Raw genomic sequence first — 57,671 nt, forward strand, 5'->3', positions numbered from 1 at the left:
CTCTTCCAAACGGGCCGCTTCCATAACGTCCATCACAATAAAGGGATCAACGTCGCCTCTGCTTGATCTGCGCATGAAAACTCTCCTACAGTGCGGTTTATGCGGGCGTTGTTTCAGCACCGCCCTGCCTCGTCAATAGTCCGAAAGCCACCGAATGCTGCCCCACCTTCTCAGACGTCTTTTTTTGTGTGCTTTGGTCTTTGTTCAGGCACAATGGGCCGTGGCACAGGGGCTGGTTCGGGACGCTGAAATCGAACGAACGTTGAAAATGGTGCTGCAACCTTTGCAAAAATCCGCTGGCATCGGCGGCAGCCGCGTTGACCTCTTCATCGTAAATGACCGCTCCCTCAACGCTTTTGTGGCGGGGGGCAATAACATCTTCCTCAACACGGGTCTTATTCGCCAGATGAAGAATAAAGAGATGTTACAAGCGGTGATGGCGCACGAACTCGCCCACATCACCCAAGGTCATCAGGCCGCACGCGCTGCCAACCTTGCTTCTGCCCGCACCGCTGCGGGCATCGGCTTGGCCGTTGGCGTGGCTGTTGCGGCAGCCTCTAAATCGTCCAAAGCAGGGGTTGGCACAATTGCAGCCCTACAAGAATCCGTGCGCCGATCCGTTTTCGCTCATTCCCGCTCCCAAGAAAGCGCCGCAGATCGCGCCTCCATCCGTTACCTCAAAGGCGCAGGCGTCTCCCCGCAGGCGTCCGTTGACGTTCTGAGCATCTTTAAGGGCCAAGAAGCGCTGACGATCAACCGCCAAGACCCGTATGTTTTGACCCACCCGCTGACCTCAGACCGCATCAACCGCATGAAAGCGGCAGCCAGTACCTATAAACCCGGTCCATCAAAACAGCCTCCCAATATTGATTACTGGTACGCCCGCATGATCGTTAAATTCAACGGCTTCATCGGCAACCCAAGCTATAACCTGCGCCGTATCAAACGGTCTGACAAAGGCGAGCTTGAAACCTTAGCCCGCGCCATTGCCTATCACCGCCAACCCAAACCCGCCAAAGCACGGCGTGAAATTGATCGTCTGATCAAAATGCGGCCCAAAGACCCCTTTTATCACGAACTGCGCGGGCAAATCTTGCTCGAAAGCGGTAACGCCAAAGCGGCCGTCAGCAGTTATCGTCGCGCCGCCAACCTCGCTCCGAAAGAATCCCTTATTCTTGGGGGATTAGGCCACGCCATGCTCGCCAAAAACTCTGGCGCGTCCGTCAAAGAAGCTCTCAAAGTCTTACGCACCGCCTATGCCCGTGATCCACGCGACAGTTTGGTTTTGCGCAATCTTGCGCTCGCTCACGCCCGATCTGGTCAACCAGGCCAAGCATCGGTTGTGACCGCTGAAAGATACGCGCTACAGTCCAACTTCAGACAAGCAGCGATTCACGCCAAACGCGCCCAAGGCCTTTTGCCTCGCGGCTCTGTTGGCTGGCTCAAAGCGGAAGATATCATCGCCATCGCGCGCAAAGTGACACCAAAAAAGAAAAGATGATTGGAAGACAATGAACCTTTTAAAAACCACCGCTTTACTGGCTGCACTGGCGCTTCCCGCTTCTGCGGCTGACCTTGAAAACATGACAGACGCGGAACGGGCCGCCTTTCGCGCCGAAGTGCGCGCCTATCTGCTTGAAAACCCCGAAGTGATCCTAGAAGCCGTGCAAAACATGCGCGAACGCGATGCACAAGAAGCTGAAAAACAAGATCAGGTCTTGCTGTCTCAACTGTCAAAAGAGATTTTCGAAGACGGCGTGTCCTTTGTTGGTGGCAACCCAGACGGGGACATTACCATCGTTGAATTCTTGGATTACCGCTGCGGTTATTGCAAACGCGCCCACACCGAAGTGGCGCAATTGCTCAAAGATGACGGCAACATTCGCTGGGTCGTAAAAGAATTCCCAATTCTCGGCCCAGACAGCGACTTCGCGTCTAAAGTGGCCATCGCAACACTCAATCACTACGGCGACGATGCGTATTACCGTTTGCACAATGCGCTGATGGAATTCAAAGGCCCCGTAAACGACAAAACCATCGAACGCATCGCCAAAGATGCCGACGTCGATTTGGACCCGATCCGCGAATTGATCAACAGCGCCGCCGTGTCCGAACACATCACCCGCATGCACACGCTTGGCCAACAGCTTAACGTCACGGGCACGCCAGCATTTGTGATCGAAAACACCATTTTGCGCGGCTATCTTCCCCTTGCAGACATGAAAGACATCGTCGCCGAGGTTCGCGCTAACGCTGGGTAACAGGCCCTGATGAAAATGGTGCGCTATTTGCTTTCCCAGCGCACCAAAACATCCTATAACACCGCTCAGGTCTGCATCAGAGACAGACACGAAACAGGTTAAGGACCCCTTGATGTCAAAAAAACACCAAGACGCCGATGTCTCCTTTATTGAGGCACTCTCCGAACTCGTAAAAGCAAATGACTTGGCCGAAATCCAAGTGAAACGCGATTACGACGATAATTCATCGTTGAACGTGCGCGTGACCCGCTATGCGGCCACAACCGCCGCCGTTGCAGCGCCTGTGCAAATGGCCGCCGCGCCTGCACCTGCCGCAGCTCCCGTAGCCGCACCCGCCGCTGCTGAGGCCGCGCCAGCTGCCCCTTCAGGGGACCCAGCAAACGATCCAAACGCGGTTACATCTCCAATGGTTGGCACAGTCTATCTGCAACCAGAACCGGGTGCGGACAGCTTTATTTCCGTGGGTGCATCCGTGAAAGAAGGCCAAACCCTTCTGATCGTTGAAGCCATGAAAACGATGAACCAAATCCCAGCGCCGCGTTCAGGCACAGTCAAACGCATCCTTGTCGATGACGGCAGCGCAGTCGAATTCGGCTCTCCGCTTGTAATCCTCGAATAACCAAAGGCCGCACAGATGTTTTCCAAAGTCCTCATTGCAAACCGAGGCGAGATTGCGCTGCGCGTGATCCGTGCCTGTAATGAACTCGGCATTCAAACCGTTGCGGTGCATTCCACCGCTGACAGCGATGCAATGCACGTGCGCATGGCGGATGAAAGCATCTGCATCGGCCCCCCTGCAGGTGCGCAATCCTACCTGAATATTCCAGCCATCATTTCCGCCTGTGAAATCACAGGGGCGGAAGCGGTGCATCCTGGCTACGGCTTTTTGTCGGAAAATGCTCAATTTGTGCAGGTTCTCGAAGACCACGACATCAAATTTATCGGCCCAACAGCGGAACACATCCGCATTATGGGCGATAAAATCACCGCCAAAGAAACCATGCGCAAACTCGGCGTGCCCTGTGTGCCGGGATCCGATGGTGGCGTGCCAACCCTCGAAGAGGCTTATAAAATTTCAGACGACATGGGCTTCCCTGTGATTGTCAAAGCCACCGCAGGGGGCGGCGGGCGCGGCATGAAACTGGCCGAAACCCGTGAAGACCTCGAAGACGCGTTCTTTGGCGCGCGCTCTGAAGCCAAAGCTGCCTTTGGCAACGACGAAGTTTACATTGAAAAATACCTCACCCTGCCGCGCCACATCGAAGTCCAAGTTTTTGGCGACGGTCGCGGCAAAGCGGTGCATTTGGGCGAGCGGGATTGTTCCTTGCAACGTCGCCACCAAAAAGTGTTTGAAGAGGCCCCGGGCCCCTGCATCACAGATGAAATGCGCGCGCGCATCGGCAAAACCTGTGCGGATGCTGTGGCAGACATCAACTATGCGGGTGCTGGCACAATCGAATTCCTCTATGAAAACGACGAATTCTATTTCATCGAAATGAACACCCGTTTGCAGGTGGAACACCCCGTAACCGAAGCCATCTTTGGCGTGGACCTCGTGAAACAGCAAATCCGCGTGGCAGCAGGCGAAGAGATGTGGTTCAAACAGGAAAACCTGTCGATCAAAGGCCACGCAATCGAAGTACGGATCAACGCCGAAAAACTGCCAAACTTCACACCCTGCCCTGGCACGATCACGCAATACCATGCGCCTGGCGGCCTTGGGGTGCGTATGGACAGCGCCCTTTACGCGGGCTATTCGATTCCCCCCTATTACGACAGCCTCATCGGCAAATTGATCGTCACAGGCACCAACCGCGATGCGGCCCTTGCTCGCCTGAAACGCGCTCTTGGGGAATTGGTCATCGAAGGCGTGGATACAACAATTCCACTGTTCCACGCATTGCTCGAAGAAAAAGCCGTTCAAACAGGGGATTACGATATCCACTGGCTTGAAAAATGGCTCGACGCACAGGGTGCCGCTTAACCCTTGAGCGACATCACCCCAGAACTGCTGTTGCAAGCCTATGCCAATGGGGTGTTTCCCATGGCCGACAGTGCTGACAGCGATGAAATCTATTGGGTTGATCCCACGGACCGTGGGATCTTCCCGATCAATGGGTTCCACATATCCCGATCTTTGCGCCGTGCCCTTCGGCGCGATGACTACAGCATTCATGTTGATGCAAATTTTGGCCAAACAGTCATGAATTGCGCCAAACGCGATGAAACATGGATCAACGCAGAAATCTTCGCCCTCTACAATCAGCTCCACGGCCTTGGCTTTGCCCATTCGGTTGAGGTTTGGCGTGCAGATCAAATGATTGGCGGTGTTTACGGTGTGGCTCTTGGCTCTGCGTTCTTTGGCGAAAGCATGTTTTCAGCCGCCACCAACGGCTCTAAAATCGCCTTGGCCTACCTCACCCATCGCCTCGCCGCGGGTGGGTTCCAACTGTTTGATACACAATTTATAACCCCGCATCTGGCTTCCCTTGGCGCCATTGAAATCCCCCGCGCCGCCTACCACGATATGCTGTTTCCCGCTGTCACCGCAGAGGCAAATTTCACCGATCCAATAACACCAAGCCCCGCGATCCTGATCGCCCAAACCTAGCTTTTTGTTTTGAAAAAATTCTCGGGTGAAGGGCCAAAGGCCAGAAGGGCAAAGCCCCTAACACTGTGCGACCTATTCGTTCACCATGCAGCGCAGCACCCACACATCATACCGCGGGTGTTCCAACGCAGATAACGCAGGGGATGACGCAATCATCCACCCCTCAAACGCGGGCAGCGTTTCGCGCACATCACGGATCACCAAATACGCAAAAGCATCCGCCGAAATATTGCCTGCGGGATAACGACATTCTTTGACCGACACCATTAAGCGTTCGTAAACCGTCGTGTCCCCTACGGGCAGATCAATGTCTTCTACCAAACCTGTGATGGTATCGAGCGCACGCAACTGCACCACATCCCCTTGTTTGGTTTTCACATTGCTCTGCGCCATCGCCACAGCGGGCAGAACCAGCGCAAAACATACCAGAACAAAACGGATCATTCGGACGTGCCGCTCACAAATTTCAGCAGCAGCGAAATCAAACTCACCGCCCCTTGCGTATCGAGCAATTCGCCCCCGTCTTCCAATTCAAAATCAGAGCCACCTGGCACAATTTCCACAAAATTCCCGCCAAGCAATCCCTCTGATGCAATCACAACCGAACTGTCATCGGGCAATTTGATGTTCTTGTTCACGGACAAATCGGTTTCTGCGCGAAACGTAGTCGGGTTCAACTCCAACCCCGTCACGGACCCGATTTTGACCCCAGCCAAACGCACATCTGTGCCAAGCGATACACCTTCAACGGATCGAAACGATGCTTTAACGATATAGCTGTCCGTCGGGCCAGAAACCCCTGCGGTGCTGCCCGCATAAATCAGGAACCCCGCCGCAGCCGCCAATACGACCGCACCAATTGTTGTCTCTGCTGCACTGTTTGCCATGTGATGGCCCCCTTGCGTTCAGATGTGGCGGCCTATTCGGGCGACCACGCCTCATAATCGCTCCGCGCCACAGGCTTTTCCACCCGCAAACTGCCGGCAGGGGCATAGGCCATCGCCGTCCCAGTCAGGTTTTCTTGGTGATCTTTTTCCCATGCCTTGCGCGGCAGTGGCGCTTCGGTTGGCGGGTCTTGATAGGTTTGATGCAACCAGCCGTGCCATTCAGGGGACACGCGGCTCGCTTCGGCTTCGCCGTTGTAAATCACCCAGCGGCGCGATCCATCGCGGTTTTGAAAGAATCGGTTCCCATCTCCATCTTCGCCGACCTTCACACCGTTGCGCCATGACCAGAACTGTGTGTTCAACGTCTGCCCGTCCCACCAGGTAAATATCCGCAAAATCGCTTTCAGCATGGCATCACTCTCTCGTTTACGCCTGTATTTCCAAATGTTTGGGCGGTTTGTCGCCAATTCAAACACTCTTGCGTTTCTGTGGTCAAACCGCGCCCAAACGCGCCTTGTCTGACTTCGCCTTATATGGCCTATTCCGCGCACGGGGTCCAGCCTTGGCACTGGATTTCAAGCCAACCGAGGGGTCCTGATGCCGCTTTTTCGAGTCTTGCGTACATTCCTGTCTTGGATGGTGATGATTTATCTTGTCACTGTGATGGGCGTTGCGGGCTATGCCACGCTGCAACCCTTCTGGGAACCCACTGATATCAAAGCAGATTTGATCGTTGTGCTGGGCGGCGGCATGTCCCCGCGCGGATCACTGCACACCTCTTCCACGGTGCGGGTGGACAAAGGCACCGCCCTGTTCAAAGCAGGCGTTGCCCCGCGCATTCACTTCACAGGGGGGCTTGCCTCTCCCAATGCCCCGTCTGCGGGGCAGGTTATGGCAGAACGCGCCATCAAACGCGGCGTGCCCCAATCCGCCACCAGCTTTGAAGGCAAATCCTACTCCACCTTACAAAACGCTTTGTTTTCCAAACCTGATTGGCAAGACGCAGATCACATTGTCCTCGTCACCGAAGGCTTTCACCTACCCCGCAGCTGGGCCACATTCAAAGCCTTTGGCGGCAAAGACATCACCCTTGTCCATGCCCGCCGCTTTCGCGGGAATCGCGTTATGGCAGGCGTGAAAATGACCCTACGCGAAGCCCTGGCCGTTTGGTTTAACGCGGGTCGGTTTCTGGTTTGGAAGGCGGCCGCCTATACCGATATGCCCCAAGACGACCGTGATGCCCTGTTGTACTGATCTTCACAGTTAAAGCGTTTTGCGAAAAACCTGAGACATCAGCCTTGCGCGAAAGGCGTTCCATTGCAGTTACGTGCAGGTCTTTCAACGACCACCAAGTGAGTCAGGTTAAACGCGAAACGCTCTCAAACAAAAAGACACCGTCACCTAGAAGCTTCATAAATGACGCTTTTTTAGACGCGTCATATATGACGCTTCTGATATGACGCTTCATAAATGCAGGGTCTAAATTAACCCCGCATTAACCATGCTCATTGATTTCAAACAGAAAAACCTGCGATCAGCCCAGCGATCCATCGGTGAATTGCAATTTTGCCAGCCGCGCATAAAGCCCGCCTTCAGCCACCAGCGCATCATGCGTGCCCTGTGCCACGATGGCCCCGCCATCCAGTACCACAATCCGATCCGCCTGTTTCACCGTCGCCAATCGGTGCGCCACAACCAATGTTGTTCGATCCTGCGACAACTGATCAAACGCCGCCTGCACCAATCGTTCGCTTTCTGCATCCAATGCTGATGTTGCCTCATCCAGCAACAAAACAGCGGCATCGCGTAAAATGGCCCGCGCAATAGCAATCCGCTGTTTCTGGCCCCCAGATAACATTACACCACGTTCCCCAACGAAACTGTCATACCCATCTGGCAGCGCCGATAAAAACTCATCCGCTGCCGCCGCTTTGGCTGCGGTAATCACCTCCGCATCCGTGGCATCAGGGCGTCCAAACCGAATGTTTTCCATTGCAGATGTGGCAAAGATAACAGGGTCTTGCGGCACATAGGCGATGTGTTTTCGAAACGCTTCGCGCCGCACCTGCGCAATATCCATCCCATCAATGGTCACACGCCCCGTGCTGGGATCAAAGAACCGCAACAACAACTGGAACACCGTGGATTTCCCGGCCCCAGACGGCCCCACCAACGCCACGGTTTCTCCTGCCTTGATATCAAGGGTAAAACGCTCTAACGCGGCCGCATTCGGGCGCGATGGGTATTGAAACGTCACGCCATCAAAACTCACATCCCCGCGCACAGGTTCGGCTAAATCACGGGCCGTCTCTGCATCAACCACCGGATCTTTGGCCGACAGCAATTCCACCAACCGTTCCGTTGCCCCAGCGGCCCGTTGCAATTCCGACCAAATTTCCGATAGCGCGGCCACCGATCCTGCCACCAGAATCGCATAAATCAAAAACTGCACCAAAGCGCCGGGTGAAATCACTTCATTGCGCACATCCCGCGCACCCAGCCACAAAACCCCCACAATCCCTGTAAAGATCAGGAAAATCACAATCACAGTCATCCAGGCCCGTGCGCCAATCCTTTGACGTGCCGCGTCAAACGCTTGTTCTGTCAACGTTCCAAACCGCGCGCGGCTGATGGCCTCATGGGTAAACGCTTGCACGGTCTGGCTCGCCAAAAGGGTCTCACTCGCATTACCAGAACTTTCGGCGATTTTATCCTGATTTTCACGGCTCAGGGTGCGAACCCGCCGCCCCAACACCAGAATCGGCACCAGAACCAGCGGCACAATCAACAAAACCGCCCCCGTCAGCTTGGCCGATGTGAACAACATCAACACCAACCCACCAAAGAATATCAGCACATTACGCAGGGCCACCGATACTGACGACCCGATCACAGACAGGATCAACGTTGTATCCGTTGTAATGCGGCTCAACACTTCGCCCGTCATCACACGATCAAAAAACGCGGGGCTCATGCCGATCATTTTGTTGTAAACCGCCATGCGAATATCGGCCACAACCCGTTCGCCCAACCGCGTTACAAAATAATATCGGAACCCCGTCCCCACGGCCAGCAAGGCCGCAACCCCAATGGCCGCCCCGAAATACTGGTCCATCTGCCCAGTGGTTCCTGCAGAAAACCCATCCACCACGCGGCGCACGGCCAGCGGCAAAATCAACGACAATCCCGCCGTCACCACCAACGCCAGCAGCGCGCACACAATCATTAAAGTGTAGGGTTTCAAATACGGCGCAAGCCCGCGCAACGGTCCAACCGTCTTGGACTTCTCCCGCATCAACGGGTCTGCATCTATGCCTTGATCTTGCGCCATGGTGCCTTTGCCTGTCACAGTTGCAGGCCGAAACCAAACCGATCCGACGGCTGCATGGTCTTTTGGAGCGGGTAGCGGGAATCGAACCCGCACCTTAAGCTTGGAAGGCTCTTATGATACCATTTCACCATACCCGCACCGAAGTTTTTTCGATGTATTTTAATGGGGCGAAATGGTCAAGGCACAGAATACACTCTGTTGCTCTGCTTTTGCACAAAGCCAAAATGATCACTCGCAGATTGGTTTTGCTTTTGCACGAAACAAAAGTTGCTATCCCCAGCAAAATGGGGCCTATTCGGGCAAATAAGAAATGACTTAAGAGGATACCCCATGCGATACTTGGTCGGGGAACATAACGACGCAGCTTCTGTTTTTTTGGTCACTGGCGACACCGCCGTCAATCTGACTGAACTGTCACCCGAAATTGGCACCGATCTGATGGGCCTGATCAACACGCCAGGTGCGCTGGAACCTCTGAAATCTGAAATCGCGAACGCCCCCCAAATCGCCGTATCCGATATCGTGCCCGCCCTTCCTGTGGAACGTCCGGGCAAAACCATTTGTCTGGGGCTGAACTATGTGGATCACGTCAAAGAAGGCGGCTATGAAATCCCCACCTACCCTGCCCTGTTTATGCGCGGTCGTAACTCTCTTATGCCTGCGGGGGCACCCATGGTACGCCCAACCGCATCAGAAAAGCTCGATTACGAAGTGGAACTGATGGTGATTATCGGCATTGGCGGACGTCACATCAAACCTGAAAACGCCTATAACCACGTCTTTGGCTATACCTTGTTCAACGATGGTTCAGTGCGCGATTATCAGCGCAAAACCCACCAATGGACCCCAGGCAAAAACTTTGACAACACCGGCGCAGTTGGCCCCATCGTTGTCACACCAGATGAATTGCCAGACGGCTGCGCTGGCCTCAAAATTCAAAGCCGCATCGGAACCGATGTCATGCAATCTGCCAACACATCCGAAATGATGTGGCCAGTGGATAAAACCATCGCAACAATTTCCGAATTTGCCACGCTTGAACCAGGCGACATGATCGCCATGGGCACTCCACCTGGTGTCGGCCATGCCCGCACACCGCCGCGATTCTTAAAACCCGGTGATGTGATTTCCGTCGAAATCGAAGGCATTGGCGTTTGTTCAAATCCGGTTGTGGACGAAACGCCTTAGGCACAGCACAACTGCTCTGTCACATCTCTTGACCTTCCAGTTACTGGAAGGCCTATGCTTGTCAGAATCGTGCCGCACAACCGCGCACCCAGACTGACAAACCAAAAGATGTGATTCCATGCCCAAAGACGCCGACAACACAGCCATTCTTTATCGCATGGTCATGACAGACCACATGTGCCCCTACGGGCTGAAATCAAAGGACCTGTTGGAACGCCAAGGTTTTACCGTCGAAGACCGCCATCTCACAACACGTGACGCGGTCGACGCCTTCAAGGCGGAACACAACGTCAAAACCACGCCGCAAACCTTTATCGACGGCACGCGCATCGGCGGCTTTGATGACCTCAGCGCCCATTTCGGCAAATCGGTCAAATCCGAATCCACAACCACTTACAAACCCGTCATCGCCCTTTTTTCAGTCGCGGCTCTTCTCGCCATCGCGCTCACATGGGTTGCCCTTGGAACGGCCTTCACAGGGCGCACGATTGAATGGTTCATCGCTATCTCCATGGTTTTGCTCGGTCTACAAAAACTCCAAGACGTGGAAAAATTCGCCACCATGTTCCTAAACTACGACCTTCTGGCGCAACGCTGGGTCCGCTACGGCTATGTCTATCCGTTCGTTGAAACGGGCGCGGGCCTATTGATGGTCGCTGGCGCTTTCACTTGGCTCTCGGCCCCTGCCGCCCTGATCGTCGCCACCATCGGTGCAATCAGCGTGTTCAAAGCGGTCTACATCGACAAACGCGACCTAAAATGCGCCTGTGTCGGCGGTGACAGCAAGGTCCCCCTTGGCTTTGTCTCGCTTACCGAAAACCTGATGATGATCGGCATGGCCCTGTGGATGCTGCTTAAACTGGTCTAAATCCGCGAAGTTATCGCAGGCCCAGCCTTCCCTAAAAAACAAAAAGGATCACAACGATCATGCACCGACCCTCCTTTGCCTTTGGCGCAGTTTTTACCTGCTGTCTGTATGCGACACATGCGCTCGCTGATCATGAGTGGAACAATCGCGATGTGAACGCAGGCCAACAGCTTTATGCAGAAAACTGTGCCTCCTGCCATGGCGTCAACCTCGAAGGGCAGCAAAACTGGCAAACCCCAAACCAAGACGGCGTGCTGCCCGCACCTCCCCATGACCAAAGCGGGCACACGTGGCACCACGACAATAAACTGTTGTTTGATTACACAAAACTCGGCGGCCGCGATGCACTCGCACTGCGTGGGCTTTCCGATTTCAACAGCGGCATGCAAGGGTTCGGGGACACACTGTCAGATGCAGAAATCTGGGACATCCTCGCGTACATCCGATCCACATGGCCGAAACAAATACGCACAATCCAAGACAGCCAAAATCCAGCGCACTAGCCCAAGGTATGCGCTTCGATACTAATCTTATATTGTGAAATTTATGGTGGGCGACCCTGGAATCGAACCAAGCATGAGTCACCTCGGCGGAGTTACAGTCCGCTGCCGCACCTTGCAGCCCGTCGCCCAACATGGTGGCGGAATAGCCGCCTCATTCGCCCCCGTCAACATGAAATTCCACCCCTTTTGAAATCTACGCCCCCTTGCAGCAAGTCCGCGCATCTGCGACACGGGGATTGCGCGATAAAAAGGTCTGTTAAAACGTTTTGCGGTAAACCTGAAACATCAGCCTTTTGCGAAACGCTACACGGATCAGCATGGTACATACCTCACCATCACCACCAAGTGATCGAGGCTCAACGCGAAAGGCTCTATAATGGCGAAAAAGGGCAAAAAACCCACATGGGTTGTTGAAAAAGAACGGGAAAAACGCGGCAGCGAACCGCAAACTGTTTGGCTGTTTGGCCATCATGCCGTGCGCGACGCCCTGCAAAACCCTGCCCGTGAAAAGCTGCGCTTAATCTTAACGCCCAATGCAGCCACGAAACTTGATGACGCGGTCAAAACGTCGGGCATGACACCCGAAATCCAAGATCCGCGCAAATTCAAAGCACCACTGGATCCACAATCCGTTCACCAAGGGGCCGCGCTCGAGGTTGCACCGCTCAATTGGGGCAGCCTGTCCGAACGCTGCGCGCCACGGGGCGAAAATCCTGTGGTTCTGCTGCTTGATCGCGTCACCGACCCCCACAATGTTGGCGCGATTCTGCGCTCTGCCGAAGTATTCGGCGCGCGGGCCGTCATCGCGCCCCACCGTCACTCTGCCCCGGAAACAGGCGCATTGGCCAAAACCGCCTCTGGTGCGCTCGAACGACAGCCCTATTTGCGAATCCAAAATCTCGCCACATCCATGAAGGCGCTCAAGGAAATGGGCTACTTCATTATTGGCCTTGATGGGCTGGGTGAAACAATTCTGGCCGATGAATTGGCAAAATCTGCAACACAACCTGTTGCGCTTGTGATGGGCGCCGAAGGACCGGGCTTACGGCAACTAACCCGCGAAACCTGTGATATCGTTGCGAAAATTCGTTTTGCGGGCGACTTTGGCTCGCTCAATGTGTCCAACGCAGCCGCCGTTGGCCTGTACGAAGCGTCACGACTTCGGTAACCCAATCTCACATCCGCGCGAGCCCCGCTATCGCGCTCGATTGTTCCCTGATACCACTGGTCTCAACACGAAATCAGGAGATTACTCATGAACCTTACACGACGCACTGCACTTCTGGCTGGCGCAGCCGCCCTTATGGTCCCAGCCGTGGCAAACGCCCGCGCGAAACCCGTTTACACCGAAGGCAAAATCGCCATCGACGGTACAGATGCGGTGGCCTACTTCACCGAAAGCAAACCTGTTGCTGGCTCCAAAAGCCACTCTTTGAAATACAAAGGCTCCACTTGGTTGTTCTCAAGCGCTGAAAACAAAGCCAAATTTGAAGCAGACCCAGAAGCCTACGCGCCACAATACGGCGGCTACTGTGCCTACGCGATGGCGCGCGGTGCGGTTGCTCCAACAGTGCCCGAAGCATGGCGCATCGTGGATGGCAAACTTTACCTGAACTTCTCCAAGGCGATTCAGAAAAAGTGGCAGAAAGACATTCCAGGTGAGATCAGCAAAGCTGATGCCAACTGGCCGTATACTTTGGATGATTTTTAATCCATCCACGCCCTGAACAGGCGCAAAGTTAAAGCCACCCTTTCGACAAGCCGCAGCGTTCCCCCGTTTGGCTGAGGTCTCGAAAGGGTGGCTTTTTGCATGTCCGCCTGTTCACAAATATATTACCGCCCCTTAACTTTCGCGTTTTCCCACCTACATGACATTGCAGAGGCAGATCGATTAGGAACGTCCTGCTTCAGACTACTGTCCCTCGTTCCACACCTTGCGCCTGATGCACTCGCCTCAGACGCTTTTTTATGGGCAACACGCCCATTCCTTAAAATTATGGCCCTTGTCCCCACGCCCTGCATGGCTACACTCGCATCTGGAACCTTGGGAGGAAGACCAAAATGAACATGAAACACCTTACAGCAATGGCCGCAACACTGGCGCTTTTTGCTGGCGCAGTGGATGCCAAACCGCTGAAACTGAAACTCGCCAACCCGCAACCAAGCTCTGTGTCAGCCGGCCTCGCCGTCGATTACGCCTACCCCAAAGACGTGAAATCTCTGCGCGACGCTTACGTGGCCCTTGGCGTAAAATCAGAAACAGGCACGCCGCTTGTAGGTCTCGATTACCTCAGCTCGGATGACGAGCCGATGGCCCTGACGTCAAAGAAAGAAACCAAAGTTGCCGCACGGATCAAAGGTTACATTCGCTTTGATGCGCCCGGCACGTACACACTCGAAACCTATTCCAATGACGGTCTGGATTTGTCGATTGGCGGCCAGCAAATCGCCAAAGTGGACGCAAAACGCCCCTGTGACCCCATCGGCGAAGTCGAAGTCAGCATCAAAACCGCAGGCTGGTACGAAGTCGAAGCGCTCTACTGGCAGCGCAAAGGCGGCAGTTGTCTTATCCTTGAATGGTCCCAAAACGGCGCAGAACTCGATGTGGTTCCAACCGAACTGTACGGCCACTAATTCATCACTTTAAAATCTAAAGCGCCCTTCGCACCCTGCGTGGGGCGCTTTTTTGTAGCCTCTAAACCGCCGTGCTCCACACAGGCGCCACATCGAAATCATCACGCCAGACCACATAGGTTAAAACTGGATGCTCATGGCTCGTCAGCGCATGGGGCACGTTTGCGGGATGAAACGATGTGTCCCCCGATGTTAAAACCGCCGCTTCACGCCCTTTCAAATGAAACTCCGCCTGTCCTGCGATCACCATATACAGCTCTTCTGCGGGATGATGGTGCCATGGGTAATGCAAATGCGGCGGGTGATAGACCATAAAGCTGCGCATCTTTTCACTGGCAAATGGCGCGTCCCGCCCAATGATCTCAAAACAGCCGAACCGATCCATGAATTCCGCACCGATATTCGTTTCCTTATAGGTTTCACGCCATTGCATCGCTGGGCTCACCGCCACCAACGCATCACGCAGCGCAGGACAGTTACTGTCGCCAAGCCCCTGTTCTGCAACAAACAAATCCGCAGACGGCACGGTAAACGCAGAAACAGCTTGCGGCCGAACGTCATCAGGAAAGGCACAAAACCCGCCCACTGCCTCATGGGTATTATGCAAGTGTCTCAGCTGTTCAAACAAAACATCTAGCGGCTCTTGGATCATCGCAAACTCCCTTTTTCGCCACTCCAGTCTGTCCCATCCTCTGCCGAAGTCTTGCCTTTTCCCGTCATCAGACCTGTCGCATTTCACCAAAAAACGAAATCGCTATTTCCCAGCCCGCCTGCGCCCCCTATACCCTTGCGTATGACCCAAACAGACGCCGAAATCCGCTCCATCTTACGCGATACCAAAACCATCGCTTGCATTGGCATATCCGCAAATCCCGTGCGCCCCTCCCATTTCGTGGCGCGTTACTTACACAATCGCAATTATCGCGTGATCCCCGTCAATCCGGGTCAGGCAGGCAAAACCCTGTTTGGCGAGGTCGTCCATGCAGACCTTTCCACGCTCAAAGATGCCAAAGTGGACATGATCGACATTTTCCGCCGACCCGAGGCCGTGCCAGAAATTCTCGATCAAGCACTCGAATACCTCATGCCACATCTTAAAACCGTCTGGATGCAAATCGGCGTCGAACACGAAGACGCCGCCGAACGGGCCCGCGCCCACGGCCTCAATGTGATCCAGAACAAATGTCCAAAGATCGAATACCAACGCCTGTTTGGCGAACTGCGCAAAGCAGGCTTTAACACGGGCATTATTTCTTCGCGGTTGTGAACCCTACGACAATCCGCATAAATACAGAAAAACAGAAACCCATCGGAGAGACCCATGACAGATCGTCCATCATACGGCTTTGACACCCTACAAATCCACGCAGGTGCGCGCCCTGATCCCGCAACTGGCGCACGCCAAACCCCGATCCACCAAACAACCGCTTACGTGTTTCGCGACGCGGATCACGCGGCGGCGCTGTTCAACCTCCAAGAAGTGGGATTTATCTATTCCCGCCTGACCAACCCAACCGTCGCCGTGCTACAAGAACGCATTGCAACTCTGGAAGGCGGCGTTGGTGCAGTTTGCTGTTCCTCTGGCCACGCAGCCCAGATAATGGCGCTGTTTCCGTTGATGTCCCCAGGTATGAATGTCGTAGCATCTACAAGGCTTTACGGCGGGACGCTCACCCAATTCTCACAAACAATCAAACGCTTCGGCTGGTCCGCCACATTTGTGGATATGGACGACGAAGACGCCGTCAAAGCCGCGATTGACGAAAACACCCGCGCGATTTTCTGCGAAAGCATCGCCAACCCCGGCGGCTATGTTACCGACATCCCAGCCATGGCAAAAATCGCCGATGCGGCGGGCATCCCCCTGATCGTAGATAACACATCCGCTACACCATACCTCTGTCGCCCAATTGAGATGGGCGCAACTTTGGTGGTGCATTCCACCACCAAATACCTCACAGGCTCAGGCACAGTGACAGGCGGCTGTGTGGTTGATTCAGGCCGATTTGACTGGTCCCAAAACGACAAGTTCCCGTCCTTGTCTGAACCAGAACCCGCCTACCACGGCCTAAAATTCCACGAAACCTTTGGCGAACTGGCCTTTACCTTCCACGGTATCGCCATTGGCTTGCGCGATCTTGGCATGACTATGAACCCGCAAGGGGCGCACTACACGCTTGTGGGCATGGAAACCCTGTCCTTGCGCATGGAACGCCACGTTGAAAACGCACAAAAAGTGGCTGAATGGCTCGAAAATGACCCACGCGTCGATTACGTCACTTATGCTGGCCTGAAATCCTCCCCCTACGCTGACCGTGCGAAAAAACTCTATCCACGGGGCACGGGTGCGCTGTTCACCTTCGCAGTGAAAGGCGGCTATGACGCGTGCATCAAACTGGTGGACAGCTTGGAAATCTTCAGCCACGTCGCCAACCTCGGCGATGCCCGCTCTTTGATCATCCACTCCGCATCCACCACCCACCGCCAATTGAGCGTGGAACAACAAGAAGCCGCAGGCGCAGGCCCCAGCGTCCTCCGCCTCTCCATCGGCATCGAATCCGTCGAAGACATCATCGCCGATCTGGATCAAGCCTTGGCCAAAGCGGCACACTAACCAAATACCAACGAACACGAAAAAGGGGGCCAGAAACGCCCCCTTTTTTATGCCCAAATCAAATTACATTCCCCTTGATCTACCTCAATAAGACCCCACATCTATTGAACCAGCAGACGAATACCAAACAGGCGCGAACCCCAACCACCACCAGAAACCTTCCAAATCTGGCGAAAACCCGCTACAATAGGGGTCTAACCCCTTAATTTCGTGGCAATTGTCAAAGGAATCGTATACCCGCGCAGCATGGGTAAAGAGTACACGTATCATGATCGGTGACAGCAAACCTAATTTTGCGCTCGACTTATCGAACGAAGGCGTCGCAGTTTGGCATCGCAGCAGCGGTGGCGGATGGTCTACGCTTGGCTCCGTTTCCCTCTCAGATGCTGATTTTGCGGATCAATTGGCTGCCCTGCGCGACAGCGTTGCCAAAGGAGCAGGACGCGCGCGCCGCGCCGTCATTCGCATCCCCCGCTCCGAAGTTCTACTCTCTAAGGTCCGCGTTGGCGTTTTCGAAGGCGAAGCCGCTGTCCGCCACGCACAAAAACAAATCGCCGAACTGTCCCCCCTCGACATGGCCGATATTTCCTTCGACTTGGGTGAAAAAGGCGTCAGCAACATGGCCCCTGTGGGCATTGTCGCCCGTCAAACCCTCATCGAAGCAGACGCTTTCGCTCGCTCCAACGGGTTTGAACCGCTCTATTTCACCACGCAATACGCCGAACGCGAATTCAACCGTGAACCCAAATTCGTGCTGGATCAGGCCGCTCCAGCCGCCAAACCTCTTTGGTTTGTGCCTTGGGTGGCCGCCGCCTCTGTGGGTCTGGCCGCTGGTTACTTCGGCTTTGCCTATTTCACTACACCCGACACGGAACTGCCCATCGAATCCGCTGCCGTTGTCGAACAATCCGATGAACCCGTGGCAGAGCCCGTCTCCGTGGCCGAACCTGTTGCAGAACCAATCGAGCAAGAAACACCTCGCGTCGACACAACACAACTCGGTCTGCAAGATGTGGCACCTGCCTTGCCAACCGTTGCCGCCCTTATCGAAGCACCGGCCGTCACCGAATACCCAGAAATGCGGGTCTCCTCGATCAAACTTGGCTCCAACCTCACCACGCCAGAGGTCACGCGCCTGCGCCCTGCCACCGCCGATCAGCCGACCATTTCTGTGTCTTCAAAACAGGTCAAAACCAACGATCTGCAAATCGCCGAAGCCCGCCGCGATCTGCCCAATGTGGCTGTAAACGCAGAAATCGTGACTCTACTTCAGGACGCCATGACAATCGGCCCGATGAACGCACCAGAGCAGGCGGAACCGATCCAACTTGCGTCACTGACCGATCCGTCCGAACGGCTTGATCCGGCCCTGATAAACCAACTGCCACGCGGCATCACGACAGGCACTGGCGTGGACGACGACACAACCAAACCCGCTGCACGTCCTGTGCGCCCGCCGTCCACCATCACGGCAGAACCTGGCACATTGATCCCAACGGTCGAAGGCACTCCAGGCCCTGACTACATCACCATTTTTGCGGGTCGCCCGGCAAATGAACCGCGCAATCGCGTTGACCCTCTGCCGCCTGAACTCGAACTCGCAGGCTTTCGCCCACGGTTGCGCCCGTCTGATCTGAATGTTCCTGCCGAGCTGCTCGCCGCAGCGGTTGAACCCACAGAGGACGCAGACCCAGCAGCAGAGCCAACGATCCTCGATCTGGCTGACCCCGCATTGCGCCCGCTGCGTGCCCGCTTGCGGCCTGACACATTGGTTGTGCCAGAAACAGAAACCGTCATCGCAGCAGATGAAACACCCGAAACCGTTGACGAAACGCCCAGCATTCTGGCTCTCGCTGATCCGGCCTTGCGCCCCTTACGCGCCCGTTTGCGCCCTGCTGCATTGTCAGACCGCGCTGCGGTGGTGGCCGAACAAAACGAACTGGCCGCTCTGGGTGACCCCGCCCTACGCGGCCTGCGCGCACGGATCAGACCCGCTGATCTGAACATCCCCGTCGCCGAAATTACGGCCTCCGTTGAAACCGAAACGAATGACAACGCGGCACAAACAGACAGCACCGAAATTGCCGCTTTGGTTGCATCCGCCATCGAAGAGGCCACACCAGAAACACCTGACACCACGGATGAAATTGCCGCGGCCATCGCCCAAGACACCATCGTTCAAGCGATCCAAGAAGACACCTCTGTTCTCGCGCTGGCCGACCCATCCTTGTCTGGCCTTCGCGCCCGCGTGCGCCCATCAAGCTTGCGCATCATCACCCCCGAAGAACGCACATCCTTGCTCGCTTTGGCTGATCCAACACTGGCAGGCAAACGCACCCGCGCCCGCCCCAGCAACCTGCGCATCTTACAACCGGATCCCGAGCCCGAAGTTGAACAACCCGAAGAAGCCGCCGCAGAAGAAACACCTGTCATTCGGGGCACGAAACAGGCCGTGGCCATCAGCCCAATGCCAAAGGTCCGCCCTGCCCGCCTCGCACGTGTGGTCCAACGCGTCACCCGCGAAGCGCGGCGCACAAATGCAGCCGTTCAAAATGACGGCGGCGCGTCTGGCGTGTCCACATCAGGGGGGGCCACACGGGGCACCGCAAGATTGCCAAAATCCGCTCGTGGCACGGTTAAATCCGCACCGCCAACCAGCGCAACAGTGGCCCGCGCCGCCACTGAAAAATCCCGCTTTAAAAAGTCCCGCATGAGCCTCGTTGGCATCTTTGGAGCGCCCAACAAACGCCGCGCGCTGATCCGCCTGCCTTCTGGCAAGTATGTCAAAGTACAAAACGGTGACAAAGTGGGCGGCTGGAAAGTTTCTGCCATTGGCGAAGGCAGCTTGCGCATCAAAAAAGGCAGCCGCGATCAGGTGTTGCGCATCCCTTAAACGACACGCCCGTTTACAACAGCATCAACGCCGCCAGCCCCAAAAAGGCAAAGAAACCAACCACATCCGTTACGGTGGTCACAAACGCGCCTGATGCCAGTGCGGGATCAATCTTCAGCTTGGTCAGCACAATGGGGATCAAAATCCCCGCCAGCCCAGCCACCAACAAATTCGCAATCATCGCCAGCCCCAAAACAACGCCGAGCATGGGTGACCCAAACCAGATCAACCCGACAACCCCGATGATCACCGCAAAGACCAACCCGTTCAACAGGCCCACAACCACCTCGCGGCGCACAACGCGCAACGCGTTGGCCGATGTCAAATCTTTGGTGGCCAGTGCCCGCACTGCCACTGTCAAGGTCTGCGTACCCGCATTGCCCCCCATGGACGCCACAATCGGCATCAAAACGGCCAATGCAACGATGGCTTCGATCACGCCAGAAAATTGCGCGATCACAACCGAGGCTAGCACTGAAGTTAACAGGTTAACGGCCAGCCAAGGAAACCGCTGTCGCGTGGTGTCCAGCACCGTATCCGTCAGGCTTTCATCACCAACACCCGCCAGCAGTTTCAGGTCTTCTTCCACCTCTTCATCCAGCACATCCATCGCGTCATCAATGGTAATAACGCCCACCAAACGCCCCATGTCATCCACGACGGGGGCGGAAACCATATGATACTGATTAAACGCATAGGCCACGTCTTCTTGGGTTTGCTGTGCAGGAATAATCTGGAAATTCTCATCCATAATATTGGCCAACATCACCTCTCGTGCGTTTGACATCAGCGCAGATAACGCAACCTTCCCAATGGGTTGTAGCTTTGGATCGACAATAACCACGTCATAAAACCGATCGGGCAAATCCGTGGCACTGCGCAAATAATCAATGGCATCCCCTACCGCCCAATGGGCTGGAGCCATCACCAATTCACGCTGCATCAATCGCCCAGCGGTTTCTTCTGGGTATTGCAGCGCCTGTTCAACAACCACCCGCTCTGCATCTTCCAGCGCGTCCAAAACCCGCTCTTGTTCGGGCTCTTCCAAATCCTCGATCAGGTCCACTACGTCATCGGATTCCAAATCCTTCAACGCTTCGGCCATAACCTCAACAGGCAGGTCTTCGATCACATCGACGCGCAGGTTTTCGTCCAGCTCGGACAGCACCTCACCGTCGATCTCTGTGCCCCAGAGCGACAGCAAATCATTGCGCTCAGTGCCCGAAATCTGCTCCAAAACATCGGCAATATCGGCAGAATGGAGCGGCGCGAGCAATGCCTCCAGCGCCAGCTTATCCCCTGTTTCCACCGCCCCAAGGATCGCCTCTATCGCCGCACGATCCAGCGCATAGGCCGCATCTACGCCGTCCAGATCAACAGGTCCAATTTCGGCTGCGTTCTGTTCTTGCATCTGCTGGCCTCCCCTTTGGTGGTTGAGCGGTTTTAGCGTGTCGACCACAATGCAACAACCGCAATTCCTATTGCGCAGAACGGTTTGCGTCACACCCGCTTCCCCGCTAGTGTCGGCAAAAAACCACAGAGCATCCCTTTCATGGCAGACCAATCCCCGCAACAAATGCAGTTCAAAACCCTTGCCGACGTGCGCAGCGCTGCAATTGATCATCACCACAAAAAGGATCTGAAAACCGCACGGGATCTATACCGTGTTTACCTCAGCAAAAAGCCCGATGACCCTGGCATGTGGTCCAATCTTGGCGCGCTGTTTCGTGCGGAAAAAAACTTTGATATGGCGGTCATTTGCCAACGCCGCGCCCTGACGCTTGATCCAAACGCGGCCAGCGTTTTGAACAATGCCGCCAACGCCCATTTTGATGCAGGCGAACCTCATGCCGCGCTCGAACTGCGCCGCAAAGCCATAAAGCTCAATCCTGGGGATGTGGAAAACTGGTCTACGCTTGGCAAATACCTGCGGGCAATCGGCAATTACACCGAGGCCAAAACCGAACTTGAAAAGGCTATCAAAGCCCATCCAACAAACGCGGAACTCCACATCCAATTGTCGTTCGCACTGCTGGCTCTGGGGGATTACCCCAATGGCTTTGCCGAGTTTGAATGGCGCTGGCAAGGGGATGAGATTTCACTGCCCGATTTCCCTATTCCCCAATGGAAAGGCGAAGAAATCAGCGGAAAAACCCTGCTTGTAACCCCAGAACAAGGGTTCGGCGATACCATCCTGATGGCGCGTTTCCTACGCGGCGTCGCCGATATGGGGGCCAAAGTCCGCCTCAGCGTCAAACCTCCTTTGCGCCGCGTGTTTGAAAACCTCGAAGGTGTCGATGCGTTTGCGGCCACAAATGATGATCTTTTGGCCTGTGATTATTGGTCCCCGATGATGGATTTGCCCCGTTACCTCGGCACAACCCTTGGTACGGTTCCCGCTCCAACCAAATTGACCATTCCAGCCGACAGCATCGAACGCGCCAAATCCATCGTCGCGCCCTTTGCCAAGTCCTTCAAAATCGGCGTGCTGTGGTCTGGCTCTGTCACTTACCGCGCCAATCACAAACGCTCGTTCAGTCACCGCCAGTTCCTGCAACTGGCCGATATCCCAAACGTGCAAATGTTCTCGCTCTACAAAGGCCCCCTTACAGACGCCTTTCACGCCGATGGCACCTCCTGCGTGATTGTCGATGCTGCCTCCAACGACCGCGATTTCGCCGACAGCGCCGCACTTATCAACGAACTAGACCTCGTCATCACCATGGACAGCGCCATCGCCCATGTGTCTGGCTCGCTTGACGCAAACGTGTGGAACCTCCTCCATTCCGAAGCATATTGGCTCTATGAACCCTTCCCTGACCACACCCCTTGGTATCCTTCCATGCGACTGGTAAGGCAGGATAAATCTGGCGATTGGGACACCGTGTTCCAAACGCTCCGCTCTGACATCGAACAACTGGTAGATCAAAAACATGCATGAAATCCTCACACCTATTTCCCCGGGCGAATTGCTCGACAAACTGACAATTCTAACGATTAAACTGGAAAACATCACCGACGCCACGAAACGCGCCAACGTGCAGGTGGAGCATAGTTTACTTTCTAAAGTCGCTGACGAAGGCATCCCAAAATCAGACGAAATCTCCGCCCTAAACGCATCCCTTCTGGCTGTGAACAAAGAGCTGTGGGACATCGAAGACGACATCCGCGATTGCGAACGGGCGGGAGATTTTGGCGATGAATTCATCCGCCTAGCCCGCGCCGTATACGTCACAAATGACAAACGCGCGGATTTGAAAAAACAGATCAATCTGGCGCTTGGGTCTGAAATCGTTGAAGAAAAATCCTACGCTGATTACTGATTTTCAAAAAAATCACTAAAACGCTTCAACGTCACTGCTCTATTCGAATGGAATAGGACAGGATACAAAGGGTGTCCAACCCACAAACAGCGGCATATGTCATGACCAAACTGATCCTCGGGCAAACTCTGTCCTTTACTGGCAACCCGTTCACCGACGGCCCTGATGCCGCCCACCACGAACGCCGTGGTGCTGTGGTTATTGACGGCGGCAAAATCACCGCTGTGGGCCCTGCAGATCAGATCAAATCCGCACACCCAAATGCCGAAGTCACCGACATGGACGATCACCTGTTGATGGCAGGTTTCATTGATGCCCACGTGCATTATCCGCAAACCGCCATCATCGCGTCTTGGGGCAAACGGCTGATTGATTGGCTCAACACCTATACCTTCCCCGAAGAACGCCGCTTTGCCGATCCCGAATACGCCGCCAAAATCGCCAACGCATACTGCGATTTTGCGCTATCGAACGGTACAACCACCGCCGCCAGCTTTTGCACCATCCATCCAGAAAGCGTTGATGCCTATTTCCAAGCTGCCGCAGATCGCAACATGCGCATGGTGGGCGGCAAAACCTGCATGAACCGCAACGCCATCGACGGCCTGCACGATACCACGCAATCCGCCTATGATGACAGCAAGGCCCTGATCGACCGCTGGCACGGCACAGGTCGCGCCACGTACGCCATCACGCCGCGCTTCTCCCCCACCTCCACCGATGACCAGCTCGCCGCCCTCGGCGGGCTTTGGTCAGAACGGCCAACGTGCCTGATGCAAACCCACCTGTCCGAACAAACCGAAGAAATCGCATGGGTGCGCGAATTGTTCCCAAACGCCCGTGATTACCTTGACACTTATGAACAACACGGCTTGGTGCGCGAAGGCGCCATCATGGGGCATTCCATCCACCTGACAGACCGCGAAATCGCCACCATGCGCGACCACGGTGTTACCATCGCCCACTGCCCCACCTCCAACACGTTCATCGGCTCTGGTCTGTGTGATGTGACGGGCCTCAATGCCGCTGGCGTAACCACTGGATTGGCCACGGACACGGGCGGCGGATCATCCTTTTCTATGTTGCACACAATGGCTGCCGCCTATGAGGTCGCACAACTGCGCGGTGATGCACTGCACGCCAGCCATTTGCTCTACCTCGCCACCGTCAGCTCCGCCAAAACCCTCGGGCTGTCCGACAAAATCGGTAATTTGGAAGCAGGGAAAGAGGCAGACCTCATCGCGCTTAACCTCGCCTCCACCGCGCCCATCGAACTCAGCAGCGCACGCGCAACAGATATTTGGGAGTCGATCTTCCCCACCATCATGATGGGCGACGACCGCGCCATCAGCGGTGTCTGGATCGCGGGCCAGCGCCAAACATTAACCTAAACCCAACCAATGTTGCGCCAAAGGTTAATGCCGCCCTCACAACAGAGTGTATGGGCAACCTCTGGGCTCTTTCTGGGTGGTTTGCTTTTTTCGAAATCGGGCGAAATCGCTTAAACCTTACCCGACCGCGCTACCCCCCAGCCAGACGCAGCGCCATCTGGTTTTGCCGTGCAATAACGCGGGGCAAATCAATCGTCGTCATTTCACCGCCGCGCACCACCGCACGCCCCTCAACAAACAAATCCCGCACCTGATGCGGTCCCGTCAAAACCAGTGCTGCAACAGGATCCCAATTGCCCGCAGCCGCCAAATTCACCATATCCCAAATGGCGAAATCGGCCCGTTTGCCAACTTCCAGCGACCCCACATCAGACCGCCCCAAAACCTGCGCCCCACCCAATGTGGCAATCTCCAACGCTTCGCGCGCAGACATGGCATCGGCACCGTTTTGCACCCGTTGCAACAACATGGCCTGCCGCGCTTCATCCAACAAATGCCCCGCATCATTGGACGCGGACCCATCCACCCCCAAACCAACACGGACACCCGCATCCCGCAGCGCACGCACGGGCGCAATGCCTGATCCAAGACGACAGTTCGAACAGGGGCAATGGGCAATACCTGTTCCTGTTTGTGCAAATAAATCAATCTCTTGCGCATCTAACTTCACACAATGTGCATGCCACACATCATCCCCCGTCCAGCCCATATCCTCGGCATATTGCCCTGGACGGCAGCCGAATTTATCCAGCGAATAGGCCACATCTTCATCGTTTTCTGCCAAATGCGTATGCAGCATCACACCCTTGTCGCGGGCCAATGCAGCACTGTCTTTCATCAAATCCGTGGACACGGAAAACGGCGAACATGGTGCGACCACAACACGGGTCATGGCCCCGTCACTGGCATCGTGAAACTTGTCGATCACCCGAATGCAATCTTTCAAAATGGCAGGCTCACGTTCCGTCATGTGATCGGGCGGCAATCCCCCATCGCTTTCTCCAATAGACATAGAGCCGCGCGACGCATGAAACCGCAAACCAACCTCGCTAGCCGCCGCGATACTGTCATCGAGCGTGGCACCATTTGGAAAAATATATTGGTGATCCGAACTGGTCGTACAGCCCGACAACGCCAATTCCGCCAACCCCACTTGGGCCGATGTGAAAAACTCTTCAGGCCCCATATTAGACCAAATAGGATAGAGCGTTTGCAACCACCCAAACAACAACGCATCCTGCCCCCCAGGAACAGCACGGGTAAGTGTTTGATATAAATGATGATGTGTGTTCACCAACCCTGGCGTCACAACGCATCCAGCTGCATCAATACTTGGCCCTGACAGATTGTTTCCAATAGCCGTGATCACACCATTTTCCACGGCCATATCAACGCCCGTTAGCTCACGCCGCGTGGCATCCATCGTTACCAAATGGCCGATGTTCTTGATCACAACTTTGGACATTTCGCCCCCTTAACATACGAAAAGCGGCAGTTCAGACCGCCGCTTTCACAAAATATTAGCCGTTTTGCACGACGGTTAGTTCACATAAAACGCATCACCGAACCCTGCACCACGGGCACTGCGCAGCGCAGATTGCAATTGGGAGGCGCTGCCAAACGGGCCAAGCAGGACGATCTGCAAATTACGTCCACCGCGCGAAATGTTCCGCGTGGCCACAGGCACGCCGCCCGCTTGGAAACGCCGCGCTGTCCGTTGCGCGTTCGCTGCATTGCCAAATGTGCCAACCTGCACATAACGCTTACCCGCAGATGCGACAGAACGTTGTTTTACAACAACTTTCTTGGTTGATTGCGTGGTACGCACGCGTGTATTTGACACAACTTTGCGCACACGAACCTTCTTCTGGACCAATTTACGCGGAACCGTATTTGTCCAAACCAACTCCATCTGTGCATCCCCTTCACGGGTTACATCAGACTCAATTGTGGGGCCTGTTGTTGTCAGGCCATGGATGGGATCAAACACTTGATCCGCAGTCACACGCCGCAAAGTCGTACCTGATGTGGTTCGGATCGACGCATTCGCATTGGCCGCCGCTTGCAAGCGGTTCGCCCGCACCAAATCGCCCGGATGAACTGCTTGGGGCTGTCCCGCAACCTGACGACGGGTGACAACCCGCGTTTGGCGCACAGGGGCCACCGTTTGAACCTGCGTGACGGGCTGCACATTCACCACACGCCGAACCACGCGGGTCTGTTGCATTGGCTGCACGTTGACCACACGGCGCACCACACGCGTTTGGGTCTGTGGAACAACAGATGTTGCCACTCGGCGGGGTGTTACCCCAGCGCCTTCAGCCGCATCGCGTGACCCGCGTACCAAATCACCAGGATGCACTCTTTGCGCTCCACGGCGGGTGACAACACGTTGCACAGGGGCCGTTTGTTGAACCGCAACGGGTTTAGGTTTGACCACCGTGCGCTTCACGGTTGGTGTAACAACCTTTGCCACGCGTGTTGGTTTGGCAGTTACACGTTTCACAACTTTCTTTGGTGGCGCTTTAACCGTTTTGCGTTTCGGCGCTGCCACACGTTTTACAGTTGGCCCAGACAAATCCAGAACCGTACCTTCAGACGCCGGTGTCACCGCTTGACGCAATGACGCCAACTGGCTGCCTGACAAGGAAGGCTTGTTGCGTTTGGAACAAAACACTTTGCGCTGGCGGTTCACACGTGGCACCCACGTGACCTTGCCGCCAAACCCCGCACGAATGAACACACAGCCACGGCTGTCCACATATTGCTTTCCCTTGAAGGACGCAGGTGGATTTTCGGCGGGTGTTGTCACCTTACGCAAGGATTGCGCGCTGATAGGCGCCGCAAACGTTGCCGCCACAAGAATGGCAAGCGTAACGCGTGCCGAATGGTTAAGAAAATGTCGCATCAAAGCCCCCTAGGATACGAGAAGAAAACTGCCTTGAAATTGCCACATTGTAAAGGGAAGAACCTGCCGAACCACAACATTTCGTGGTTAATTTGCCAACCACCTCAGAGTTTAGCGATCAAATAACCCTTTGGGTTGTGTAACACAGCCTCTGACCAGCCGCTCACGTCCACTTTTCCAGCTTGCGATACAGTGTGCTCGGCGACACCTGCAATTGTTTGGCCGCCTTGGGAATCGATCCGCCATTTTCGGAAATGGTTGTTTCCACAATCAACCGTTCCAGCCCAGCCAAGCCCCAGCCCTCGCGGATCAATTCGCTAACGGTGCTTGATGCGTTACCTTCCAACCCATCGCTTGTGACAAGCTCACCTTCTGACAGCACATCGTAATATTCATTCAGAATATCTCGCGGCAGCAGATCAGACGTAACTTCAGATGCCGAACAGCTTTCACTAATTTGGCCGACAACCGCGCGCAATTGCGCCAAATTTCCAGGCCATTGCAGCTTTTGTAATACACGCATCGCATCGTCGGACAGGGTTTTGACCCCTCGCCCCTCCTCTTGCGTGGCGGCTTCCAACACGGATTGTGCCAAGGCGGCGATCTCCTCAGACCGCTCTCGCAACGGGAGCAGATGAATGCGCAACGCCTTTAGGCGGTAAAACAAATCTTCGCGAAAGCGCCCGTTGTCCACGGCCTCTTCTGGGGATTGCGCCATACAGCATATCAACCGAATGATTGGACTATCCGTTTTGCCAACGCTGCAGGATTGCACAAACCGCAAAACCTGGGACTGCACATACAAGGACAGTCTTTGGGGATCGTTTAGCACCAACGTACCCCCATGTTCCAACAAATCAGGGGAACACAAATCTTCTATCCCTGCCCCATCAAACATTGCGCAATCCACCGATACAAACGGCAATTGCGCCCGTGCAGATGCCGCATGCAGATAGGCGGCAACTTCGGATTTCCCCGTGCCAACCTCCCCTTCAATCATCAATGGGGCCAACGCATGCAACGCCCGCGTGGTCGCCTCAAGGCTCGGCCCTAAAACCGCTTCAATCGTTTGGGGTATCTCGGTTTTCTGGCGTTGCGTTTCACACTGTGCGGCATTTTCCACAACGGCTATTAGTCGTTTTGGATCAATGGGTTTTACCAAATAATCAAACGCTCCATCCGCAAGGGCCGTGGCCGCTTGGCGCATCGCCCCATTTGCTGTGGCAGCCACAATCCGCGTCTGGGGCAACGCACCGATAATCCCCGCCATCAGCACAAAGGCATCCCCGTCCTTTAACAGCAAATCCAGCACGACAACATCCGCGCCCCGCTTGGCAATGACTTCTGCGGCTTCGGGAACGGAAGTTGCACAATAGGCATCAAACCCCGCATCAGCCAACGCCTGCGTAAACATGGCCGCCTGTGCGCGATCTTGATCAACGACTAATACGCGATGTGACACGGATGCCCCCTACTCACTTTACACTACTCTAACACAACACCCGTAAGGCGAAATTATTTGGCGGGATACCCCATCTTTGCCAATGCTGTCGCGATTTCATCCAAGATAGCGGGGTCATCAATCGTTGCAGGCATCTTAAACTCTTGCCCATCCGCGATTTTAACCATCGTCGCCCGCAAAATCTTACCCGAACGGGTTTTCGGTAGGCGATCCACCACACAGGCAAGTTTGAACGCTGCCACGGGACCGATCTTTTCGCGCATGAGCCTCACACATTCCGCGACGATATCCGCCTCTGTCCGATCCACGCCCGAACTCAAGCACAAGAACCCCATGGGCAACTGGCCTTTCAATTGATCGGAAACACCAATCACTGCGCATTCGGCCACATCTGGATGGCTGGCCAACACTTCTTCCATCGCACCCGTGGACAGGCGATGCCCCGCCACATTGATCACGTCATCCGTGCGCGCCATGATGTACAAATAGCCATCTTCGTCTTTGATCCCCGCATCACCGGTTTCGTAATACCCTTCAAAGGCCGTCAGATAGGACGATTTGAACCGCGCCTCAGCATTCCACAGGGTGGGCAGCGTACCAGGGGGCAGCGGCAGTTTCACCGCAATCGCACCAAGTTCCCCCGCAGGCAATTCTTCACCCTCATCAGACAAAATCCGCACATCAAACCCAGGCATTGGCACCGTGGGAGAGCCGAGTTTTACTGGCATATGTTCAATGCCCATCGGGTTGCCCACCATTGTGTAGCCCGTTTCAGTTTGCCACCAGTGATCAATCACGGGAACATTCAATTGATCCTGCGCCCACTGAATTGTGTCAGGATCAGCTCGTTCACCCGCCAAAAACAGGGTATTTAGGTTCGATAAGTCATACTTTTTAACGAACGCCCCTTCAGGGTCCACACGCTTAATCGCCCGAAATGCCGTTGGCGCGGTGAACAACGCACGCACTTTATGCTCTTCAATCACACGCCAGAACGTGCCCGCATCGGGCGTGCCAACGGGCTTGCCTTCAAACACAATTGTCGTGTTCCCGTGGATCAGCGGTGCATAACAGATATAGGAATGCCCAACGACCCAGCCCACATCAGATGCGGCCCAAAACACATCGCCTGGGTCCATGCCATAAACGTTTTTCATGGTCCAATTCAGCGCCACCAAATGGCCACCCGTGTGGCGCACCACCCCTTTGGGCTGGCCCGTCGTGCCAGAGGTATACAAGATATAAACGGGGTCATTGCCGTTTACATCCACGCATGGAGCTGGCGCGACACCCTCTTGAACCGCATCCCAATCGTGATCGCGGCCTGCAACCATGCTTGCCACCGCTTGCGGGCGTTGAAAAATGATGCAGGTTTCTGGCTTGTGGCGCGACAATTCAATCGCTTCATCCAGCAGCGGTTTATATTCCACCACGCGGCCCGGCTCGATCCCGCAGGAGCTTGCGATAATCGCCTTCGGGGTCGCATCATCAATCCGCGTGGCCAACTCATTGGCCGCAAACCCGCCAAACACCACCGAATGGATCGCCCCAATGCGCGAACAGGCCAACATGGCAATAATCGCTTCAGGCGTCATGGACATATAAATGATCACACGGTCACCCTTGGTAATCCCCTGTGCTTGCAACGCCCCACCCAATTGCGCCACACGATCTTTCAGCTGTGCATAAGTGATGGTTTCTTTGCTGTCCGTGATCGGGCTGTCATAGATAATCGCCGCTTGATCTGCGCGGCCATTTTCAACGTGCCGATCCACCGCGTTATAACAGGTGTTCACCACCCCGTCGGCAAACCATTCATACAAAGGCGCGTTTTCATCATTCAGCGCCTTGCTCGGCGCTTTGACCCAATCAATGGCTTTGGCCGCATCCATCCAAAAAGCCTCAGGATCCGCCAGCCACGCGCTGTAAACCTCTTTATATCCCATGATCGTCCTCTTTTATTCGTAGGAATGCACTGACGTCCCCGCCAATGCCGCAATATTCAACAAGCCACGCGCCGTGATCGACGGCGTGACAATATGGGCTTTGTTGCCCATCCCCATCAGGATTGGCCCCACCTCGAGCCCATCCGCGCGGGTTTTTAACACGTTACGCACCGCACTGGCCGCATCCGTATTGGCAAACACCAATGTGTTCGCCGCCCCCACCAAACGGCTGTCTGGCATAATGCGTTTGCGCACATCAGGATCGAGCGCGCTGTCCGCGTGCATTTCACCCTCATATGCAAAATCGAGGTTGGATGCGTCCATAATTTCAAGCGCTTGGCGCATACGCCGCCCGCTGTCTGTATCCAGATTGCCAAACTGCGAATGGCTCAGCAACGCCACCTGTGGCTCTAGCCCAAAACGGCGCACATGGCGGGCCGCCCCGATGGCGGTTTCCGCAATTTGCTGCGCTGTTGGTTCGGGGTTCACTTGCGTGTCAGCCACAAACAGCGGCCCGTTTTCTTGGATCATCAACGACAACGCCCCAACAGGATGCAGCCCATCACGGCCCAGCACCTCGTTGACGTATTTCAGGTGCCACAAATATTGCCCGAAAGTTCCGCAAATCAAACTGTCTGCTTCACCCCGATTGACCGCCACGGCACCAATCGCAGTGGTGTTGGTGCGCATGATCGCCTTGGCCAGATCAGGGGTCACGCCACGGCGTTTCATAATCTCGTAATAGGTCTGCCAATAATCGCGATATCGCCCATCATTTTGCGGGTTCACCAATTCAAAATCTTTGCCCGCTTCAATACTCAAACCCGCCTTGGCAATTCGTCGTTTCACCACGTCTGGACGGCCAATCAGGATCGGCTTGTCAGTACCTTCTTCCAGCATTGCACTGGCCGCGCGTAACACCCGTTCGCTTTCCCCTTCGGCAAAGATCACTTTGCGCACCGTGTCTTTGGCAGCCTCGAACACAGGGCGCATGATAAAGGCGGATTTGAACACGGAATGATCCAGATCGTCCTTATACGCTTCTATGTCTGCCACGGGGCGCTTGGCCACACCGCTGTCCATCGCCGCTTTGGCAACTGCGCTTGCCACAATCCCCATCAGGCGCGGATCAAACGGTTTGGGGATCAGGTAATCAGGGCCAAAGGTCATTTGCTCCCCGCGATAGGCCGCCGCGGCCTCGGCACTGCTAGTAGCCCGCGCCAATTCTGCAATGCCTTGGACACAGCCAATTTTCATCGCATCATTGATCTCGGTTGCACCGACATCAAGCGCCCCACGAAAGATAAACGGAAAACACAAAACGTTGTTCACTTGGTTCGGATAATCCGACCGTCCAGTGGCAATAATTGCATCAGGGGCCACCTTCTTGGCCTCGTCAGGCATGATTTCTGGCGTCGGATTGGCCAGCGCAAAAATGATCGGCTGCGTGCTCATTTTCGCAACCATCTCAGGCTTCAGAACACCAGGGCCTGACAGCCCAAGGAACATATCCGCGCCACCAATCACATCATCCAGCGTGCGCAGATCGCTGTCCTGCGCATATTCGGATTTCTGCGGGTTCATATCCTCGGTTCGGCCCTTGTACACCAACCCATGAATATCACACAGCCAGACGTTTTCCCGCTTCACGCCCAGTTTCAGCAGCATGTTCAGACAGGCAATCCCTGCGGCCCCGCCGCCCGTGGACACGATTTTAATGTCCTCAAAACGCTTGCCCGCCACTGCCAGCGCATTGGTCGCCGCAGCCCCTACAACAATCGCTGTGCCATGCTGATCATCGTGAAACACAGGGATGTTCATCCGCTCACGACAGATTTTTTCCACGATAAAACAATCAGGTGCCTTGATATCTTCAAGATTGATCGCCCCAAAGGTAGGTTCCAATGCGCAAACAACTTCGGCCAGCTTTTCGGGGTCCGTTTCATCCAGCTCGATATCAAAGCAATCAATGTTGGCAAATTTCTTAAACAGAACCGCCTTGCCTTCCATTACAGGTTTGGACGCCAGCGCCCCGATGTTGCCGAGCCCCAGCACCGCCGAGCCATTGGTGACAACTCCAACCAGATTGCCCCGCGTAGTGTAGCGTTCAGCGGTGGTTGCATCAGACTTAATCTCCAAACACGCCTCGGCCACGCCCGGGCTATAGGCCAGCGACAAGTCCCGCTGGTTGTCCATGGGCTTGGTCGCCCGGATCTCGAGCTTGCCGGGTTTGGGCTGCTCGTGATACCGAAGGGCGCGTTCTTTTGATTTGTCTGGCATCAGGTGTCCTTAGCTGGATTTAATCAGGTCTAGGATGTTTCGCGCCGCAGATGGGATGTTCGTCCCAGGCCCGAAAATCGCTTTAACCCCCGCATTATACAAGAAGTCATAATCCTGTTGTGGAATAACACCACCACAAATCACGATAATGTCCTCGGCGTTCTGATCCTTCAACGCCGCCACCAGTTGTGGCGCGAGCGTTTTGTGACCCGCCGCTTGGCTGGAAATCCCAACCACATGCACATCATTATCAATGGCATCTTGGGCTGCTTCCGCAGGTGTTTGGAACAATGGTCCCACGTCCACGTCAAAGCCGATATCGGCAAAGGCCGTTGCGATCACCTTGGCCCCACGGTCATGCCCGTCCTGGCCCATTTTAACCACCAACATGCGCGGGCGGCGGCCCTCTTCCTGTGCGAATGTTTCCACATCCGCCTGAATTTGTGCAAACCCTTCATCACCTTCATAGGCGGCACCATATACCCCTGCCAACGTCTTTACCTCCGCTCTGTGTCGGCCAAACGCCGCTTCCATTGCATCTGAAATTTCACCCACTGTGGCACGTGCCCGCGCCGCCTCTACGGCCAGCTCCAACAAGTTGCCCTCACCCGTGGATGCACCCTGCTCCAACAGCATCAACGCCTGCGCACAGGCATCTGCATCGCGTGTTTCGCGGATTTGCTTCAACCGCGCCACTTGGCTCTCCCGCACCGCCGAGTTGTCGATATCGCGGATGTTGATCTCTGGCTGTTTGTCGAGTTGGAATTTGTTCACCCCAACCACAACCTCATCACCGCGATCTACCGCCGCCTGACGCCGCGCTGCGGCTTCCTCAATGCGCAACTTCGGCATTCCTGATGCCACCGCCTTGGTCATGCCGCCCATATCATCCACTTCTTTGATGATCTTACGCGCCTCATTGGCCAGTTCATTGGTCAGATTTTCGATGTAATAAGACCCTGCCAGCGGATCGACCACATTTGTCACGCCTGTTTCATTCTGCAAAATCAGCTGCGTGTTCCGTGCCAACCGCGCAGATTCCTCTGTCGGCAGTGCAATCGCTTCGTCAAACGAGTTCGTGTGCAAAGATTGCGTCCCGCCCAGAACCGCAGACATCGCTTCATACGCGGTACGCACAACGTTGTTATACGGATCCTGTTCCTGCAACGACACGCCAGAGGTCTGGCAGTGCGTCCGCAACATGGATGATCCTGGTTTCTTCGGCTCAAACTCCGCCATGATTTCGGCCCACAACAAACGTGCGGCCCGCAGCTTGGCGATTTCCATAAAGAAGTTCATGCCAATAGCGAAGAAAAAGCTCAGACGCCCAGCAAAAGCATCCACATCCATCCCGTTTGCAATGGCCGTTTTCACGTATTCCTTACCGTCCGCCAGCGTAAACGCCAGTTCCTGCACAAGGTTCGCCCCTGCCTCTTGCATGTGATAGCCAGAGATCGAAATAGAGTTAAACTTCGGCATATCGGACGCGGTATAGGCAATAATATCCGCCACAATGCGCATGCTCGGCTCTGGTGGGTAAATATAGGTGTTACGCACCATGAACTCTTTCAGAATGTCGTTCTGAATGGTGCCAGACAGCACGGAACGATCATGCCCCTGCTCTTCCCCCGCCACGATGAAACTCGCTAGCACAGGAATAACCGCGCCGTTCATGGTCATGGACACAGAAATCTTATCCAATGGGATGCCATCGAACAGGATTTTCATATCCTCAACACTGTCAATCGCAACACCCGCCTTGCCAACGTCACCCACAACCCGCTCGTGATCGCTATCATAGCCACGGTGCGTCGCCAGATCAAAGGCCACCGAAACCCCCTGCTGTCCAGCCGCCAAACCCTGACGATAAAACGCATTTGATTCCTCAGCCGTCGAAAACCCCGCATATTGGCGAATGGTCCAAGGCCGCCCTGTGTACATCGTGGCGCGTGGTCCACGCGTGTAAGGGTTGATCCCAGGCATCCCGCCCATGTGATCCAGCCCGTCCAGATCATCGGCCGTATAAACGGGCTTCACCTCGATCCCTTCGGGCGTGTCCCAGTTCAAACTGTCCAGAGGTTTGCCACGCAGCTCTTTTTCAGCCAGCGTTTCCCATGTTTTCTTATCGCTCATCGCAACGGTCCTTCCGTGTCATTCTTCAATCTCTAAAAACGTTAACCCAGCGGAGTCTGGCAGCTTTGGCTCAAACGCGCGAAGGGCATTTTGCAAGGGGTCAACGGCCTCTGGCACCGTGGCATAAATGCTTACCACATCACTGCCCAAAGTGGCCAACGGGATGCGCAGGCGCAGTTGCCCCACTTCTATCCAATTGGCTGGGATGTTCTTTCCTAGCCAACTTTTGTAAATCAGCGCCGCCTTTACATCGTATGTCTGTGCCAGTTTATCTGCCCATATCGGGTCACTGCCCCGCAGACGGGATTCAAGCGCGTCCGCATTGGCCAGCCCCCATAAATCCAACACATAATGCGGATTGCGATAGGCCACATGCCCCAGATCATTCACCGCCACAGGCGCTTTCCAATGATCCTCAACAAAATGGCTCATCTGGCGCTGTTGTGCGTAAATCGCCGCCCCGCCTGACGGGATGTAGTTATAGGCCACAGGCGGGTAATGCGCCCCGCCATACAGCACCGCCAAAACAAACAGCGCGGGCATCATTTTGCCCATTCGCGCATCCGCAAACCGCACCTGTGACAGCAACACAACCCCCGCCCCAACCGCAAAAGTCCAAACATAAACCTCATAGCGATAGAACCAGATCGCCTGCCCCAGAAACGCATGGGCCGCCACAGACAGAACCAGCGCAATCCCGATCAGGCGGTATGTGCCAGTCACATATTTGCGCGCCAGAACCAGCGCAAATAGCGCCACAATCAGTGTTACCAACAACATCCGCCCAGATGGGGAACTCAGCGTGATCAGCAACGCGAACTTTGCTTTGGTCCAGCTGGTCACTTCGGTCAGGCCCTCGCCCCCACCTGCAATCGCCGCCTTGGCGTTCACAGAATTGGGCAACATATCAAGACCAAGTACAGACATAAGCATGAAATGCGCCACCAGCGGCGCAGCGGCAGCAGCCAGCAACGCAAACGCCGCCAAGCGACGCCCGCCAAAGAACACAACAGCACAGGCGCATAAGGCCAACGCCATGCCTTCAAACCGCACCACTGGGTTCAGCACGATCCCAAAGACAAGCAACCAGCCGATCCGCCCATCACGGGCAAAATCCAGCAGTCCAATCAACACCATCAGCGTGAACATGACATGCAGCATATGCTCCATCCCGATTAACGCCATCGCAGGCCAGCCCAAAAATGCTGGCCCCAAAATCGCCAGCGCCAACACGGCCCATTGCATTGCAACGCTTGCGCCCTCTGCCGCGATCTTCAAAACCCGCGCCCACAACACGGCACTACCAACCAACGTCACAAGCCCAATAATCAGCGGCCATGTGGCGTGAAATTCAAACGGTGATAATGGCGCAAGGATATAAGAATACAGAACAGATGACGACGCAGACGCATACTCCCCCGCGTTCACTCCATAACCGCCATTCCACAACTGTTCAGACATGGCTAAATGGATATACACATCATCCAGCGCATATTCCCAAACACCGCCCGTTTTCATCATCGTTAGCGCGATCAACACCAACGTGGGCAGCACCGCCCCTAAAAGGGTCCATTGCGTATACATGTGTCGGTTCATCATGCGCCCACCCAATTGTGTGCGTTTTGCACGAAAACCTGCTCGCAATTTGTGAAAAACCGCTTACATCTGAAAGGAACAGGAGAAGACATGAAATTTTCGATTTTCAGCGCCGCCCTTTTGGCAACCCTTGCAACTGCGCCCCTTGCGGATCCGCTGGAGCCGTATTTGTGGCAAAACCGCCCTATCGTGGTGTTTGCCAACACGCCCGATGATCTGCTGTTCAAACGCCAGATGGAACTGTTGGTGGACGGCGAAGCCGAACTGGAAGAACGCGATGTCGTTGTCATCGTTGATACGGATGCCGATGCCGAAGAAACCACGGAATTGCGCAAAAAACTGCGCCCGCGTGGCTTCCAATTGGTGCTGATTGGCAAAGACGGCCAAGTCAAACTGCGCAAACCCCGCCCATGGACGGTGCGCGAATTATCCCGCGTCATCGACAAAATGCCCATGCGCCAACAAGAGCTGCGCCAACGCTGGGAGCGGTAAGCGTTATTGAATTCTTTGCCTTTCGCGCCTATATATTGGGTAACACGGATATTCCGACACAAAGGAACATGACATGAAAACAGAACGCGAAAAGCCAAAGCCAATTGCTGGTCAATCCGGACCACGCCCAAGCTACTGATTTTATTGAAAACATCTGCGCTCATGATGTTTTTCTCAGCGCAGATGACAACGCATCCATTGCGTCATCTCCCAACTTTAGAGCCTGGATTTTGATGCTGATATAATCCGCATACATGGCTTCTTTACGATCTACTGGCAATTTTTCAAAACCGTCAGAGCGTAAATCTTCAATCATTGCTTCCAGTGCGAACAAATGGCTGTAATAGCGCACGACGGGGCGAATGACCTCTTCGGGCAACACATGAATTTCACTTATAATCGCGCGAAACAACGTGTCATTACGTTCTCTTGGCACCAAAGGCACATAATCGCTGTCTTCGCGCATGCGATCCACAACAGCATCCAAATCCGCCTCCAGATCAAACAACCGCAGCGCATCCACGGTTGTTAAAATCTCGGCGGCAATTGCAGTTTGCACATCCCGTGTGCGCTCCACCCGTCGCCGCCGATCAGCAATCCGACCCCGCCATTCTGATACCGCCCACCCAAGGCCGACAACAGCGGCCCCGAGTAGTGCAGAAATCAAGCGTGGATCGAACCCTTCCATCGCGCCTATTCGAACTCCATGATCACATCATCCACCGCAAGGTTGTCCCCTGCCGCCGCATTGATCTTGGTCACTTTGCCCTTCTTTTCGGCCCGCAGAACGTTTTCCATCTTCATGGCTTCTACGGTACACAATGCTTGACCTTCTTGAACCTCGTCCCCTTCGGCCACATCGACCTTCACGATCAGACCTGGCATTGGGCACAGCAGCATTTTCGATGTATCTGGCGGCAGCTTTTCTGGCATCAACGCGGCCAATTCCGCATTGCGTGGGCTGCGCAAGCGCACCTTTACCTCTGCCCCGCGCGAACGCACGTTATACCCCGCAGAAATCGGTTCCACTTTCAGAACCAGCTTTTCACCGTTCACTTTCAACTTGGCCAGCTTTTGACCAGGCAACCACTTGGATGACACGCGCATCTTTTCACCGTCCTCAAACGTGATGGTGGAGCCTTTGTCATCCGCCTTAATCGTCACCGCATAAGACGCATCTTGCAGGGTTACGACCCAATCTTTGCCCACTTTGCGTTTGTGGTTGTTGATGCGGCCAGACACCCGCGCACGGCGAATTTCAGCCACACGATACATAGCCGCACAGGCCGCAGCGATCTTGCGTTCAGATGAGCTATCCAGCGTAACGCCTTCAAATCCTTCAGGATATTCTTCTTCAATAAAGGCTGTGGTGATGTTGCCAGAAATGAACCGCTCATGATCCATGACGGCGGCAAGGAATGGCAGGTTATGCCCAATACCTTCCAACTCGAAACTATCGAGCGCCACACGCATCCGTTCAATCGCATCTTCGCGTGTCGGGGCCCATGTACACAGTTTGGCGATCATCGGATCGTAGTACATGCTAATTTCGCCACCTTCATAAACGCCCGTATCGTTGCGCACGGCGTAATCTTTCTTCGCTTTTTCCGCAGGGGGGCGATAGCGTGTCAAACGACCAATGGACGGCAAGAAGTTGCGGTATGGATCCTCGGCATACAGACGGTTTTCAATGGCCCAGCCATTGATCCCAACATCAGACTGCTTGATCTTCAGCTTTTCGCCATAGGCCACGCGGATCATCTGCTCGACCAGATCAATACCCGTGATCAGCTCGGTCACTGGGTGTTCCACCTGCAAACGCGTGTTCATTTCAAGGAAATAGAAGTTCTTTTCCCCATCAACGATAAACTCAACCGTCCCCGCAGAACAGTAATCCACAGCCGCCACCAAGGCGCAGGATTGCTCCCCCATTGCCTTACGTGTGGCCTCGTCCAAGAACGGGCTCGGTGCCTCTTCTACAACCTTTTGGTTGCGGCGCTGGATCGAACATTCTCGCTCGTTCAGGTAAATCGTGTTGCCGTGTTTATCGGCCAGCACCTGAATTTCGATGTGACGGGGCTGCGTGACAAACTTTTCGATAAAGATACGGTCATCCCCAAAAGAGCTAGCCGCTTCGTTCTTGGAGGATTGAAACCCTTCACGGGCCTCTTGGTCGTTCCATGCGATCCGCATGCCTTTACCACCACCCCCAGCAGAGGCTTTCAGCATCACGGGATAGCCAACCTCGTTGGAAATCTTCACCGCTTCATCTGCATCCGCAATCAGTCCCATATAGCCTGGAACCGTAGAAACCCCTGCTTCCTGTGCCAGCTTTTTGGACGTGATCTTGTCCCCCATGCTTTCAATCGCACCCGCTGGTGGCCCGATAAAGGCAACGCCTTCTTTTTCCAGCGCTTCGGCAAACAGTTTGTTTTCGGACAAAAATCCATAGCCAGGATGCACAGCTTCCGCCCCTGTTTGGCGAATTGCATCCATCACCTTGTCGATGACGATATAGGACTGGTTGGCAGGTGGGGGGCCGATATGCACCGCTTCATCCGCCATTTTCACATGCAACGCATCCTTATCCGCGTCCGAATAAATCGCAACGGTTTGGATTCCCATCTTTTTGGCCGTTTTGATGACACGACAGGCAATTTCACCACGGTTGGCGATCAGGATTTTCTTAAACATAGGTCTCACCTTTGATAGAGCCGAAATTTGAATTCAGAGCGGGGCATTCGCGACCAAACTTTACGTTCAGACACGAAAAAGACCCCCGTACGCTGACGCGCAGGGGGTTCAGTAGAGGGGAAATGAAAGAGTTAAACGGTTCTAGCTGCGCCCCAAAAGGCGTGGCTAGCGAACGGTTACTCCCAAACGAGTTGGTCTTTGCTGGTAACTGCACCAACAACGCCACCAACAACAGCGCCTTTGATCGGATTGCCGTCCAACAGGAGCGCGCCGACTGCGCCGGCTCCTGCGCCAATGGCTGTGCGGTTAACTGTCCGCTGATCCACTGCCGTTGTGTTGCATGCGGATAATCCGAAAACTGCGACGAGTGCCGCCAAAACCGATGATTTGTGCATTTTATGCCTCTTCTTGATTTAAAGAGGGAACCACTCGATAGGCACCCTGTAGGATGACCGTAACCGCGCAGATTCTGCCTGCATACCCACTTGTTAAACGGGCCCATCAATTCGGCACATTTGCGCCACATCGTTGATTCAATAAGCAAATTCATGCCGATCCCTCGTAATCTTCTTCGAAAACTTCGGGAAAACTGACCATCGCTTTGGCCACGTTGATCTGCAACAACGCCTCATAACTGGTCGGATCAAACGGCTTTTCTGCCGCGATCACTTCACGACCCAACAGCCAATTCAAACGACCAGCATCCAAATTGCCCCGCTCAAACGGTTCTTCGCCAAACTGGGTCCACAACGCCCACATGAAATGCTCATCCGCACGACGGTCCGCAAAACGGCGATCGGCAAAACGTTCACGCGCCTTGAGCGGCGTTGCCCCTTTTTTGTTTGGGCGGCGAATGGTGAATTGAAACTCAGACCCAGGAAGGCGGCTTGGAAATCCGCGATGCTTTTTCATAATGCCCCTCGCTGGTCTGAATGCGAAGGGAATGCACGGGCGGGATCAAAACCCCGCCCGGCTACAGTCTTGGTAGACGTATTAGTACTTGGAGCTTGTTGGCTCTGGCTCAACAGTGAGTACCACTGTTTCTTCTTCTTGTTGTGCACATGCAGCAACTGCAACGGCAACGATAACCAAAGCGATTTTAAGTTTGTTGGACATGATGTCCTCCTGTGACAGTAATAATTCAAACTGAAACGATCACGCAGCGCGACCGCAGTCGCGTGATCACGACTTGACCGAATCGTAGCAAACTTTTGCACGAAGGCATACCTCATATGTGCAATCGGGCGAAAAACCCCCACATTTTGTAATAATTGTGGTGCGAAGGCCTCTATTTCCATGGAAATCCGCGCAATCATTGGTTTTTTTGGGGTCACATCCATACGCAATTTCCCCCGCTGATGTCATAAGCATTCAGGAATTGGGCCGCATCTGGGTCGACTTCGCCGTATGGGATCAACCGTTCCATCAAACGAATAACCACCTCGTCGATGCGCAGTCCCTCCCCGATCAAACGGCCCGCTTCAGGGATTCCCACCGCCTCGCACAGTTGATCCATGTCCTGTGACGCCCGATCAAACGTCACCGCATAATCCCCCCCAATCGAAGGCGCGGTAAAGCCAAGATACAAGATGCGATTGTCAGGCGGCACAACCAGTTGTTCATCCAGTGTAACGATCTGGCCGGACGGGACGGTGAGGTCATAGGCGTGGGCAGGGAGCGCGCTTACCGCGACAGCCACGCTCAACGCAACACCGCGCCAAAGCCAGCCTCCTGCCCCAACCATATGATCCAATACTGCCGTCATGCCAAAACCCTAAAAGCTCGATTACAACGGAATATTATCGTGCTTCTTCCATGGGTTCGCCAGCTTCTTGCCCCGCAGCGATGCGAACGCACGAGCCACCCGTTTGCGGGTGTTGTGCGGCATGATCACCTCGTCGATGAAGCCTTTTTCCGCCGCCACAAACGGGTTTTGGAAGCGATCTTCGTAATCCGCCACACGTTTGGCGACCTTTTCTTCGTCCCCAAGCTCGGAACGATACAAAATTTCCGTCGCCCCTTTGGCGCCCATCACCGCAATCTCGGCTGTTGGCCACGCATAGTTGAAATCGTTGCGCAGGTGTTTTGACGCCATAACAACATAGGCCCCGCCGTACGCCTTGCGTGTAATCACACTCACCTTTGGAACGGTCGCTTCACCATAAGCAAAGAGCAGTTTCGCCCCATGCTTAATCACACCATCATATTCTTGTTTGGTGCCTGGCAAGAAGCCTGGAACGTCAATCAACGTCAGGATCGGAATTTCGAACGCATCACAGAACCGCACAAAGCGCGCGCCCTTACGCGCACTGTCGATATCGAGACACCCTGCCAAAACCATCGGCTGGTTGGCCACAACACCCACTGTCTGCCCTTCCATACGGATGAACCCCGTTAGGATGTTCTTGGCAAACTCTTCCTGAATTTCGTAAAAATCTCCCTCATCCGCGATCTTTTCAATCAGCTCTTTCATATCATAAGGCTTGTTCTGATTGTCTGGGATCAACGTATCAAGGGATTCTTCCGCACGCTCCACATCATCAAAGAACGGACGCACCGGTGGCTTTTCGCGGTTGTTGAGCGGCAAGAAATCAATCAGGCGGCGCACTTCCATCAGCGCTTCCATGTCGTTTTCAAACGCCGCATCCGCCACAGATGATTTCTTGGTGTGGGTGGACGCCCCACCCAACTCTTCCGCCGTGACAACCTCGTTTGTCACCGTTTTCACAACGTCAGGGCCCGTCACAAACATGTAAGAGCTGTCTTTGACCATAAAGATAAAGTCGGTCATCGCAGGGGAATACACCGCACCACCCGCGCATGGCCCCATGATCACGCTGATTTGTGGCACAACGCCAGAGGCCAGAATATTGTTCTGGAACACATCCGCATAGCCTGCGAGCGAGGCAACGCCTTCCTGAATACGCGCCCCACCTGAATCATTGATCCCGATAATCGGCGCACCGTTACGCATGGCCATTTCTTGGATTTTGCAAATCTTCTCAGCGTGCGTTTCAGACAGCGACCCGCCAAACACCGTGAAGTCCTGCGAGAACACATAAACAAGGCGGCCATTGATCGTACCCCACCCTGTGATAACTCCATCCCCAGCGAATTTGGTCTCTTGCATCCCAAATTCGGTACACCGGTGGGATTTGAACATATCAAATTCTTCGAATGATCCCTCATCAAGCAGAACCTCAACTCGTTCGCGGGCGGTCAATTTGCCTTTGGCGTGCTGGCTATCAATGCGCTTCTGACCGCCCCCAAGGCGGGCTTCTGTGCGGCGGTCTTCCAGTTGTTGCAGGATCGTGTTCACGGTAGAGTCTCCCGAAAAGATACAAAGTTCCGCTCAACTTACGCGAAATGCTGCACGTGCGAAAGGATCATCTCGCATATTTGCAAACTCATTTTCTATTCCCACCATCAAATTGCAAACTTGCAAATAAGCACAGCCAAGCCGAGCAGAAACACGTAAACCAGCGCGTTACAGCCCCTTTGCAAAGGGCCATGTAAACACCCTATCGCGACCATTGGTTTGCTGACACGCCGTCCTCCTCAATCAATCAAAGCGAGGACAGAATGCTCACGAAATCACAGATCATCGACGCGATGCAGTTTAACCTTGGGTTCGACAGCACGGGCGGCACAACGGCCAACCCATTTCGCCTCACCTATCAATACGCAAACAGCCAACCGAGCGATCTCAACAGCCAATATTCTGGCTGGGAAGTTTGGTCCACGGCAGAAAAAGCCGCCTACCGCGACGCGCTCGATCACATCGAAACCCTGATCAACGTCGAATTTGTTGAGGTCACAGGCAGCAATGACCCCGACATGAACGTGGGCAAGGTGGACTTCTCTCCTGGGCTCGCAGGGCTCGGCGGGCTCAGCTACTCGACCAGCGGCGGGCAATTGTCACGCATTGATAATTTTACCCTGTTTAACAACGACATAAACATGGCCAATGCCACCAACCTGATCCTGCATGAACTGGGCCACGCCTTGGGGATGAAACACCCGTTTGATGGGGCATCCCAATTGCCCGCAGATCAGGACAACAACAAATACACCGTCATGTCCTATGATCGGAACCCTGAAAACGGCCAAGATAGTGATGCAATGATGCTGTATGACGTGCTGGCGTTGCAGGATTTGTGGGGCGCGAACACATCCACCAGCACAGGCAACACAAAATACACAGGCAGCCGCACCGACAATATGGACACGATTTGGGATGCGGGCGGCACAGATATGCTCAACGCGTCTTCGCGCAGCAATGATGTGCGCCTTGATCTGCGCGAAGGCATGTTTTCGCAGTTCGGAAGCTATGAAGACGTCTCCATCGCCTTTGGCACGGTGATCGAAAACGCACGTGGTGGCTCTGGCAGCGATCTGTTACAAGGCAATGCTGCCAACAACCGTCTGTTTGGCGGCACTGGCAATGATGATTTGAACGGCGGCAATGGGCGCGATTACCTCCGCGGGCATGGCGACAACGACACCTTGAAAGGCGGCGCTGGCAATGATTCCCTGCGCGGCGGCCGTGGCGCTGACACCCTTGATGGGGGCACGGGCAACGACAGGCTAAAAGGCGGATCGGGGCGCGATGATTTCATCTTTCGTGGTAATTCGGGGCAGGACACGATCCGCGATTTCCAAAACAACCGCGATACGCTAATCATTGATGTGGCTGGGTTTGACACCTTTGATGATATCCGCGCAGCCGCCACGTTTGATGGGTCGGACACAATGATCGACCTTGGAAACGGCAACAGCATCACGGTGACCGATACAAATATCGACGCTTTGGCGAATGATATGGAGTTCATTTAATTTACCATCTCGCGGCCCCGCCACACTGGGGCCGCGACGTAAAATCATTTCCCCGTGGACACCCTCCAAAAACAGGCATACCCCAAGGGAATGCAAAGCCTCCCCAGAGCAAGATTTCTCGATCCCTCTACACCCCCAACCATGATTACGTTGGTGATCTTGGCCTCCATGGGGGCGCTGTCGATGAACATTTTCCTGCCCTCCATGCCTGCGATCCAATCCTATTTCGGCGCATCCCCTTCGGCGGTGCAGTTCCTGTTATCGGGCTTTTTGTTCATGAACGGCATCTTGCAGCTCATCATCGGCCCGCTGTCAGACCGATTTGGCCGCCGGCCAGTCGCGCTTTGGGCCTTTGGCATCTTTATCCTCGCCTCCGTTGTCTGTGCCAACGCACCCAACACCGCCACACTCGTGACAGCCCGCACCATCCAAGCGGTCGTTGTCGCCAGCTTCGTTCTGTCTCGCGCGGCGGCCCGTGACATCGCTGGCAGCAAAGACGCGGCCAGCCTCATGGGGTATATCGCCATGGGCATGTCCGTGGCGCCCATGCTCGGCCCCACCATCGGGGGCTTCTTACAAGAAGCCTTTGGCTGGACCGCCCCGTTCTGGACCCTCGCCATCCTGGGGTCTTTTGTGTTGTTCCTGATTGTGCGCGACATGGGGGAAACCAACCTCACCCCATCGTCCAGCATGGCCGAACAGGTGAAACTCTACCCCCAACTGTTCACCTCGCGGCGGTTCTGGGGGTATGCGCTGGCCAATATGTTTGCCTCTGGCGTGTTCTTTTCCTTGCTTGGCGGTGCGCCTTTTGTCGGAACCGAAGTTTACGGCCTTACCCCTTCCACCCTTGGACTATATTTCATCTTTGGCCCCATGGGGTATTTCTGTGGCTCGCTGTTTTCTGGACGCTATGCCGTGCGCATGGGCACCTATCGCATGCTTACCATCGGATCACTTGTCACCATCTTTGGTATGATCCTCGCCCTCGTTCTTGTGCAGATCGGCTTTAATCATCCCATCGCATTCTTCGGCTGCACAGCGTTTATTGGCATCGGTAACGGCATGGTCATCCCTTCCGCCAGCGCGGGCATGATGTCGATCAATCCCAAACTCGCTGGTACTGCCGCTGGCTTGGGCGGTTCCATGATGACTTCAGGCGGGGGTGCCATGTCGGCTCTTGTGGTGATTTTCCTCAGCAAAGAAGCAGGCGCGACCCCACTGATCCTGTTTATGCTGGCCTCTGCCTTGATTGGTTTGCTCGCCGCCATCTACACAATCCGCGTGGAATACCAAATGCGCAAAGATGGCGAACACCCCACGATGTAACGCCGCAGTTTGCATAGTTTGCAAATTGATCTTATGACTTTGGCAAACTCGCAAACAACGGGACCTACCAATGCGTGCGCAAAAACTCTATGCGGGGGTCACGCTCCGCGAAACCCGTCTGAAACATGACCTAACGCAGAAAGAATTTGCGACCAAACTCGGCGTGTCCCTGCCCTATTTGAACCAGATGGAAAACAACCACCGCCCTGTCAGCACAACGGTGGTATTAGCACTCGCGCAAGAATTTGGCTTTGATGTTACGCAACTAAGCGTAGGCGAAGCAGAACGCATCGTCACCGACATGCGCGAAGCGCTCGCCGATCCCGTCTTTGCTGATGCTCAAACGCCAATTGCCGACATGCAACTCACCGCGTCAAACGCCCCTGCATTGGCACGCGCCTTTCTCGAATTGCACCGCGCCTATCGCCAAGGCCAAGAACGGCTCGCCTCGTTGGACGAAGCATTGGGCCGCGAAGACAGCGCAATTTCCCCCTCTCCGTGGGAAGAAGTGCGCGATTTCTTTCACTACTGTGACAACTACATCGACAGCATAGATCGCGTTGCCGAAAGCTATGCAGCTGACGTTGGTATTCTTGGCCCAAACCCGCTGGGCGCGGCCCGTGATTGGCTGTCAAACAAACACAACGTCCATCTAAAAACAGACAGCGCGGGCAGCTTGCGCAAGTACGATCCAGCGAGCCGCACGTTAACCCTATCCGCCCAAGCCACCACCTCCAGTCAGCTGTTCCAAATTGCCCATCAAACCGCACTTTTGGAACAGGATGATCTGCTCGAAGCCACGCTCGACTTCGCCAACTTTCACACGCCCGAAGCCCGCGCCATCTGTAAAATCGGCCTTGCCAATTACTTTGCAGGGGCCGCGACACTGCCGTATGGAAAATTCTTGCAAGCGGCCCAAGAAAACCGCCACGATTTAGAAGTCCTCGCTGCAACCTTCAACGCCAGCATCGAACAAGTGGCCCATCGCCTGTCCACTCTACAACGTCCAGGGCTTAAGGGGATTCCGTTCTTTTTCGTGCGGGTCGATCAGGCAGGTACAATCACCAAACGCCACTCCGCCACGCGCTTGCAATTCGCCCGTTTCGGTGGGGCCTGCCCGCTCTGGAACGTGCATCGTGCCTTTGAAACACCGGGGCAATTCCTGCGCCAATTGGCCGAAACCCCAGACGGGCTGCAATACCTGTGTTTGGCGCGGGATGTGTCCAAACCGGGCGGTGCCTACCGCGCCCCAACACGGCGCTATGCCATTGGATTGGGCTGCGAAATCCGCCACGCGGGGGCGCTTGTCTATGCAGACGACCTTGACATCACCAACCGCCAAGCCTTTGAACCCATTGGCATTTCCTGCCGTATTTGCGAACGCCACAACTGCCACCAACGCTCTGTCCCGCCACTGGAACGTCACTTGCAAGTAGACCCAAACAGCCGTGGCATCCTGCCCTACCGCATCGGTGATTGATGAAACGCATTCTTCTTTTGGGCGTCGCACTTTACATCGCAGCATTCATCGCACTGGTGTTTGGCCAAAACAGCCTGATCTATCCTTTCAACCCCACATTGGAACAACCAGAACGGCGCATCACAGAACATCGCTTGCCCACCGCTGACGGCGAAACCCTGATCGTCTGGGCGGCAAAACCCGCACTAGGCAAGCCAACGATCCTCTATTTTCACGGCAACGCGGGCAATTTGCATAATCGTGCCGCGCGCTTTGATCGGATGCTAGATCGTGGCTACGGGATCGTGGCCATGGCCTATCGCGGATCATCTGGAAGCACGGGCACCCCTTCAGAAACCGCCATCCGTGCCGACAGCCTGCTGGTTCACAGCCAACTAAACACGCTCATAGGAACGCCCCGCAAGCTGGTTTTCTACGGCGAAAGCCTCGGTTCTGCCGTGGCCATTCAACTCGCCGCACTCCATCAACCCGATGGCCTGATCCTAGAGGCACCGTTCACCTCACTCACAACCCGCGCCAGCGAAGCGGTTCCCTATTTCCCTGTAAAATTGGGCCTGCGCGATGATTGGGACAGCTTGGGTCAAATCTCCAACATCACCGCCCCCTTGCTGGTGATGCACGGCACGGCTGACACTGTGGTGCCTTTCACGCACGGCGAAGCCATATTCGCCGCCGCTGCCGCATCAAAAAAAACCTTCCGCCGTGTGGATGGGCTTGGCCACAACGGCCATTGGTCCGTGGCGGGCCAAAAAGTGATCTATCGCTTTATAGACGGGCTTTAACGATCGCCCTCATCACTTGCATCGTCCATATCCATCGCCGCACTGCTGGTGCGCGTGTCCATCTCTATGCCCTGCTCTAACGCGGCAGCATCTGACGGTTTCGCACGCCCCGCCCCCAGCTGTTCCAAGTTTTTGATATACACATCGCGCTGTGCAAACGGGATTTCGATGCCTTCTTTGCGGAACGCCTCGGCAATGGCAAAGTTCATGTCCGATTTCGCCGACAACATCCAATTCACATCCCGCAGGATCGCACGAATTTCAAAATCCATACTGTCTGCACCAAACCCCATGAACATGATCGCAGGCGCAGGATCAAGCAGCACCATCGGATGGGCTTCCGCCACTTCGCGCAGCACCCGTTCCACATGACGCGGATCACTGTCATAGGCCACCCCAACTGGCACCCGCACCCGCCCCGCCATGGACGAATGGGTCCAGTTTGTAACCGCCCCCGCAATCAAATCCGCGTTCGGAATCACTACGGATGCGCGATCAAAGGTTTCAACTTCGGTGGAGCGCACCGAAATTTTGCGCACATAACCCGAATACGCTCCAACCTCGATCCAGTCGCCCGATTTGATGGGCCGTTCGATCAGCAAGATAATCCCAGACACAAAGTTCGACACGATGGTTTGCAAGCCAAAGCCGATCCCTACAGACAATGCACCCGCCACAATCGCCAGATTGCTCAGATCCAATCCTGTTGCAGTAATCGCCGCCAACGCAGCTAAGAAAATGCCGATATATCCTGTGCCCGTGACAATCGCATTTTGCCCGCCCACATCCAACCGCGTGTTGGGCAAAACCGTCGTGCGCAGCGCCGATTGCAGCACCCGCGTGATGGTGTAACCAATGGAAAACACCAGCACGAACGTCAGGAAATCCGTCAACGAAATACGGGTATCGCCAAACGACACCCCATCGCGCAACATCAGCCAAATTTCCTGTATGTCACTATCCCGCGCACCCCAGATCAAGGCCAAAAACGGAACCGCCACACAGATCAGGATAAAGCCAACAGAAATGCGGAACAGCGCCCCATACCGTTGTGTGTCCTCACCCGCACCAGCGGCAACAACCACACCTGACACATTGCCAGACAGGGCCGCGATCAATCGGAATCCGATGTAAAACCCCGTGATCAGCAACAGACTCGCAGCAGAGGAAAACACCAGCATTTCACCGCCAGCCTCATATCCGATCACTGCAAGGATTGGGCCTGCCACACCAGCTAGCACACACAGATTGCCCAAAATGGATGTGATACGGCCCAAAAACGGATTGCCCCCATCCTCAAGCGCGGACGCCCGCGCCGCATGGCCCACCACACGTCCAATGCGGAACAGCGCGATACCACCGATCACAATCAGTGGGAATGTCAGTGTCGGAATGGCCTTCACAATCACAGGGTTCTGCCCTGAACCAACCGCCATTGCGTCCAACATCTCGTTCAGCGCAAACATCAAACCCAACGCAAGGAAGGATCGCCGCATCGAACGCCGTTGATGATCTTCAACCGCGATCAGCGCAGGTCGGTTCGTTTCCGCCACAAACAAAGACCGCGACAGCCAACTGGCAAAATAGATGGAAAACCCCGCGATCCCGATACTGCGCAACATGAAATACCCGCGCAGATCAAACAGATCGAGCATCAACAGTGCCTGCACCAACAATGCCAACCCAATGGCAGGCAAAACCAATTGCGACAAGGAACCGATAAACCCAAACAACGCCACTGTGCGCGTGGACGCACTTTTGCTCAGCTCCGCTTCAACAGTGCGCGACCATCGCCGCGACCGCGCCAACAACAACAGCGCCGCCCCAAGCAACACCGCAACGATCAGAACCTTTTGCAACCGCCCAGCAGATCGCGTTGGGCTGACCCAATTCGATTGAATTTCGTTCCGCAGATTTGTGCCATAAACCCGCAAGGCACCCCATGCTTCGGACAACAAATCGGGGGCCAAAGGGGATCGGGATTGCGCCACCAATTCGGCGGTGTTGCGTTCACGGATCAACTTGTCGATCTGCTTGATCAACCCATCTGCCCGTTGAAACGCCTCTTCGGCTTCGGCCACAGGGCCGCGCACACGTTTCAATTGCGCATTCAATTCCGATCGCAAGTTCGCCACGTCAAAGGCTTCGGTTTCACCCTCTGCTGGCGCAGGGCCAAGTGCTTGGAGCCGTTCAAAAACAGGTGTTACTTTGCTTGCAGCCAAAGATTTCTGGTTTGTCGCTTGGGTGCGAAACTCAACCAATTGTTTGCGCAATTCCTCCAGCGCTTCACTCGAAGCTTCGGCCTTTTCCACTGCCGATTGCGCCCGCTCCGCCGTACTGGAAAAGGCCTCTGCATCAAACAGGTTCGTTGTATCTTGCGCAAACCCTGCCAGTGGCAAGGCCACCAGCAGAATAAGGGCTGCAATAAAGTGTTTCATTACAATCTGTTATTCAAAAACGGTTGGGATATCGGTGCGTTTCTGATCCAACCACTTTGGAAATGGCAGCCCCTTTTCTTTCAGGAATGCAGGGTTGAACAGCTTGCTTTGATACCGTGACCCGTAATCACACAGGATCGTCACAATGGTGTGGCCCGGCCCCATGTCCTTGGCCATACGAATGGCCCCAGCCACGTTGATCCCAGTAGACAGGCCCATGCACAACCCCTCATCCTGCAACAGATCAAACACAATCGGCAGGCCTTCGGCATCTGGAATGTTATAGGCATAATCCACATCCAGCCCCTCAAGGTTCTTGGTGATGCGCACTTGGCCAATGCCTTCGGCAATGGAACCACCTTCGGCTTTCAGCTCTCCATGCGCAAAGTAATGGAACAAGGATGCGCCATCTGGATCAGCAATCCCAATCTTAACGTCTTTGTTCTTGGACCGCAGGCCTTCGGCCATGCCTGTCAACGTCCCACCAGACCCGCAGGCACAGATAAATCCATCAATTTTGCCATCCGTCTGGTCCCAGATTTCAGGCGCTGTTGTGTCGATGTGCGCCTGTTTATTGGCCACGTTGTCAAACTGGTTCGCCCAGATCGCGCCATTCGGTTCTGTCTTGTTCAACTCTACCGCCAAACGTTCGGAATAGCGCACAAAGTTATTCGGATCGCGGTAAGGTTTGGCTGGCACTTGCACCAACTCGGCCCCAGCCAGCATCAACATGTCTTTCTTTTCTTGGCTTTGGGTTTCGGGAATAACAATCACCGTTTTAAACCCCATCGCCGCCCCGACGAGCGCCAGACCAATCCCTGTGTTCCCCGCGGTCCCTTCGACAATCGTGCCCCCGGGTTTCAAGGACCCATCGGCAATAGCATGTTTGATAATGCTCAGCGCCGCGCGGTCTTTGACGGACTGACCTGGGTTCATGAATTCCGCCTTGCCGAGGATTTCACAACCCGTCATGTCAGACGCCTTATTCAGACGGATCAGCGGGGTGTTTCCAACAGCATTTGGCAGGTCTTTATATATGGTCATTCGTTTGGTCCTTAGAACAGAGTTGCCCCTTGATACGCCCCGCACACTGGGGTTTCAAGCGCAGCCTGCCGCCTCACGCAACCGTGCTCGATTTGCCGCCAACCAATACAGCGACAATAACAACGGGCCATTGTCGGCCTCACCACTGCTGATCAATTCCATCGCGTCGTCAAATGACAGGAAATGCGTGCGAATGTCTTCGTTTTCGGTTTCCAAACCGTGAACCCCCGCCTGTTCATCAGACAGATCCACCAGCCCGACAAATGAATACAAGTATTCAGATAAACAACCGGGTGATGGATAATAGCCTCCGATGCGTTCCAGTGACAGCAGGGTTAAGCCTGCTTCTTCCACCATTTCACGCTCGGCCACCTCCTCAACAGGTTCATCCCCATCGCACCGCCCTGCCACTGGTTCCAAAACCCACGGATGCACATCGCCGCGCACATAAGCACCTGGTCGAAATTGTTCCACCAGAACGATTTGATCCAGCACAGGATCATAAGGCAACACTGTCACCGCATCCGCCGCACGCAAAACAGATCGCAGGATCGGCGCTGACACAGTGCCATCAAACCGCGTGTGGCGCAGGGTCACATCTTCCATTTCGAAATACTTTGCATAGGGCAATTGCCGCGTGCTCAGCATCACATCCTCTGCCCCAAACCCTGCACGCACCCCGACAGGTGCGCTGCTGTTTTTCGCCCGAACACGGGAGCGTGCGCTCATCACCAATCCCGCCCGTTGCACTGGCTGATTGGCCCCTGTTGGTGTGGCGCAAATGGCAACAACATCCTGCGCAACCAACCGCTCTACCTGCCGCGCATAATCTGTAAATACCGCCGCATCACGCTCGATAACATAGGCCGAAACCGCACCCTGATCCGAAGAAACCGTTTCCCACGCGCCATCAAACGCCCCGAAATACGCATCCAAAGCCGCCCGATCATCGACCCGTGCACAAAATCCGTGCAGATTGCCCAGCCCCCGCACAACACACCCCGCATTGTCGTGGTCCACACCATTCAACACACAGGCGTTCCAAACAGAATCCCGCGCCAACGTCTGCGCAACGCCCAAATCCGTAACGAAAATATTCATAGTCGCCTTTCGCGAACCGTCAGCTTTCACCGCCAGCGAATGCTCGCTTGATAGGTTGCAACACCCGAAATCAACCCGCCAATCACAATGACAAGCAGGATATCTTGGTTCAGCGACATCACCACATATTCAAATGACTTTTCAATCCACGCCAACGGCATGGACATAATGTCCTTAGATTTAAACTGCTGCAGGTTTTGGGACACAAAATAAAACGCAAACACCATGCCAGAGCCGATCAGCAAAAACACCAGACTGCGCACGCCAGACAAGGCCCCAGAAAAATTGCTGTGCCCTGGGCGTCTGCCTAGAGAATACCAGCCTGCGAAAAAGCCAACGACCATATTGGTTGCGATAAACCGTGCGCCAATCGGAATGTCCGTATTCTGCCCGATAAACACATACGCCCCCGCAGCAGCCGTCAGGGCCAATGCCAAAGCTGCGATCAGTTTTGCTGCTGTTGGCATCGGTCTATCCTTTTTATTTTGGGCGCTGAATTGTCACTTGTGTCACATCCGTAGTGCCATAATGAAAGCCCGACGCACAACTTGTAAGATAAAAATCCCACATATTTTTAAATCGTTGATCAAACGTGGAATTGGTAATTTCAGGCCAAGCCGCGTTAAATGTTTCGTACCAACGGCGCAACGTGATGGAGTAGCTTTCACCAAATTCTACGGATTTCAGATACTTCAAACCCGCCTTATCCACCTGCTCGCGCAGGGCGTTTGGACTCGGCAACATTCCCCCCGGGAACACATGTTTCTGAATGAAATCAACGGTTTTGCGATATTGTGGGAACAGTTCGTTGCTGATCGTGATGATCTGCAAGCTGGCGTTGGCACCGGGTTTCAATCGGTCATGCACGGCCTTGAAATACGTGGGCCAGTATTTTTCGCCCACAGCTTCAAACATTTCAATGCTGGCAATGCCGTCATACGTGCCTGTTTCGTCACGGTAATCGCGCATAACAACGTCTACCTTATTGGCCAAACCTGCCTTAAACATACGCTCTTTGGCAAAATCATGTTGTTCTTGGCTGATGGTCAAACAGGTCATCTTGGCCCCACGCGTGCCCGCCGCATATTCGGCAAACCCGCCCCAGCCACAGCCGATTTCCAGCAAATGATCGCCTTCTTTCATGCCCATTTCATCACACAGCTGTTCGTATTTTTGCAGCTGGGCTTTGGCCATGTCTTCCTGCCCTGTTTTAAACAGCGCCGAAGAATAGGTCATAGTTTCATCAAGCCATTTGCTGTAAAAATCATTGCCCAGATCATAGTGATAGGAAATGTTTTTACGTGCCTGTGCCTTGGAATTACCGCGCAACCAGTGGAAAAACCGCTCGTAATATTGCACCAACTTTCCGCCCGGAAATCCGTGGCCCACTTCTTGGTTATTGGCAAAGACCAAATCCAAAAACGCTTGCAAATCAGGCGAAGTCCACCACCCTTCCAGATACGCATCGGAAAAGCCCATGTCCCCCTCGCGGGCCAAGCGTGAAAACACGTCAGGGTTGATAATGTCCACCCGCGCGTTTGGCCCTGCGTTGGCCGCTTTGATCTGAAACACACGCCCATCTGGCAGCGCGATCTCTAAAGCGCCGTTTCTAATCTTTTTCAATTGGTGGAACGCCACCGCGAAATAGCGCGGCAGGTCTTTTTGTCCCTCAGTGGATGTAAATACAGCCATCCATCTCTCCCTGTTTTCTTCTTTTTGCAAAGACTAATCCAAGGTTTTTGCCCTGCCAAGCCTTTCGTTGCTGCCGATATCAATCTTGCGATTTATACCCTGAATACGCCTCAAGCGCCCGCTCGCGCCCTTCCTTCAGGCCCACAATGCGCTCTGGTCGTGGATCATCCTCGCTCAACCCCCAGCTTTTCGGAATGGCTGCAAAGAAATCCGCCGTGCGTGATTGGCCGTTTTCGTCTTTCCAGCCATGCAAATATACACCGCGATACCGCCCCGCACCATCGAATTTCTCCCCTTGGGTTTCGGGGTTGAACACGCGGAAATACGGGGCTGCATCAGGGCCACATCCCGCAATCCACTGCCAGCCCATCGCGTTGGCGGCAGGGTCCCAATCAATCAAAACCTCTTCAAACCACTTCATCCCGATTTTCCAATCGGTCAGCAGATGCTTTGTCAGATGAGAGCCAGCAATCATACGCAGGCGATTGTGCATCGTGCCCGTCACATAGACTTCGCGCATGGCCGCATCGACCATGGGTTCCCCTGTCAGGCCACGCCGCCACGCCTCTGCATCGTCGCTGTCATCGCGCCAGTTAAAGGCATCCCATTCCTCGCGCCAATTGCGTTCCACAATATGGGGCGTGTGAAAAATAAGGTGATAAGCAAATTCGCGCCATACCAGCTCTTTGCAAAAATGCTCTGCCCCTTTGGCCCCTTCGGCCATGGCCCTTTGCCCAGCATGCCAAATGCGGCGCGGCGCGATTTCGCCATACGTCAGATTTTCAGACAACCGCGATGTGGCCTCGATACTTGGGAAATCCCGCTCTTGCTTATACCGCTCCACGGCGCTGTCGATGAACTCCATCAATCGCGCTTCGGCGGCGGCTTCTCCCACACAAACGTATTTCGCCACCACATCGGCCCCACGGCGCATGGCTGCACCCATTTGCCAATCATCCAGATCATCGCTTTTGGGCCAATCTTTCGGGGCGGCAAGTGTTTCAGGGGCAGCGATACAGGCATCAACATGCGTATCCTTCACCGCACGCCACATGGGCGAATACACCTTAAAGAACCCACCTGCCTTGGTTTCCACCGTCCAAGGTTCAAACATCAAATGGCCCGCAAAACTCTCTGCGGCGACTCCCATGTCCTTCAGCGCCGCTTTCACCCCTTTGTCACGTTCAATCGCATCCGGGTCATAGGCGCGGGACCACACAACCTCGGTTGCGCCTGTTTCCTCTATCAACGCATTTACGACGTCGAGCGCCTTGCCACGCCGCAAGACCAGCTTTGATCCAACCGCACCCAGACTTTCCGCAAATTTCGCAATCCCAAGCCCAAATCGCCACTTGGGCGCAGCGCCCAGGCTTTCAATCAGCTCATCATGAATGAACACAGGGATCACAGGGCGGCCCGTTGCCACCGCATGGGCCAAGGCGGGATTGTCGGCGAGCCGTAAGTCACGGCGCACCCACCATAAAATGGGAGAATTTGTCATAAGTCTATTACGACCTCGCGCCTGCTTTGGATCATAAAACTTGGTCCAGTGCTGCAATCAGTTTTTCGACTTCAGCGGCATGGGTGTAATGCACAAAACTCACCCGCAACACACCATGATCTGGGTCAATGCCCATACCTTGCAAACATCGCACGCCGTAAAAATCACCGCCCCCTGCATTTACCCCCAATGGGGCCAAGTCCTGCGCCAATTCCGCCCCCGATTTCTGTGCCAACATGGCCACCGTTGGCGCTTTCTGCTCTGCTTCCGTTGGGCCGAGCAACCGAACAGAATTCTTGTCCCGCAGATAATCCAATACGGGCTGCAACAATCTAATCTCATGATCGCGCATCAAATCATGGGCAAAGGCACCACGGGCCGCCGCATCCCCTGCCCCGCCGTGATGTGCGCATAGCGCATCAATATAATCCGCCATGCCCGCACTGGCCGCAACCTGCGCATGATCTGGTCCCGCAGGCGTGAACCGTTTTTCCAGCGATCCTTCGTTGAAATAATGCCCTTGGTTGGGCAACGTGAACCCCAACCCCTCGCGGATCACCATGATCCCTTGATGAGGGCCGTAAGTTTTATAGGCGGAAAACAAATACACATCCGCGCCCAGTTGATCCACATTCGGCAGCCCATGGGGCGCGTAACTCACCCCATCCACACAGGTATAAATCCCAGCCGCCTTTGCAATGGCGCAAATCTCGGCCACGGGATTGATCTCTCCCACCACGTTCGAACAGTGGGGAAAGCACAGCAACTTGACCTTATCGTCGATCAGGTTTTGCAACGCAGCCACGTCCAAATGGCCCGTGTCAGGATCAATTTTCCATTCGCGGACCTCAATGCCGCGATCCGCCAACCGCCGCCACGGGCCAGAGTTCGCTTCGTGATCCTGATTGGTCACAATAATTGCATCGCCCGCATCCATCCACTGCCCAAAAGCCTGCGCCAAAACATAGGTGTTTTGCGTTGTGGAGGGTCCGAAAGACACCTCATGACTGGCAACACCCATAATCGCCGCCAACCGATCCCGCGCCTCATCCATTTCTGCGCCACCCAACCGTGATGGCTCATAAACACCGTAGGGCTGCACCTTACGTTCCGTATAAAACCGCGTCAGGCGATTAATCACGTGGCGGCAGGTGTATGACCCCCCTGCGTTTTCAAAAAACGCCTGCCCTGCCAGCGCTTCGGCCTCAAACGCGGGGAATTGCGCCCGCACAAATTCAATATCCAACGCCATGACACTGCCTCCAAATACGAAAAACCCCACACGCTAGGTGCGGGGTTTTACTGTTGTTTGAAATGCTTGGGGCTTCAACCCCAATCGTTATTCGGCGGGCACTTCATGCACGGTTGTCGCAACGCCAGCGGCCTCGCGGCGACCATCATTGAAGATCGCTTTGATCAAACCAGCGCACATCTACACCATCACCACCGAGAACGG

51 protein-coding genes, 2 tRNA genes and 1 pseudogene (2 of these 54 running past the window's edge) are annotated in these 57,671 nt (G+C 54.7%); 23 read left to right on the forward strand and 31 right to left on the reverse strand.

Features of this window, described 5'->3' with window-relative positions; translation table 11 throughout:
- Window positions 1-75, reverse strand: the 5' end (the start) of a protein-coding gene (locus tag QBD29_RS10685; protein WP_280098082.1) for an aminotransferase class I/II-fold pyridoxal phosphate-dependent enzyme. 1,083 nt of this gene lie to the left of the window's left edge; 75 of the gene's 1,158 nt are visible here — the first part of the coding sequence; the start codon lies at window positions 73-75; its stop codon lies beyond the left edge, outside the window.
- 145 nt (window positions 76-220) lie between these two features.
- On the opposite strand from QBD29_RS10685, the gene QBD29_RS10690 reads away from it, so the two are divergent.
- The 5 genes from QBD29_RS10690 to aat all read left to right on the forward strand — a co-directional run bounded on the left by QBD29_RS10690 (window position 221) and on the right by aat (window position 4,872).
- Window positions 221-1,501 carry a M48 family metalloprotease gene (locus QBD29_RS10690; RefSeq protein WP_280098083.1) on the forward strand — a complete coding sequence of 427 codons (1,281 nt, stop codon included), beginning with the start codon at window positions 221-223 and terminating at the stop codon, window positions 1,499-1,501.
- Window positions 1,502-1,511: 10 nt separating this feature from the next.
- Window positions 1,512-2,261, forward strand: a complete 750-nt coding sequence (locus QBD29_RS10695; protein ID WP_280098084.1) for a DsbA family protein — start codon at window positions 1,512-1,514, stop codon at window positions 2,259-2,261.
- 112 nt (window positions 2,262-2,373) lie between these two features.
- The gene (gene accB, locus QBD29_RS10700) at window positions 2,374-2,880 is read left to right on the forward strand and encodes an acetyl-CoA carboxylase biotin carboxyl carrier protein (RefSeq protein WP_280098085.1); all 507 of its coding nucleotides are present in this window, start codon (window positions 2,374-2,376) and stop codon (window positions 2,878-2,880) included.
- Between the two features lie 15 nt (window positions 2,881-2,895).
- Window positions 2,896-4,245 carry an acetyl-CoA carboxylase biotin carboxylase subunit gene (accC, locus tag QBD29_RS10705; RefSeq protein ID WP_280098086.1) on the forward strand — a complete coding sequence of 450 codons (1,350 nt, stop codon included), beginning with the start codon at window positions 2,896-2,898 and terminating at the stop codon, window positions 4,243-4,245.
- Window positions 4,246-4,248: 3 nt separating this feature from the next.
- The gene (aat, locus tag QBD29_RS10710; protein ID WP_280098087.1) at window positions 4,249-4,872 is read left to right on the forward strand and encodes a leucyl/phenylalanyl-tRNA--protein transferase; all 624 of its coding nucleotides are present in this window, start codon (window positions 4,249-4,251) and stop codon (window positions 4,870-4,872) included.
- Between the two features lie 72 nt (window positions 4,873-4,944).
- Here the strand turns inward: aat and QBD29_RS10715 are convergent, their stop codons facing one another.
- From QBD29_RS10715 to QBD29_RS10725, 3 genes are read right to left on the reverse strand one after another with little or no spacing between them, the layout of a single operon-like run.
- The gene (locus QBD29_RS10715; protein WP_280098088.1) at window positions 4,945-5,316 is read right to left on the reverse strand and encodes a DUF2155 domain-containing protein; all 372 of its coding nucleotides are present in this window, start codon (window positions 5,314-5,316) and stop codon (window positions 4,945-4,947) included.
- Complete coding sequence (gene mlaD, locus QBD29_RS10720) at window positions 5,313-5,759, reverse strand: outer membrane lipid asymmetry maintenance protein MlaD (RefSeq protein ID WP_280098089.1); 447 nt, start codon at window positions 5,757-5,759, stop codon at window positions 5,313-5,315. The genes QBD29_RS10715 and mlaD overlap by 4 nt, the downstream gene beginning before the upstream one ends.
- 32 nt (window positions 5,760-5,791) lie before the next feature.
- Window positions 5,792-6,169, reverse strand: a complete 378-nt coding sequence (locus QBD29_RS10725; RefSeq protein ID WP_280098090.1) for an NADH:ubiquinone oxidoreductase subunit NDUFA12 — start codon at window positions 6,167-6,169, stop codon at window positions 5,792-5,794.
- Window positions 6,170-6,356: 187 nt separating this feature from the next.
- On the opposite strand from QBD29_RS10725, the gene QBD29_RS10730 reads away from it, so the two are divergent.
- Entirely contained in the window at window positions 6,357-7,013 is a 657-nt protein-coding gene (locus QBD29_RS10730; protein WP_280098091.1) for a YdcF family protein, read from the forward strand.
- A 280-nt stretch (window positions 7,014-7,293) separates the two neighbouring features.
- Here QBD29_RS10730 and QBD29_RS10735 read toward each other — a convergent pair whose 3' ends face one another.
- Together QBD29_RS10735 and QBD29_RS10740 are read right to left on the reverse strand one after the other, a co-directional pair.
- Entirely contained in the window at window positions 7,294-9,090 is a 1,797-nt protein-coding gene (locus tag QBD29_RS10735) for an ABC transporter transmembrane domain-containing protein (protein WP_280098092.1), read from the reverse strand.
- 63 nt (window positions 9,091-9,153) lie between these two features.
- Window positions 9,154-9,227, reverse strand: a tRNA-Gly gene (locus QBD29_RS10740).
- 193 nt (window positions 9,228-9,420) lie between these two features.
- Between QBD29_RS10740 and QBD29_RS10745 the strand changes: the two genes are divergently transcribed.
- The 3 genes from QBD29_RS10745 to QBD29_RS10755 all read left to right on the forward strand — a co-directional run bounded on the left by QBD29_RS10745 (window position 9,421) and on the right by QBD29_RS10755 (window position 11,649).
- Window positions 9,421-10,278, forward strand: a complete 858-nt coding sequence (locus tag QBD29_RS10745; RefSeq protein WP_280098093.1) for a fumarylacetoacetate hydrolase family protein — start codon at window positions 9,421-9,423, stop codon at window positions 10,276-10,278.
- Between the two features lie 118 nt (window positions 10,279-10,396).
- Window positions 10,397-11,146 (forward strand): glutaredoxin, encoded by a 750-nt coding sequence (locus QBD29_RS10750; protein ID WP_280098094.1) that lies wholly within the window; start codon window positions 10,397-10,399, stop codon window positions 11,144-11,146.
- Window positions 11,147-11,205: 59 nt separating this feature from the next.
- Window positions 11,206-11,649, forward strand: a complete 444-nt coding sequence (locus QBD29_RS10755; protein WP_280098095.1) for a cytochrome c — start codon at window positions 11,206-11,208, stop codon at window positions 11,647-11,649.
- 44 nt (window positions 11,650-11,693) lie between these two features.
- Here the strand turns inward: QBD29_RS10755 and QBD29_RS10760 are convergent.
- A tRNA-Tyr gene (locus QBD29_RS10760) sits at window positions 11,694-11,777 on the reverse strand.
- A gap of 248 nt (window positions 11,778-12,025) precedes the next feature.
- Between QBD29_RS10760 and rlmB the strand changes: the two genes are divergently transcribed.
- The 3 genes from rlmB to QBD29_RS10775 all read left to right on the forward strand — a co-directional run bounded on the left by rlmB (window position 12,026) and on the right by QBD29_RS10775 (window position 14,283).
- Window positions 12,026-12,817, forward strand: coding sequence for a 23S rRNA (guanosine(2251)-2'-O)-methyltransferase RlmB (gene rlmB / locus QBD29_RS10765; RefSeq protein WP_280098096.1), 792 nt, complete (start codon window positions 12,026-12,028; stop codon window positions 12,815-12,817).
- Window positions 12,818-12,904: 87 nt separating this feature from the next.
- Window positions 12,905-13,360, forward strand: coding sequence for a YHS domain-containing (seleno)protein (locus tag QBD29_RS10770; RefSeq protein WP_280098097.1), 456 nt, complete (start codon window positions 12,905-12,907; stop codon window positions 13,358-13,360).
- A 350-nt stretch (window positions 13,361-13,710) separates the two neighbouring features.
- Complete coding sequence (locus QBD29_RS10775; RefSeq protein ID WP_280098098.1) at window positions 13,711-14,283, forward strand: PA14 domain-containing protein; 573 nt, start codon at window positions 13,711-13,713, stop codon at window positions 14,281-14,283.
- Window positions 14,284-14,344: 61 nt separating this feature from the next.
- Here QBD29_RS10775 and QBD29_RS10780 read toward each other — a convergent pair whose 3' ends face one another.
- Entirely contained in the window at window positions 14,345-14,935 is a 591-nt protein-coding gene (locus QBD29_RS10780; RefSeq protein ID WP_280098099.1) for a dimethylsulfonioproprionate lyase family protein, read from the reverse strand.
- 141 nt (window positions 14,936-15,076) lie between these two features.
- Here QBD29_RS10780 and QBD29_RS10785 point away from each other — a divergent pair, with 141 nt between their 5' ends.
- The 3 genes from QBD29_RS10785 (at window position 15,077) to QBD29_RS10795 (ending at window position 19,790) form a co-directional block, all read left to right on the forward strand.
- Window positions 15,077-15,550 carry a CoA-binding protein gene (locus tag QBD29_RS10785; protein ID WP_280098100.1) on the forward strand — a complete coding sequence of 158 codons (474 nt, stop codon included), beginning with the start codon at window positions 15,077-15,079 and terminating at the stop codon, window positions 15,548-15,550.
- 54 nt (window positions 15,551-15,604) lie between these two features.
- On the forward strand, window positions 15,605-16,897 hold the full coding sequence (locus QBD29_RS10790; RefSeq protein ID WP_280098101.1) for an O-acetylhomoserine aminocarboxypropyltransferase/cysteine synthase: 1,293 nt from the start codon (window positions 15,605-15,607) through the stop codon (window positions 16,895-16,897).
- Window positions 16,898-17,165: 268 nt separating this feature from the next.
- Entirely contained in the window at window positions 17,166-19,790 is a 2,625-nt protein-coding gene (locus QBD29_RS10795) for a hypothetical protein (protein ID WP_280098102.1), read from the forward strand.
- A gap of 13 nt (window positions 19,791-19,803) precedes the next feature.
- Here the strand turns inward: QBD29_RS10795 and mgtE are convergent, their stop codons facing one another.
- Entirely contained in the window at window positions 19,804-21,201 is a 1,398-nt protein-coding gene (gene mgtE, locus QBD29_RS10800) for a magnesium transporter (protein WP_280098103.1), read from the reverse strand.
- A gap of 141 nt (window positions 21,202-21,342) precedes the next feature.
- Here mgtE and QBD29_RS10805 point away from each other — a divergent pair, with 141 nt between their 5' ends.
- The 3 genes from QBD29_RS10805 (at window position 21,343) to guaD (ending at window position 24,504) form a co-directional block, all read left to right on the forward strand.
- Window positions 21,343-22,731 (forward strand): tetratricopeptide repeat protein, encoded by a 1,389-nt coding sequence (locus QBD29_RS10805; protein WP_280098104.1) that lies wholly within the window; start codon window positions 21,343-21,345, stop codon window positions 22,729-22,731.
- Window positions 22,724-23,113 (forward strand): DUF6165 family protein, encoded by a 390-nt coding sequence (locus QBD29_RS10810; protein WP_280098105.1) that lies wholly within the window; start codon window positions 22,724-22,726, stop codon window positions 23,111-23,113. The genes QBD29_RS10805 and QBD29_RS10810 overlap by 8 nt, the downstream gene beginning before the upstream one ends.
- A 101-nt stretch (window positions 23,114-23,214) precedes the next feature.
- Complete coding sequence (gene guaD, locus QBD29_RS10815) at window positions 23,215-24,504, forward strand: guanine deaminase (RefSeq protein ID WP_280098106.1); 1,290 nt, start codon at window positions 23,215-23,217, stop codon at window positions 24,502-24,504.
- 130 nt (window positions 24,505-24,634) lie between these two features.
- Here guaD and QBD29_RS10820 read toward each other — a convergent pair whose 3' ends face one another.
- From QBD29_RS10820 to QBD29_RS10850, 7 genes are all read right to left on the reverse strand, one after another.
- Window positions 24,635-25,969: an 8-oxoguanine deaminase gene (locus QBD29_RS10820; RefSeq protein ID WP_280098107.1), complete on the reverse strand. Its 1,335-nt coding sequence runs from the start codon at window positions 25,967-25,969 to the stop codon at window positions 24,635-24,637.
- 75 nt (window positions 25,970-26,044) lie between these two features.
- On the reverse strand, window positions 26,045-27,412 hold the full coding sequence (locus QBD29_RS10825) for an SPOR domain-containing protein (protein WP_280098108.1): 1,368 nt from the start codon (window positions 27,410-27,412) through the stop codon (window positions 26,045-26,047).
- 163 nt (window positions 27,413-27,575) lie between these two features.
- Complete coding sequence (locus QBD29_RS10830; RefSeq protein ID WP_280098109.1) at window positions 27,576-28,874, reverse strand: sigma 54-interacting transcriptional regulator; 1,299 nt, start codon at window positions 28,872-28,874, stop codon at window positions 27,576-27,578.
- A 53-nt stretch (window positions 28,875-28,927) separates the two neighbouring features.
- Window positions 28,928-30,820: a propionyl-CoA synthetase gene (locus QBD29_RS10835; RefSeq protein WP_280098110.1), complete on the reverse strand. Its 1,893-nt coding sequence runs from the start codon at window positions 30,818-30,820 to the stop codon at window positions 28,928-28,930.
- A 12-nt stretch (window positions 30,821-30,832) separates the two neighbouring features.
- A complete protein-coding gene (locus tag QBD29_RS10840) occupies window positions 30,833-33,100 on the reverse strand; it encodes an NADP-dependent malic enzyme (protein WP_280098111.1) in 2,268 nt (755 codons plus the stop codon).
- A gap of 9 nt (window positions 33,101-33,109) precedes the next feature.
- Entirely contained in the window at window positions 33,110-35,233 is a 2,124-nt protein-coding gene (scpA, locus tag QBD29_RS10845; protein WP_280098112.1) for a methylmalonyl-CoA mutase, read from the reverse strand.
- Between the two features lie 18 nt (window positions 35,234-35,251).
- A complete protein-coding gene (locus QBD29_RS10850) occupies window positions 35,252-36,832 on the reverse strand; it encodes a hypothetical protein (RefSeq protein WP_280098113.1) in 1,581 nt (526 codons plus the stop codon).
- 87 nt (window positions 36,833-36,919) lie between these two features.
- On the opposite strand from QBD29_RS10850, the gene QBD29_RS10855 reads away from it, so the two are divergent.
- Entirely contained in the window at window positions 36,920-37,321 is a 402-nt protein-coding gene (locus QBD29_RS10855) for a DUF4174 domain-containing protein (protein WP_280098114.1), read from the forward strand.
- A gap of 160 nt (window positions 37,322-37,481) precedes the next feature.
- On the opposite strand, the gene QBD29_RS10860 is transcribed toward QBD29_RS10855, so the two are convergent.
- The 7 genes from QBD29_RS10860 to QBD29_RS10890 all read right to left on the reverse strand — a co-directional run bounded on the left by QBD29_RS10860 (window position 37,482) and on the right by QBD29_RS10890 (window position 43,334).
- Window positions 37,482-37,988, reverse strand: a complete 507-nt coding sequence (locus QBD29_RS10860) for a hypothetical protein (RefSeq protein WP_280098115.1) — start codon at window positions 37,986-37,988, stop codon at window positions 37,482-37,484.
- 26 nt (window positions 37,989-38,014) lie between these two features.
- On the reverse strand, window positions 38,015-40,015 hold the full coding sequence (locus QBD29_RS10865) for an acetyl/propionyl/methylcrotonyl-CoA carboxylase subunit alpha (RefSeq protein WP_280098116.1): 2,001 nt from the start codon (window positions 40,013-40,015) through the stop codon (window positions 38,015-38,017).
- Between the two features lie 176 nt (window positions 40,016-40,191).
- Window positions 40,192-40,410, reverse strand: coding sequence for an osmotically-inducible lipoprotein B (locus QBD29_RS10870; RefSeq protein WP_280098117.1), 219 nt, complete (start codon window positions 40,408-40,410; stop codon window positions 40,192-40,194).
- Between the two features lie 151 nt (window positions 40,411-40,561).
- Complete coding sequence (locus tag QBD29_RS10875) at window positions 40,562-40,927, reverse strand: hypothetical protein (protein ID WP_280098118.1); 366 nt, start codon at window positions 40,925-40,927, stop codon at window positions 40,562-40,564.
- Between the two features lie 81 nt (window positions 40,928-41,008).
- Entirely contained in the window at window positions 41,009-41,131 is a 123-nt protein-coding gene (locus QBD29_RS10880; protein WP_280098119.1) for a hypothetical protein, read from the reverse strand.
- Window positions 41,132-41,345: 214 nt separating this feature from the next.
- A complete protein-coding gene (locus QBD29_RS10885) occupies window positions 41,346-41,780 on the reverse strand; it encodes a DUF6497 family protein (RefSeq protein ID WP_280098120.1) in 435 nt (144 codons plus the stop codon).
- Between the two features lie 21 nt (window positions 41,781-41,801).
- Window positions 41,802-43,334 (reverse strand): acyl-CoA carboxylase subunit beta, encoded by a 1,533-nt coding sequence (locus tag QBD29_RS10890; protein WP_280098121.1) that lies wholly within the window; start codon window positions 43,332-43,334, stop codon window positions 41,802-41,804.
- A 263-nt stretch (window positions 43,335-43,597) separates the two neighbouring features.
- Here QBD29_RS10890 and QBD29_RS10895 point away from each other — a divergent pair, with 263 nt between their 5' ends.
- From QBD29_RS10895 to QBD29_RS10910, 4 genes are all read left to right on the forward strand, one after another.
- Complete coding sequence (locus tag QBD29_RS10895; protein ID WP_280098122.1) at window positions 43,598-44,851, forward strand: M10 family metallopeptidase; 1,254 nt, start codon at window positions 43,598-43,600, stop codon at window positions 44,849-44,851.
- A 90-nt stretch (window positions 44,852-44,941) separates the two neighbouring features.
- Window positions 44,942-46,177: a multidrug effflux MFS transporter gene (locus tag QBD29_RS10900; RefSeq protein ID WP_280098123.1), complete on the forward strand. Its 1,236-nt coding sequence runs from the start codon at window positions 44,942-44,944 to the stop codon at window positions 46,175-46,177.
- Between the two features lie 70 nt (window positions 46,178-46,247).
- A complete protein-coding gene (locus QBD29_RS10905) occupies window positions 46,248-47,657 on the forward strand; it encodes a helix-turn-helix transcriptional regulator (RefSeq protein WP_280098124.1) in 1,410 nt (469 codons plus the stop codon).
- A complete protein-coding gene (locus QBD29_RS10910; RefSeq protein WP_280098125.1) occupies window positions 47,657-48,439 on the forward strand; it encodes an alpha/beta hydrolase in 783 nt (260 codons plus the stop codon). Before QBD29_RS10905 ends, QBD29_RS10910 begins: the two co-directional genes overlap by 1 nt.
- Here the strand turns inward: QBD29_RS10910 and QBD29_RS10915 are convergent.
- The 8 genes and pseudogenes from QBD29_RS10915 to QBD29_RS10950 all read right to left on the reverse strand — a co-directional run.
- Window positions 48,436-50,877, reverse strand: a complete 2,442-nt coding sequence (locus QBD29_RS10915; RefSeq protein ID WP_280098126.1) for a DUF3772 domain-containing protein — start codon at window positions 50,875-50,877, stop codon at window positions 48,436-48,438. The two genes, QBD29_RS10910 and QBD29_RS10915, sit on opposite strands and share 4 nt — an antisense overlap.
- 9 nt (window positions 50,878-50,886) lie before the next feature.
- Window positions 50,887-51,921, reverse strand: a complete 1,035-nt coding sequence (locus QBD29_RS10920; protein ID WP_280098127.1) for a cysteine synthase A — start codon at window positions 51,919-51,921, stop codon at window positions 50,887-50,889.
- A 54-nt stretch (window positions 51,922-51,975) separates the two neighbouring features.
- Window positions 51,976-53,022, reverse strand: coding sequence for an NUDIX domain-containing protein (locus QBD29_RS10925; RefSeq protein ID WP_280098128.1), 1,047 nt, complete (start codon window positions 53,020-53,022; stop codon window positions 51,976-51,978).
- A 26-nt stretch (window positions 53,023-53,048) separates the two neighbouring features.
- The gene (locus tag QBD29_RS10930; protein ID WP_280098129.1) at window positions 53,049-53,489 is read right to left on the reverse strand and encodes a TrgA family protein; all 441 of its coding nucleotides are present in this window, start codon (window positions 53,487-53,489) and stop codon (window positions 53,049-53,051) included.
- 13 nt (window positions 53,490-53,502) lie between these two features.
- The gene (locus QBD29_RS10935; RefSeq protein WP_280098130.1) at window positions 53,503-54,714 is read right to left on the reverse strand and encodes a cyclopropane-fatty-acyl-phospholipid synthase family protein; all 1,212 of its coding nucleotides are present in this window, start codon (window positions 54,712-54,714) and stop codon (window positions 53,503-53,505) included.
- Window positions 54,715-54,793: 79 nt separating this feature from the next.
- On the reverse strand, window positions 54,794-56,215 hold the full coding sequence (locus QBD29_RS10940) for a deoxyribodipyrimidine photo-lyase (RefSeq protein ID WP_280098131.1): 1,422 nt from the start codon (window positions 56,213-56,215) through the stop codon (window positions 54,794-54,796).
- 31 nt (window positions 56,216-56,246) lie between these two features.
- Window positions 56,247-57,467, reverse strand: coding sequence for an aminotransferase class V-fold PLP-dependent enzyme (locus QBD29_RS10945; protein ID WP_280098132.1), 1,221 nt, complete (start codon window positions 57,465-57,467; stop codon window positions 56,247-56,249).
- Between the two features lie 87 nt (window positions 57,468-57,554).
- A pseudogene (locus tag QBD29_RS10950) lies at window positions 57,555-57,671 on the reverse strand (BCCT family transporter); it runs 1,584 nt beyond the window's last position.

This window comes from Amylibacter sp. IMCC11727, from assembly GCF_029854195.1.
Taxonomy (GTDB): Bacteria; Pseudomonadota; Alphaproteobacteria; order Rhodobacterales; family Rhodobacteraceae; genus Amylibacter.

Bases quoted from the DNA above. Each gene is read 5' to 3' on its own strand.
- QBD29_RS10695 (WP_280098084.1), top strand. From the start codon at position 1,512: ATGAACCTTTTAAAAACCACCGCTTTACTGGCTGCACTGGCGCTTCCC.
- accB (WP_280098085.1), top strand. From the start codon at position 2,374: ATGTCAAAAAAACACCAAGACGCCGATGTCTCCTTTATTGAGGCACTC.
- accC (WP_280098086.1), top strand. From the start codon at position 2,896: ATGTTTTCCAAAGTCCTCATTGCAAACCGAGGCGAGATTGCGCTGCGC.
- QBD29_RS10715 (WP_280098088.1), bottom strand. From the start codon at position 5,316: ATGATCCGTTTTGTTCTGGTATGTTTTGCGCTGGTTCTGCCCGCTGTG.
- mlaD (WP_280098089.1), bottom strand. From the start codon at position 5,759: ATGGCAAACAGTGCAGCAGAGACAACAATTGGTGCGGTCGTATTGGCG.
- QBD29_RS10725 (WP_280098090.1), bottom strand. From the start codon at position 6,169: ATGCTGAAAGCGATTTTGCGGATATTTACCTGGTGGGACGGGCAGACG.
- QBD29_RS10730 (WP_280098091.1), top strand. From the start codon at position 6,357: ATGCCGCTTTTTCGAGTCTTGCGTACATTCCTGTCTTGGATGGTGATG.
- QBD29_RS10735 (WP_280098092.1), bottom strand. From the start codon at position 9,090: ATGGCGCAAGATCAAGGCATAGATGCAGACCCGTTGATGCGGGAGAAG.
- QBD29_RS10745 (WP_280098093.1), top strand. From the start codon at position 9,421: ATGCGATACTTGGTCGGGGAACATAACGACGCAGCTTCTGTTTTTTTG.
- QBD29_RS10750 (WP_280098094.1), top strand. From the start codon at position 10,397: ATGCCCAAAGACGCCGACAACACAGCCATTCTTTATCGCATGGTCATG.
- QBD29_RS10755 (WP_280098095.1), top strand. From the start codon at position 11,206: ATGCACCGACCCTCCTTTGCCTTTGGCGCAGTTTTTACCTGCTGTCTG.
- rlmB (WP_280098096.1), top strand. From the start codon at position 12,026: ATGGCGAAAAAGGGCAAAAAACCCACATGGGTTGTTGAAAAAGAACGG.
- QBD29_RS10770 (WP_280098097.1), top strand. From the start codon at position 12,905: ATGAACCTTACACGACGCACTGCACTTCTGGCTGGCGCAGCCGCCCTT.
- QBD29_RS10775 (WP_280098098.1), top strand. From the start codon at position 13,711: ATGAACATGAAACACCTTACAGCAATGGCCGCAACACTGGCGCTTTTT.
- QBD29_RS10780 (WP_280098099.1), bottom strand. From the start codon at position 14,935: ATGATCCAAGAGCCGCTAGATGTTTTGTTTGAACAGCTGAGACACTTG.
- QBD29_RS10785 (WP_280098100.1), top strand. From the start codon at position 15,077: ATGACCCAAACAGACGCCGAAATCCGCTCCATCTTACGCGATACCAAA.
- QBD29_RS10790 (WP_280098101.1), top strand. From the start codon at position 15,605: ATGACAGATCGTCCATCATACGGCTTTGACACCCTACAAATCCACGCA.
- QBD29_RS10795 (WP_280098102.1), top strand. From the start codon at position 17,166: ATGATCGGTGACAGCAAACCTAATTTTGCGCTCGACTTATCGAACGAA.
- mgtE (WP_280098103.1), bottom strand. From the start codon at position 21,201: ATGCAAGAACAGAACGCAGCCGAAATTGGACCTGTTGATCTGGACGGC.
- QBD29_RS10805 (WP_280098104.1), top strand. From the start codon at position 21,343: ATGGCAGACCAATCCCCGCAACAAATGCAGTTCAAAACCCTTGCCGAC.
- QBD29_RS10810 (WP_280098105.1), top strand. From the start codon at position 22,724: ATGCATGAAATCCTCACACCTATTTCCCCGGGCGAATTGCTCGACAAA.
- guaD (WP_280098106.1), top strand. From the start codon at position 23,215: ATGACCAAACTGATCCTCGGGCAAACTCTGTCCTTTACTGGCAACCCG.
- QBD29_RS10820 (WP_280098107.1), bottom strand. From the start codon at position 25,969: ATGTCCAAAGTTGTGATCAAGAACATCGGCCATTTGGTAACGATGGAT.
- QBD29_RS10825 (WP_280098108.1), bottom strand. From the start codon at position 27,412: ATGCGACATTTTCTTAACCATTCGGCACGCGTTACGCTTGCCATTCTT.
- QBD29_RS10835 (WP_280098110.1), bottom strand. From the start codon at position 30,820: ATGGGATATAAAGAGGTTTACAGCGCGTGGCTGGCGGATCCTGAGGCT.
- QBD29_RS10840 (WP_280098111.1), bottom strand. From the start codon at position 33,100: ATGCCAGACAAATCAAAAGAACGCGCCCTTCGGTATCACGAGCAGCCC.
- scpA (WP_280098112.1), bottom strand. From the start codon at position 35,233: ATGAGCGATAAGAAAACATGGGAAACGCTGGCTGAAAAAGAGCTGCGT.
- QBD29_RS10850 (WP_280098113.1), bottom strand. From the start codon at position 36,832: ATGATGAACCGACACATGTATACGCAATGGACCCTTTTAGGGGCGGTG.
- QBD29_RS10855 (WP_280098114.1), top strand. From the start codon at position 36,920: ATGAAATTTTCGATTTTCAGCGCCGCCCTTTTGGCAACCCTTGCAACT.
- QBD29_RS10865 (WP_280098116.1), bottom strand. From the start codon at position 40,015: ATGTTTAAGAAAATCCTGATCGCCAACCGTGGTGAAATTGCCTGTCGT.
- QBD29_RS10870 (WP_280098117.1), bottom strand. From the start codon at position 40,410: ATGCACAAATCATCGGTTTTGGCGGCACTCGTCGCAGTTTTCGGATTA.
- QBD29_RS10875 (WP_280098118.1), bottom strand. From the start codon at position 40,927: ATGAAAAAGCATCGCGGATTTCCAAGCCGCCTTCCTGGGTCTGAGTTT.
- QBD29_RS10880 (WP_280098119.1), bottom strand. From the start codon at position 41,131: ATGTCCAACAAACTTAAAATCGCTTTGGTTATCGTTGCCGTTGCAGTT.
- QBD29_RS10885 (WP_280098120.1), bottom strand. From the start codon at position 41,780: ATGACGGCAGTATTGGATCATATGGTTGGGGCAGGAGGCTGGCTTTGG.
- QBD29_RS10895 (WP_280098122.1), top strand. From the start codon at position 43,598: ATGCTCACGAAATCACAGATCATCGACGCGATGCAGTTTAACCTTGGG.
- QBD29_RS10900 (WP_280098123.1), top strand. From the start codon at position 44,942: ATGCAAAGCCTCCCCAGAGCAAGATTTCTCGATCCCTCTACACCCCCA.
- QBD29_RS10905 (WP_280098124.1), top strand. From the start codon at position 46,248: ATGCGTGCGCAAAAACTCTATGCGGGGGTCACGCTCCGCGAAACCCGT.
- QBD29_RS10910 (WP_280098125.1), top strand. From the start codon at position 47,657: ATGAAACGCATTCTTCTTTTGGGCGTCGCACTTTACATCGCAGCATTC.
- QBD29_RS10915 (WP_280098126.1), bottom strand. From the start codon at position 50,877: ATGAAACACTTTATTGCAGCCCTTATTCTGCTGGTGGCCTTGCCACTG.
- QBD29_RS10920 (WP_280098127.1), bottom strand. From the start codon at position 51,921: ATGACCATATATAAAGACCTGCCAAATGCTGTTGGAAACACCCCGCTG.
- QBD29_RS10925 (WP_280098128.1), bottom strand. From the start codon at position 53,022: ATGAATATTTTCGTTACGGATTTGGGCGTTGCGCAGACGTTGGCGCGG.
- QBD29_RS10930 (WP_280098129.1), bottom strand. From the start codon at position 53,489: ATGCCAACAGCAGCAAAACTGATCGCAGCTTTGGCATTGGCCCTGACG.
- QBD29_RS10935 (WP_280098130.1), bottom strand. From the start codon at position 54,714: ATGGCTGTATTTACATCCACTGAGGGACAAAAAGACCTGCCGCGCTAT.
- QBD29_RS10940 (WP_280098131.1), bottom strand. From the start codon at position 56,215: ATGACAAATTCTCCCATTTTATGGTGGGTGCGCCGTGACTTACGGCTC.
- QBD29_RS10945 (WP_280098132.1), bottom strand. From the start codon at position 57,467: ATGGCGTTGGATATTGAATTTGTGCGGGCGCAATTCCCCGCGTTTGAG.